A 40853-nucleotide genomic window follows, 5' to 3' on the forward strand; every position below is an offset into this window, starting at 1 on the left:
GGCATTTTTTATGGGCGAGGGTCACTGACGGCGCTCAACCGAGCGCCAACCAGACCCCCACTCCCAGCATCAGGGTACCGGCGATGCGGTTCATCAGGGTGACGTTGCCGCTCTTGGCAAGGAAGTGGCGCAGGGTGCGGCCGCCGCTGGCGTAGAGCAGCAGGCAGGAGAATTCGATGACCAAAATCAGCGCCACCAGCGCGGTGATCTGCGGCACCATCGGTCGGCTGGCCGAGATAAAGGGGGGCAGCAGGGAGATCATGAAGGCCCACCCCTTGGGGTTGGCAATGGCGGTGACAAAGCCCTGCAGCGCCAGCCCCATGGGGCTGCTCTGCTGCCCGGCCGCGAGATCGGCCGGAATAGCCATCTTCCCCTTGGCCTGCCACATCTGGATGCCGAGCCAGATGAGATAGGCACCGCCCACATATTTGAAGGCGGCGAAGATAGCCGGATAGTTGAGCATGATGGCCGCCACCCCGATCACCGAGAGCACCGATACCAGCCCGACGCCAATCAGCTCCCCCCACATCATGTGCAGGGTGCGGCGCACGCCAAGGCTCATCCCCAGCGTCATCGCCAGAGTCATGCACATGCCCGGGGTGACGGAGACAAAGAAGAAGGTGGGGATAAAGAGCGCCAGAATGGCCGGATCAATCCAGCTGGACACGACAAACCTCCATGGCAAAACAGGGTAGCAAACGAGGATCAGGCAGCCGTAAACAGCGCCGGATTGTTATTTGAGCAAGCCTGTCATCTTGCCCATCCCGCGCTTTTCAGACAAGAAAAAACCTTTGCTTTCAGCATATTTCAGCAACAAAAGGCTGTGACACCCCCTGTCGCGGCTGTGTAAGATAGCGCCTCCTTCATTTTCGGGGTTACGTCTCATATGTCATTGAATAATCTATCAATAAGAATTCAGGTACTGATACCGCTGCTGCTGGCCAGTCTGCTGATGATGGTGATGATTGCCATCAGCAAACAGGGTCTGGACGAAGCCATTAGTGACATAGATGAGACGACCCAGAGCGTGGTGCGCAACAAGGACGACATTGCCAAACTGATCCACGCCACCTACCGGCTGCGCACCAGCGCCATCTACGGCCTCTACGACGCGGCCCAGTTTGCCGCCCTGCCCGCCAACCTCAACAGTGCCGAGCAGGAGATCACCACCATCCTCGGCCGTCTGGTGATCCCGGGCGCTGAGCAGGATAACCGTCAGGTGGCGGCTGCCCTGCAGGCCTACCTTGGCCACACCCGCAACAACATGCTGCCGCTGCTGACTCAAAAGCATCAGGGGGGTGGCGATGCCGCGGCGTATGAGGCCGCCCGCCTCCAGTTCCGCGAGCTGGGCGAACAGCTCATCAAAGAGATCGACACCATGTCGGCCCACATCAACCAGCTGACCCAGAGCGAGCTGGCACAGGAGCAGGCCCACTACCATGCCACCCTGCTGCGCACCCTGCTGCTCACGGCCGTCGCCCTGCTGGCGGCACTGCTGTGTGGCTGGTGGCTCTCCGGCCGCATCGTCAGCCCCATCGGCCAGCTGCAGAGCGTGATGCATGCCGTCGCGCAGGGTCGCTTCAACGTCCGCGCCAAGGTCGAGGGTGACAACGAGCTGGCCCAGCTGGCCAAGGATATCAACCTCACTCTGGGGCAGCTTGGCAGCACCATCGAAACCCTGACCGGCATCAGCAACAACGTCGCCTCCGCCGCCACCGAGCTGGCCGCGGTGATGACCCAGGCCGAAGCCAACGCCCAGCAGCAGCGCGGCGAGATTGAGCAGGTTGCCTCGGCGGTGACCGAGCTCTCCAGCACCGCCGACAACGTCAACCACAACGCCGCCGTGGCCGACGAGCTGGCCCGCGATGCCAACAGTCGGGTTGAGCAGGGGCTTGCCCTGTTTGGCGAGAGCATTGCCGCCAACAGCCGGATGGCAGGCAGTCTGGAAGATGCCGCCGCCATCGTCGCTCGCCTCAAGACCCAGTCCGAGCAGATCGGCAAGGTGATTGAAGTGATTCAGGGGATCTCCGAGCAGACCAACCTGCTGGCCCTCAACGCGGCCATCGAGGCGGCCCGTGCCGGCGAAACCGGGCGCGGTTTTGCCGTCGTCGCTGACGAGGTGCGGATGCTGGCGGCCCGAACCCAGGCCTCCACCAAGGAGATCCAGGCCATCATCGAGCAGTTGCAGAGCCAGTCCCAATCCGCCAATCAGGGGGTTCAGGAGACGCTGGAGATCCTCGAAAACAACCAGCGCCTCTCCGCGCAGGTACAGGATCTGCTGAGCGGTATCACGGGGGCGGTGCGCCAGATCAACGATGCCAACGCCCAGGTGGCCACCGCCGCCGAGGAGCAATCCTGCGTTACTGCCGACATCAACCGCAACATCACCAACATCCACGAGATCGTGAGCCAGAGCTCCGCCGGCATCAGCCAGAGCGCCAGCGCCAGCCACGAACTTTCGGAGCTGGCCGAGCAACAGCGCAAGCAGCTCTCTCACTTCCAGCTCTGATACGCTGCCGGGAAAGATAACAAGAGGCCGGCACAGGCCTCTGGATAGCAATAAAGCCCCTTATTTTATAAATAAGGGGCTTTATTTATTCGGCCACATATCTCTTCGCACACTCCCCTTACGCCTCCATACAGTGTCAATCAACACGTTTTTCCCCTCCTCCGGTAACCGTCCGAGCAACGCATTATGACAGGTTTAACCACGATGCGTGGTGCAGGAGGCAGTTGTTTTAAACGCCATTTTTTGGCAGTTGGTGCCATAAGGGGCTGGGCTGTGGGGGCAAATGTGAGTATGGTAGAGGCACGTCACTCCCCCTTACGTGAGACCATCATGAGCCTGAGATTCAAGAAACCCGCTTTTATCGCCCTGGGGCTCATTGCCCTCGTTTCCGCCACCTGGCTCGACTACTACCTGCCGGAGCACACCATCGCCACCATCACCGGGGTCGAGGTGAAACGCACCGACAAGGATGGCCCTATCAGCCAAAAGAACCCGGCTGACGGCCCCACTACCGATGTCTACTACATCTACACCGAGCGCCCCGGCGAGAAGATCCGGGTGTTCCGCAACGAGGATACCGAGTGGGGCTGGCCCTTCTACTTCAAGTTCAACGCCGCCGACGTGCAGGCCAAGGCCAAGTCGATGGAGTTTGAAAAACGGCTCGCCATCATTACCTCCTACGGCTGGCGCATCAACATGTTCTCCATGTTTCCCAACGTCACCAAGATTGAGAGCACCGAGCCTGACGCCTCCACCTGGAGCTTCTTCCGCTGGTTCTGGTTCGGCCTCTGGGCACTGGTGATGGGCAAAGCCGCCATCGCAACCTGGCGCTACTTCGATCGTCTTGAGGACGAGCTATGAGCGAGCCGAGCAAGACCCGCACCAGCTTCTACCGCCGCCTCTACGTGGCCTGGCTGATCAGCCAGGGCACGGATACGGTGCCGGCCATCATGGAGGCGACCGGCATGCCGCGCCGCACCGCGCAAGATACCCTGAGCGCGCTGGCCGAACTCGATATCAGCTGCGCCTTCGAGCAGACCGAGGGGGCTCGCCACCTGCAGGGGCACTACCGCATCAGCGACTGGGGCCCCATCAATCCGGCATGGATCAAGGCCCGGCTGCCTCTTATCAAGGAGACGCTGAGCTACCCCTGATCCGGGCACTGAGCAACAATAAAAAAGAGGGGCCAGCTGGCAAGGCTGGCCCCTCTTTTTTCAGGCCGATGGCGTGACAGGTCGCCCTACTCGGGCATGGCCGAATCCTCAAGCTCCCCGTCAGACTCGCCGCGGGTGCAGTCGATAATGGAGCGCTTGGGGTTGTTGGGATCACGCAAAAGCAGAGGGGCTGAGCCCTCGTTGTGCTTCTGCTCGTCGCTAAACTCGCTGCCGTAGGCGTTGTGGGTCAGCCGGCGGGCATTGGCGATGGGGGTATCGACAAAGAGGGCGTGCACTTCGAAGCTGGAGGCCGGCACGATAAAACCGACCACCGGCAAACCGTGCAGCTCCTCGTGCACCTTGTACCAGGCAAAGCCGTCGCTCACCTTGTAGGGGGTGTAGTTGTTGAGCTGCAGATTGGCCGGCCGCCCGGTCTCACCGTCGATGTAGAGATCGTTAAAATCACAGGTCGCCAACCCCTGCCACATCCGCTCGAATGGCGTCGCACAGCCTGTCAGTTGCAACCCGGCCAGCAGCGCCAACCCTGTCTTCCACATTCCCTGCCCCTTCTTGCAAAAAGTGAATCGGCGCTCAGCCAAAGGCCCGCAGCCGCTCGACCAGCAGATCGATAAAGCCTGCCCGATCCAGCCCCAGCAACACCAGCGCATTGGCTGGTTTGCCGGAGAGACCATAGCGGTCCACCACCGTCATCCCCACGGTATGCTCACCCCGGGTCTCGATATCGACCCGGCACTCCACGCCATGGAACAGGGCGGGATTGAGCAACCAGGCAATGGTACAGGGGTCGTGCAGCGGCGCGCCAGCAAATCCCCACTTGGGATCCCGATGGTAGATCATGAAAAAATCGAGCAGACCGGCCACACACTGGGCCACCGGATTGGTGATGGCACGCACCCGTTCGATATCCTCGTCCATCACCTGCGCCTCGTGGGTCACATCGAGGCCGCACATGGTGATGGGGATGCCCGACTTGAAGACCATATCGGCCGCTTCCGGGTCCACATAAATATTGAATTCCGCCGCTGGTGTCCAGTTGCCGGCCCCTGCGGCGCCCCCCATCAGCACGATGCGGGCGATCTTGCCCTTTAGCTCGGGGTGAGTCGCCAGCAGCAGGGCGATATTGGTGAGCGGGCCAGTCGGCACCAGGGTCACGGGCTCCGCGCTCTCGCGCAGACATTTGGCCATCAGCTCAATCCCCGTCATCCCCTGCGGTGCAAAGGCGGGATCCGGCAGTTTGGGGCCATCGAGACCCGATTCGCCATGGACGTTGTCGGCGATGATAAGCTCGCGGGCCAGCGGTTTCGGCGCCCCGGCCGCCACTGGAATATCGTCCCGTCCCAGCAAGGTGAGGATGCGCAGGGCATTGTTGAGGGTCTTGTCCGGGGTCTGGTTGCCCGCGCTGGTGGTGACCGCCAGCACCTTCAGTTCAGGACTGGCCAACGCCAGAATCAGGGCGATGGCGTCGTCGTGGCCGGGATCACAATCAAGAATAACGGGCAGTGCCATGGAGAGACTCCTTACAACATCAAAGGGAGCCCTACCTTAGCAAGCTCGCAACGGCTGAACTCGGGAGGGGGTCACAAAACGGTTCCTGATTTTTTTCAATCAGTTACCTTCGCGCTGTCACAGCCGGCCAGCGGCAGGCCGCAACGAGGGGATAGTGTGGCGAGCGTATCCGCTACGCCGATTCGCGCCTTACCCGCCACTTGGGTATGATGACCCCCCGTTTTCTGCCCGTGCACCCTATGTCCGTTATCGTCGACACCTTTATCGCCCCGCCCTGCAGTGCCGCCATCGAGATCCTGTTCGAAGATGAACACCTGCTGCTCATCAACAAGCCGAGCGGCCTGCTGAGCCTATCGGGCAAGAATCCGCAGAACCTCGACTCGGTGCATTATCGACTGGTGCAGGATTACCCCGGCTGCACCCTGGTGCACCGCCTCGATTTTGGCACTTCAGGCATCATGGTGGTGGCCAGAAACAGGGCCATCAATGCCCTGCTCTGCCAGCAGTTCAGCCAGCGGACGGTGAGCAAGGCCTATAGCGCCCTGCTGTGCGGTCATCTGGCTAACGACGAAGGGGTTATCGACGCCCCCATCGCCAAGGATCCGGCCATTTTCCCGCTGATGAAGATCTGCGCCACCAGCGGCAAACCCGCCCGCTCCCGCTATCAGGTGCTTGAACGGCTGGAGCAGCAGATGCAGGGACAAACCGTGCCTTTGACCCGGGTACGACTGCTGCCGGAGACCGGCCGCACCCATCAGCTGCGCATCCACAGCCAGCTGCTGGGCCACCCCATTCTCGGCTGCGATCTCTATGGTGGCCTGCTGCCACCCGGCTGCGAACAGGCGCCGCGGCTGATGCTGCATGCCAGCGAGCTGGATTTTGCTCATCCGGTGAGCGGCGAGCCGATGCAGATCCGCTGTGCAGCGCCGTTTTAGAGGCAATGGGGAGAGACAACCAGCGCGAGTGCGACGGGAGCAGTGGAAGGCGTGACGGGAGAGGAAAAGCGGTAAACGGCGGATAAAGATAGGGGCCGCGCTTTCGCAACGGCCCCCACCCCCCACTCTTTGTGGTGCTATCAGATCAGCTTGCGGGCAGCGCCCAGTACGATCTTGATGGCATCAGATTCGGTCTTCGCCATGGTCTCGGCGTTCGGGATCTCTTGCTGGGTACGGTTGACGATAACGCCAGCCACCATACCGGCACGCAGACCCTGGCTGGAGCACATGGTCAGCAGGGTTGCAGACTCCATCTCATAGTTCAGCACGCCCATGGCTTGCCACTCTTTCATGGAACCCTGGAAACGGCTCACTACGCGGCCGGATACGGTGTCGTAACGCTCCTGACCCGGGTAGAAGGTGTCGGAGGAGGCAGTCACACCGATGTGCAGCTTGGAGCCCATCTCTTTGGCGGTGTTGACCAGCGCGGTGGTGCAGTCGAAGTCGGCAACAGCCGGGAACTCCATCGGTGCAAAGTGCAGGCTGGCACCGTCGAGGCGCACGGAGCCGGTGGTCACGATCACGTCACCCACGTTCAGGTGCGGCTGGATGGCGCCGGTGGTGCCGATGCGCAGGAAGGTGCGGATACCCAGCTGGGCCAGCTCTTCTACTGCGATGGAGGTGGACGGGCCACCGATACCGGTAGAGCAGATGATCACGGCCTTGCCGTCCATCTCGCCACGCCAGGTAGTGAATTCACGATGGCTGGCTAGGTGTACCGGGTTATCCAACAGCTCTGCGATACGCTTCACACGCTCGGGGTCACCGGGGACGATCGCCAGGGTGGCGCCTTGCAGATCCGCTTTCTTCAAACCCAAGTGAAATACATCAGACATATTGGACTCCTGGTTGCCCCCTGCCAGCATGGTCAGGACGCAAATTAAGATGATTCTTTATGATACTTTCAAGCCTTTACCCCCCTCTTCGGGGAGGCGCCAACTATGGTCGAAAGCGCTTTCCAATTCCTTGAAGCGCCTCACACTTCCACGCATTGACAACATCGAAGAGCAGGCAAAACGTTTTCTAACCTGATGAATTAATTGAAAAACGTTTTTCAGGAAATCGGGATGTAACAGGGAAAGTCAAGCCCGGTTCAACGCTTAATTAATGTCCCGTGATCGCCCCCGTAAAGTTGCAAAACAGATGCTTTTGTATCCCCCGCAAGATGGTAACGTGGCAGCCAATTACCACTTAATGGCTAACTATAGGGAGTCCATCATGGCTACATTCAAGTTCTATATTCCTGCAATCAACCTGATGGGTGCCGGCTGCCTGCAAGAGGCTGCCGCCGATATCAAGGGTTACGGCTATCGCAAGGCGCTGATCGTCACCGACAAAATTCTCAACCAGATCGGCGTGGTCGCCAAGCTCACCACCCTGCTGGCTGAACATGGCATTGAAAGCGCAGTTTTCGATGAGACCAAACCCAACCCCACCACCAGCAACGTCGAAGCGGGTCTGGCGATGATCAAGACCAACGGCTGCGACTGCGTCATCTCGCTGGGTGGCGGTTCGCCCCACGACTGTGCCAAGGGCATCGCGCTGGTGGCAGCCAACGGTGGCAACATCAAGGATTACGAAGGGGTGGATCGCTCCGCCAAGCCGCAACTGCCGCTTATCGCCATCAACACCACTGCCGGTACCGCCTCCGAGATGACCCGCTTCTGCATCATCACCGACGAAGCGCGCCACGTGAAAATGGCCATCATCGACAAGCACGTTACCCCGCTGATGTCGGTCAACGATCCCGAGCTGATGCTGGCCAAGCCGGCCGGTCTCACCGCCGCCACCGGCATGGATGCCCTGACCCACGCCATCGAAGCCTATGTCTCCACCATCGCCACCCCGGTGACCGATGCCAGCGCCGTGATGGCCATCGAGCTGATCGCCAAGCACCTGCGCACCGCCGTCAACCATGGTGATGATCTGCATGCCCGCGAGCAGATGGCCTATGCCCAGTTCCTGGCCGGCATGGCATTCAACAACGCAAGCCTGGGCTATGTGCACGCCATGGCCCACCAGCTGGGCGGTTTCTATGACCTGCCCCACGGTGTCTGCAACGCCGTGCTGCTGCCCCACGTTCAGGCGTTCAACGCCCAGGTGAGCGCGGCTCGTCTGAAGGATGTGGCCCGCTACATGGGGGTTGACGTGAGCGCCATGAGCGACGAGCAGGGCGCTGCCGCTGCCATTGCCGCCATCAAGCAGCTGGCGCTGGATGTGAAGATCCCGGCCGGTCTGGAGCAGCTCGGCGTCAAGGCTGATGACTTCGATACCCTGGCCAGCAACGCCCTGAAAGATGCCTGCGGCTTCACCAACCCGAAACAGGCGAGCCACGAAGAGATCGTCGCCATCTTCCGCGCCGCCATGTAACGGCCGCCGGATTGCCAAAAAGGGTCGCAGTGCGGCCCTTTTTATTGGCTGATGGATCAATGGCTTTTTACTTCCGTGGAGGGAGTCGGTATGATTTGCCGAGCCAAAAAAGACTGTATGGATGATCTGAACTCGTTATGCGGATGAAACACCTGATTGCCGCGGCCCTGACCGCCCTCACCCTCTCCGGTTGCAGCCTGGTCTATCGTATCGATATTCCCCAAGGCAACTATGTGGAACAAAAACAGGTCGACAAACTGCGCCAGGGGATGACCCGCGAGCAGGTCAGCTATGTACTGGGGACCCCCATGCTGCGTGACGGCTTTGACCCCAACACCTGGTACTACCTCTATGAATTCCAGCCAGGCCACGGTGACAAGGAGCGCAAAGAGCTCACCGTCACCTTCGCCAACGACAGGCTCACCACGGTAACGGGTGACTTCCCGCTGCCAGCGGCATTCCACACCCCGCTCTGATATCTCGCAAAACCGGCCTCGCGCCGGTTTTGTTTTATCCCCCGGCAAACAAGTGCAGATTGCAGAGTGCTGCCGTTTGCCCGATGCTGACACTTCCTACCGGAGCGACACAGGAAGAGAATCATGAGCCGGATCCTGATTGCCGGAGCCAGCGGCCTGATTGGCCGCGAGCTGATCAAACAGTTGCCCGCCGAACACGAGCTGACCCTGCTCTGTCGCAAGCCGGGCAAGGAGGCGCACCACTGGCTGCCGGTCGATTTTGATGATCTGGCCAGCGTCACCCTGCCCCGACCGGTGGATATCGCCTTCTGTGCCCTCGGCACCACCCGCAAGGAGGCGGGCTCTGCCGAGGCGTTTCGCCGGGTCGATCTCGACTATGTGGTCGCCTTTGCCGAACTGGCCCGCCGCCACGGTTGTCAGCGCCTTATCGTGGTCTCGAGCATGGGGGCCAGTGCATCGTCCCCGGCTCTCTATCCGCGAACCAAGGGGGAGATGGAGCAGGCCCTGCTGGCCCAATCCTGGCCACGGCTCGCCATCGTGCGTCCCGCCATGCTGCTCGGGGATCGCCAGCCACCGCGCCTCTCCGAGCAGATTTTTCAGACCATCTACCCGCTGTTTCGGCCACTGCAGGTGAGCAAACTCGCCCGCTGGCGCGCCATCGAGGCTCGTCAGGTGGCCCGCGCCATGATCGCCCTCTCGAAACTGCCCGCCGGGTGTGAGATTGTCGAGAACGAGCAACTGCTGGCCCTCTGAACTAGGCCTTCCCCACTGATTACGCACAGTGCTGCAAAAACAAAAGAGCAAGCCAATTGGCTTGCCCTTTGTTTATCTGTTGGCGAGGTTCCTAACCACCCTGGCCACTATCGGTGGTCAAGAAGAGTGCCCTCAACCGCGAATATGGTCGATAAAGGCGTCGATCTGCTCGCGGGTGCAGGCGGGGTTCATAAAGACAGCCTTCTCTCCGGCGATATAGGAGTACTTGCCGCGAACGTCATAGTCGGAGTGGGCCACCGCCTCCACCCAGTTGGTGTAGAGCCCCACCTTGCCGCGCCCCTTGAACAGGCTGCGGTGATAGTCGGTGTTGCGCTGCAGCCGCGCCTTGTAGGCAGGATCGCTGGAGCGGGCCAGCTCGAAGGCGAACTCGGCCTCCGGATCGCTCACCCACTCGGGGTTGTAGATCTTGAAGCCGACGCTCGGCCCCTGATTCTCCTGCGCCACCAGCTTGACGTTGCCGAGCTGGCTTAACCGGAAGCGGAAGTAGTTGGCATTTTGCAGGCAGTGGGCCAGCACGATGCGATACCCCTCGACCCCCATATAGTTGAGCGCCGCATAGGCACCGAACAGACCACTCGCGCCACGGGAGCACTCGATGGTGGATTGCAGGTGGGTCTGCCCCTGAATGTCCCGTTCGAAGTAGGAGAAGTTCTCCGGGTCATTCTCCATCGCCTTGAGGTCATCCTGCTCCTTGATCATCACCAGACTGGAGGTGTAGGGCACATAGCCCCACTTCTGAAAGTCGACGGTAAAGGAGTCGGCATATTTGAGCTCGGCAAAGCGCGCCACGTTGCGTTCGATCCCGGCCAGGGTCGCGGCATTGATGCCAAGCGGGTTGGCGGCAAAGTCGTAATCGAGGAAGAAGATCATCGACCAGCCGATGGCGGCATCGACGTGGATATGCGGTTTGACTGCCACTTCGAACTGCTCGCAGAGGCGATTGCGCAGCTCGAACACGGGTTTCACCTGATCCACCCCGAAGGTGTCGGTAGTGCCCATGGTGAGCATGATGGCGGGCACCACGTGTTTCAGGGCAAAACAGGCGGTCAGGGTGCGCTCGAGGTGGTCGAGATCGATGTCGTTGTTCTCACCGACCTGAATGCGGATGGTCTTGTTCTCGATGTCGACCCCAAGCAGGGAGAGGTTGGTGATGTTGGAGTAGTGACCGCCCTGGGAGTTGATGATGCGGTAATCCTGATAGTGGCCGAGCCCCTTGTGCTTGGCTTGTGGCAAGCTTTTACGAATGCCGAGCAGGTAGCCGTAGAGGTTACAGAAGGTCCCCCCCTGGGTGAAGATGCCGGTGGCGCGAGCCGGGTCGTAACCCGCCAGCAGCGCAATCTGGCGCACCACCTTCTTCTCCAGCTCCTCGGCCACTCCGGCATATTCGGAGTAAACCAGATTGGGGTTGGCCAGGATACCCATCTGGGCGCCATAGATGGCGGGATCCGCCGACATGGTGATGACGTTCTCGACGCTGGAGGGGTTCTCCCAATCCTTCGACAGCGCGGCGGCAAACAACAGCTCGGCCATCGGCTCGCCCGGAGTGCGCATGGTGGCGGGCACCGGCATGGTCTCGAAGAGATCGGCCAGGCGGGCGCGGCCATCGGGCCAGGCATTGAGCCGCGCATCCGGCGCCAGTCCACGGGCCCGAAACTCGTTGAGGGTGGCAAAGCCGGGCTCGCGGAACACCGGCCAGAGATCGGGATTACGTGAGAAAAAATTGGCTTTAACGCTGGCAAACCGGTTGGCAAACAGGGGGGAGACGGCGTTGACGCTTTGGTCTTGAAGATAAACTAAGTCACTCATTTTTATACCATTAGTACAGCAAATGTGCGGCCCTTATACTCCCGGGCCTGGCGCATCAACAGAGACAATAACTAATGGTCTGCCATACTTTTTGTTATGTTTTAGCCATGGCAAGGGGCAGAAAAAAGGCGCTTTTTATGCGCCTCTTTATATTTCGTGATCCCGATCACTTCAGCAGTTGTGCCTTCAGCGCAGCGCCGCCAGCAGCCAGTCGGCAAACTCGCTCAACGCCTCGCGACTGGCCGGGAACTCCCCCTGCCACCCTTGCAAACAGCTGGCGACCGCATCAGGGCGATAGGGACAACTCACCAGCAGTTGGGCCAGCCGATCGAAGGGTGCCGGATCCAGGGTGTCGCTGAAAATCTGCGCCCGCACTATGCTCCCCTTCTCCACGTCAAAGTGCAGCTCCACCCCGCCCCAGCCAAAGCGCTCTTCCAGCAGATGAGTGAAGGCGGGCGCGTGGCCAAAGTTCCACTCCCAGCTGCGCTGGCGGGCGAAGGTCTCGGCAAAACCGGGCAGATCGGGCATCTGCTCCGGGGAGATGTGCTCGGGCTGCACCCGCTCGCCATAGTGCTCAAAAAAGGCGGCAGCCAGCGCGTCGCTCACCTGATGGTGGTCAATCCCCGGCAGCAGTTCGCACAGATTGGCCACACGACCGCGCACCGAGCTGATCCCCTTGGCTGCCAGCTTCTTGGGGTCGGGGTTGAGGTAGTTGGCGAGCCGACCGAGATCGGCGTCCAGCAACAGGGTGCCGTGGTGAAACCCGCGAGCCAGGGTCTCCCTGTAAGCCGACCCCGATACCTTGCGCTCCCCGTCCGGAGTCGCCACCAGCAAGTCGTTGCGACCGGAGGCAAAGGCCTCAATCCCCAGTCGCTTGAGCCCGTCCAGCACGATGGCGGTGGAGACGCTCTTGTCATACTCCGGCTTGCCCGCCATGAAGGTGAAGCAGCTGTTGCCAAGGTCGTGAAATACGGCGCCACCACCGCTGCTGCGACGAGCCAGCGTCACCCCGTCCTCTTCCATCCGGCGGGTGTTGCACTCCTTCCACGGGTTCTGGGCACGGCCAATCACCACGGTATTGGCGTTGCGCCAAAGGAACAGCACCCGTTGACGGGGATCCATCTGGCGGAAGATGCACTCCTCGACGGCGAGGTTGAAGAGGGGGTCGTGAGAATCGGAGACAAGCAGACGCAAGCGGGACATGAAACAGCCTTATCCGGAACAGGGGGGAACATCATAACACCAGAGCTCGCCAACCGGGCGACGAGGCTGATTTAACCATCAACAAACAACCAGAATACATATTTCCCTCATGTGGAAAACATCGCAGAAGTATCGCGTGATATGACGACACAGGCTGACGCTTTCCCGACAAAAAGCGGCAATTTAAACGAAGATTCGGAGGAAAAAACGGCATGATAATGGCTAAAATGCAGCCATTTTCGCAAGCCATATGACTCCGGGATGGGGCAGGCAAGTTGTGAAAACAGACTTCGCAGGCAATTAGTGTGATGAAAAACACAAAAACAAATTTTTATACCGCTACTGCCCTGCTCCGCTAGCCTTTTTCCCCTATTGCAGGTTACAAAAAATTGTTTGACTCTAGCTCTGATACCGCCTCCCGAGAGACACCCTGTATGACGGAGCTCGAACCCTCCCCACGCTGTACGCTCTGGTTCCTGCCCATGCTGGCCAGCTGGATGTTCTCTGCGCTTGCAAGCGTGCCGCTGAAGGCCGAAGAGCAAGTCACACTCCAGCTCTCCTGGCAGCATCAGTTCCAGTTTGCCGGTTACTACGCCGCCATCGCCAAGGGCTACTACCGGGAAGCCGGGCTCAACGTCTCCCTGCGCGAAGCCACCCCCCGCACCGATGTGGTCAACTCAGTGACCAGTGGCCAGGCGCAGTTTGGCATCAGCGGCAGCGACTTGCTGCTGGCCCGCGCCGCCGGCAAGCCGGTGGTGGTGCTGGCAGCCATGTTGCAGCACTCTCCCTTGCTGCTGCTGACGCTCGATCGACCCGATATCCGCAATGCCGCCGATCTCGCCGGTAAGCGGCTGATGCTGGAACCTGGCTCCGGCGAGCTGCTCACCTATCTCAGCAAACATATTCCCGCCCGAACGTGGCAGATCCACCCCTACGACAACGGCGTCGAAGCGCTGCTCTCAGGCAAGGTGGATGCCATCAGTGCCTACAGCACCACGGAGCCCTTCTACCTGCAGCAAAAGGAGATCCCCTATCGGGTCTTCAGTCCCCGCAGCGCCAGCAACGACTTTTACGCCGACAACCTCTTTACCTCCGAACGGGAGCTGGCGACCCGCCCCGGCCGGGTCTTTGCCTTTCGTCAGGCTAGCCTGCGCGGCTGGCGCTATGCCATGGATAATCCGGAGGAGATGATCGACTGGATCATGGAGCACTACCCTAGCGGGACCGGACGGGAGCAACTCACCTTTGAAGCGCGCGAGACCCGCTCGCTGATGCAGCCCGACTTTGTCGAGCCGGGATACATGCAGCCGGAGCGCTGGCAGCAGATCGCCAATATCTATCGGGAGGCGGGCCTGCTCGCCTCCGACATCAGCCTCGATCGCTTTCTCTACAATCCGGCCACAGAGCGGCTGCGCCAGCAGCGGCAGCTGCTCGACAAGAGCGTGGCCATCGCCATGCTGATCACCTTTACCCTGTTGATCCTGCTCGGCATCTTCCTACACCTTTACCTGCGTCTGCGTCAGGAGTCGCGCGACCGCCAGCGCCTCACCCGCGAGCTGGCCCAGAGCGAGCAGCACTACCGCTTCGTGGCGGAGAACAGCGCCGACGTGATCTGGACCATGGATACTGCCAGCCTGCGCTTTCGCTACATCAGCCCGGCCATTCAGCCGCTGAGCGGTTACAACGCGAGCGAGCTGTTCGCCCTGCCGTTCAAGAAGCTGCTGCCCGATGCCGCACGCATAAAACTCAAGGAGGAGATCACCGCCACCCTCGCAGCCTGGTATCGCGGTGAACATGAGCAGACTCGCAGCGTCATTCGCACCGATCTGCGCCACAAGGATGGCCATCTGGTCGCCACCGAGACCATCACCACCCTGCATGGCAACGAGCAAGGGGAACCAGAGGCCATTCTGGGGGTAACCCGCGACATCACCGAGCGGGCGGCCCGCGAGGAGATGATGCGCCGCCTCGCCTTCTACGATCCCCTGACCGGTCTACCCAACCGCCGCCTGCTGCAGCAACGGCTGAAAGAGGCGCTGGAGCACAACGCCGACCAGCCATTGGCACTGATGTTCATCGATCTCGATCACTTCAAGCCGATCAACGATACCTTCGACCACGAGACCGGCGATGTGCTGCTCAATATGGTGGCCAAGCGGATGCGCTACTGCGTGCGGGAGCATGATCTGGTGGCACGCCTTGGCGGCGACGAATTTGTTATCCTGCTGCCAGACACCAGCGATGAGGCACTGACCATCGCCGACCATCTCCATCACAGCCTGCGCCACCCCTTCAGGATGAGCGACGAGCAGGAGCTGCGCATCTCCAGCAGTATCGGGATTGCTCTCTATCCGGAGCACGGCGAGGATGCCAAAACCCTGATGCACCACGCGGATCAGGCGATGTATCAGGCGAAAAACCGCGGCCGTGGCCGGGTCTGTCTCTATACCGCCGGGCTCGACCCCGCGCAGGGCTCGCTGGTGTGGCAAGGTAGCCACGAGTGCGGCCATCCCCGTATCGATGCCGAACATCGCCAGCTCTTTGTGCTCACCAACCGGCTGCTGGAGCGGATGAAGGATCACGAGGCCCATCCCGCTCTCTATCTGGAGAGTCTGGAGAACCTGTTCGAGATGGCGCACCACCATTTCACCTTCGAGGAGAGCCTGCTGGCCGAGCTCGATTACGCCGAGCTAGAGACCCACCGTCAGGACCATCAGCAACTGCTGCAAAAAGCGGCCCAGCTGATGAACGCCGCCCGCGCAGGCACCCTCGGCAACGACGAGTTGCTCAACTTCATCATTCAGGAGCTGGTTGTCGGCCATATGAGTCAGGCTGACCGGCGCTACTTCCCGCTGCTGAAGGGACGCTGACTCAGCGCCCCGGCCACCTGAACGTGTGAAACGAGAAGGGCCACCGAGGTGGCCCTTCTGTCATTGTGCGCCCGGCTCGTTTGCCGTGATCGCGACCCCACGGCGCGACATCAGGCTGTAGTAGAGCAGCGGGATCACCACCAGAGTGAGCAAAGTAGAGACCAGGATCCCGAAAATCAGGCTGATGGCCAGCCCGTTGAAGATGGGATCATCGAGGATAAACAGGGCTCCAATCATGGCGGCCAGCGCCGTCAGCATGATGGGTTTGGCCCGCACCTGCGCCGCCGCAATCACCGCCTGCTCGAACGCCACGCCACTCGCCCGCTGCTGTTCGATAAAGTCCACCAGCAGGATGCTGTTGCGCACTATGATGCCGGCCAGCGCGATCATCCCGATCATCGAGGTAGCGGTAAACTGGGCCCCCAGCAGGGCGTGGCCCGGCATCACCCCGATGAGGGTGAGCGGAATGGGGGCCATGATGATGAGCGGCACCAGATAGGAGCGAAACTGGGCCACCACCAGCAGGTAGATGAGGATCATCCCCACCCCGTAGGCTAGCCCCATGTCGCGGAAGGTCTCGTAGGTGATCTTCCACTCCCCGTCCCACAACAGCGCCACCTCCCCCAGCTTGTCGGGCTGCTGCACGTAATATTGGGGCAGATCGATATCGGCGCCGGCGCTAAACATGCCGTAGAGCGGACTGTCGGTATGGCCGCCCATGTCGGCCACCACCATCACAATGGGCTGCATGTTCTTGTGCATGATATAGCTCGGCGCCACCTCATCACGGCGACTCACCAGCTCGGAGACCCGCACCAGCTGGCCGCTCTGGCTGCGCACCTTGAGGGCCAGCACGCCCGCCAGATCCCGTTTGTCACCGGAAGCCAGTTCGATGCGGATCGGCAACGGATACTTGGCGCCGTGCCCCTGCAGCCAGCTGGCATCCTGATAACCCACCCCGCCATTGAGGGTGTTCACCAGATCCCCGAGATCGACACCGAGCAGGGCCGCCTTGCTGCGATCCACCACCAGCCGCCACTTGGGCTGCGGGTCGGTCAGATAGATATCCACATCCACCAGATCCGCCGTGGCCACAAAACGGGCCTGTACAGCGCGAGCGGCTGCTTCGCGTGCGGCCTGAGTCGGGCCATAGATCTCGGCAACGATGGGTGACCAGACCGGCGGGCCGGGGGGCACCTCTACCACCTTGAGGTTGCCCCCTGCCGCACTGGCGATAGCCTGCAGCGGCTCCCGAACCGACTGGGCAATCTGGTGACTGCTGTGATCCCGTTCATGCTTGTCCACCAGATTGACCTGAATATCCCCCACGTTGGCGCCGCTGCGGATAAAGTAGTGGCGCACCAGCCCGTTGAAATTGATGGGGGCGGCGGTGCCGGCGTAGATCTGGTAATCCTTCACCTCGGGCACCTTGGCAAGCTCCCGCCCGACCGCCAGCAGGGTGCGCTCGGTCTGCTCCAGAGTCGCCCCCTCCGGCATATCGAGCACCAGCTGAAATTCCGACTTGTTGTCGAAGGGGAGCATCTTGAGCACCACCCACTGCACCATGGGCATGGCGGCGGCTCCCGCCACCAGCAGCAGGATGGCCAGCCAGAGTTTGCGTCTGGATTTCTTGGCACCGTCACCGATCAGGAAAGGGGTCATCAGCCGCTGGAAGAGGCCGGCCCTGGCCTCGCCGTGGGTACCGTGCACCAAATCCTTGAGCAAATGGCTCGCCAGCCAGGGGGAGAAGATAAAGGCCACCAGCAGGGAGATAAGCATCCCCATGCTGGCATTTATGGGGATGGGGCTCATGTAAGGGCCCATCAACCCGCTGACAAAGGCCATCGGCAGCAGGGCTGCGATGACGGTCAGGGTCGCCAGTATAGTCGGCCCGCCCACCTCGTCCACAGCCCCCGGAATAAGATCCTTGAGTGCCCCCTTGCCCAAACCGCGATGGCGGTGGATATTCTCCACCACGACTATGGCGTCATCCACCAAGATGCCGATGGAGAAGATCAGCGCGAACAGCGACACCCGGTTGAGGGTAAAGCCCCAGGCCCAGCTGGCAAACAGGGTCAGTGCCAGGGTGATGACGATGGCAACCCCCACCACCAGCGCCTCGCGCCACCCCATGCTCACCAGTACCAGCAGCACCACCGCCGTGGTGGCAAAAATCAGCTTGCCGATGAGGGTGTTGGATTTGGTCTCGGCAGTAACGCCGTAGTCCCGGGCCACCGTCACCTCGACCCCGGCCGGAATAAGCCGATTCTTGAGACTCTCGACCCGCGCCTCCACCCGCTTGGCCACATCAACCGCGTTCTGGCCCGGCTGCTTGCCGATGGCCAGAGTCACCGCCGGATAACTGCGATCCCCCTGCCCCATCCAGCTGCGTTTGGTCGGGGTCTCCTGACCCAGAGAGACCCTGGCCACATCCCCCAGATAGACCGGCTTGCCGTCGTGCAGCCCCACCACCAGCTCTCTAGCCTCCTGCTCGCTTTGCAGGAACTGCCCCACCTGCACCTTGATCTCACTGTTGTTCTGCTCGATAGCCTGTGTGGTGCCTACCTGATTGGCGGCCGCCAGTCGCTGGCTCAGCTCGCCCCAGCTGATGTCGTAGGCGCTGAGGGCCACCGGATCCGGCATAACCCGCAGCACGGCGCTCTGGCCGCCCAGCGTGTAGATATCGCGGGTACCGGGAATGCGCTTGAGTTCGGTCTCCAGCTCATGGGCGACCCGGGTCAGCTCGGGAGCCCCCAGTTGCTTGCTCCTCTCTTTGCTCCATAAGGTCAAACTGACGATGGGGACATCGTCGATCCCTCTCGGTTTTACCAGTGGCTGACCCACCCCCAGCCCTTGCGGCAGCCAGTCGCGGTTGGAGTCGAGCTGGTTGTTGAGATCGACGATAGCCTGCTCGCGGCTTACCCCCACCTTGAACACCACCACCAGCAGGGCACCATCGGGTTGGGAAAAAGAGTAGAGGGTATCAATGCCCTTTATCTGGGAGACCACCTGCTCGGCAGGGGTAGTGACGAGGGATTCCACCTCTGCCGGGGTGGCTCCCGGGAAGGGGATATAGACATCGGCGAAGGTGACATCGATCTGCGGCTCCTCCTCCTTGGGGGTCACCAGCACCGCAAACAGACCGAGCAGCAGCCCGACCAGCGCCAGCAGCGGGGTGATGGCCGAGCCCTGAAACAGCGCCGCTAGCCGACCGGCAGGTCCCAGCCTCTCCTTGTTGCCATTCAGCTCGCTACTCATGGGCCACCTCCTGCTGCTGCGCCCAGCCATCGGGAGCCAGCTTGTCACCGGCTTGCAGGCCGGCCAGGATCTCGCACTGTCCCTCGACGCAATGGCCGACCCGCACCGGCGTCAGGGCCCAGCCAGCAGGCTGCTGCAGATAGACGCCGTTGAACTCCCCTTGCCGCAGCAGGGCGCGATCCGGCACCTGCAACATCTGACGCTCACCCTGTTTGAGCTGCACCTTGAGCCACATGCCGGGCAACACGCCAGCAGTTTGCGGCGGCAAGTCGAGGCGCAACCTGAAGGCGTGGCTCTGGCTGTCGGCATAGTTGAAGCGGGTCAATTTGACCGGGGTAACGGCCCTGCCATCCGGCAGCAGCACTTGCACATACGCAGGCTCACGAGCCAGCGTCAGGGCGGATTGGGGCAACTCCACCTCCACCCGCAGTGTGTCTAGAGAGAAGCCGGAGAGCAGCGGGGTACCGGGGGCGACAGTCTCCCCCAGCTCTACCAGCCTCTTGGTCACCACTCCGGCGTAGGGAGCCAGAATGCGGGTATAACCGTAGGCCTCGCGGGCCTGAGTGAGGGCCGCATCGGCCGCATTGACCTCGGCGCGGGCGGCGCGATCAGTCGCCTGGGCATTGTCGAGCTGGGCGCGGGTAATCACCCCTTTGGCAATCAGCGCCTGAAAGCGGGCAAGCTGGCGCTCTGCCTCCACCTGCTGGGCCTTGGCTCTGGCAAGCCGCGCCTCAGCACCGGAAACGGCGGCAAACTGCTCCTTGCCGCTGATCTCGAGCAGCGGTTGCCCCGCCTGCACCTGATCGTTCACGTCCACCAGCATGCGGGAGACCCGGCCGCTGGTCTGGGCCGCCACCGTCCCCTGATGGATGGCACTGACAGTGCCATCCAGCGTCAGCCAGTCGGCCACCTGACGGGGAACCAGAGTCAGGGTGGCATCACCATTCGCCTCGGCAGAGCATGTCATCGGAGAGACAAGAGCGGAGGTCACGGCCAGCATGGCGGCCCCCAGCAAGCGGATCTGTTCCATGATATTCCTCCTTCCCCGACACCAGGGGCAATCCATTCAGGCAGAGCGGGGGTGGCAGCGCTTCTCCTGCACCTTCACCAAGACCCGATCAACAAGCAAAATCCCGGCCACCATGGCCGCAATAAACAACAGTATCATGGGCTGGCCGCTGGAAATGAGACTCAAGGCAGGCCCCGGGCAGATACCCACCAATCCCCAGCCGATGCCAAACAGCGCGGCCCCACCGATCAGACGACGATCCAGCTTTGGGGCAGGTACGGCCGCGATGGACTCGCCCAACACACTCTGACGACGAGGTTTCACCAGCAGAAAGTAACCCGGCATAAAGACCAGCAGGGCGCCCCCCATCACGAAGGCGAGGCTGGGATCCCAGGCACCAGCCAGATCGAGAAAACCGGTGACCCGGGCGGGATCCACCATGCCGGAGATGGCCATCCCCAGCCCGAACAGCAGGCCCGCAAACAAACTTGTCAGCAACTTCATGGCAATAAGCCCCTTACAGCAGATGGTGAGTGACAAAGACGGTGATAAAGCCAACCGCCATAAAGGTCAGGGTGGCGACAATGGAGCGCGGGGAGAGCCGCCCCATGCCACAGATGCCGTGGCCACTGGTGCAGCCATTGCCAAGACGGGTACCGATGCCAACCAGCAGACCGGCCAGCAGCACAACGGGCCAGCCGGGCAAGGTGGTGAATGCGGGCATACTGGCCCAACCCAGAGTCAGCGCCAACCAGGCGCCCGCCCCCAGCCCCAGCAGAAACAGCACCCGCCAGGGCGCACGGTGTTGCAGCGCACCGGCCAGAATGCCGCTGATCCCGGCAACTCGGCCGTTGAACAACATCAGGATCAGGGCTGACAGCCCCGCCAGCATGCCGCCGCCCAAAGAGAGTAGCCATTGGCTTTCCATCATCAAGATTCCTTATTTTCTGAGTGACAAAAATGGGTTTGCAGCGCCCCCAGCACATCGGCGGCCGCCTCGCTCACCAGCGAGTAGTAGATCTGCTGGGAGACCTTGCGCGAACGGATCAGGCCGTAGCGCTTCAATACCGAAAGTTGCTGGGAGAAGGCTGACTGCCCGAGTTGGCTATGGGCCAGCAGCTCTCCGACCCCCTTCTCCCCCTCCACCAGCTGGCAGAGCACCATCAGGCGTTCAGGGTGAGCCAACGCCTTGAGCAGGGAGGCGGCGGCTGTCGCGTGTCTGTTCATCTCGTCGAATTGGCTCATAGAAGTAAATTAGCAATTGCTGATATTTGTTCTATTGTATAAAACAACACTAAATTAGCAATATCTAAAATAGATAGGAAGAAAGGCTATGACAGTAGATAACGGAGTCAGAATCGTCGCGGGTTGCATGTTGCTGCTCTCTTTGATCCTTACCACCTGGGTTCATCCGGGTTTTGTCTGGTTGAGCGCCTTTGTCGGGGTCAACCTGATCCAGAGCGCCTTCACCGGTTTCTGCCCGGCAGCGATGATCCTCAAAAGGATGGGATTGAAATAACCGGGTCGGATGACCCTGCTCACATGAGCGTGTAATAAACGCAGGAGGCTGAACATGGCAACGGTAATCGTCATAGGCGCGGGTCTGGGGGGCATGTCCGCCGCCTACGAACTCAAGGCCGAACTGGGCAAGCAGCATGAGGTGATCCTCATCAACGACAAGCCGGACTTTGAATTCACCCCATCCAATCCGTGGATTGCCGTCCAGTGGCGGGAGCGCAAGGAGACCTCGATCCCCATCGAACCCCATGTGAAGAAAAAGGGAATCCACTTTATTCATGCGGCCTTGACAGGATTGCAACCTGGCGAACAGCAGATTGCCCTCTCCGATGGCCAGACCCTGAGTTACGACTTTCTGGTGCTCTGCACCGGCCCGGCGCTCGCCTTTGACGAAGTACCGGGGGCAGGCCCCGAATCGGGCGGCACCGCCAGCGTCTGCACCCTCTCCCACGCCGAAGAGTGCCGTCACAGCGTCAGCTCACTGGTCGATGAGCCCGGCTCGGTGATTGTCGGCGCCATGCCGGGGGCCTCCTGCTTTGGCCCGGCCTACGAGTACGCCTTCATCCTCGATCGCCACCTGCGCGACAAAAAGGTGAGAAAAAATGTGCCCATGACCTTTGTCACCAGCGAGCCCTACATCGGCCATCTGGGTCTGAACGGCGTAGGCGACTCCAAGGGAATGCTGGAGAGCGAATTGCGGATGCGCGATGTGCAGTGGATCTGCAATGCCCGCACCGTGGCAGCAAAGGATGGCAAGATGACGGTGGAGGAGCTGGACGATGAGGGCAACATCAAGCGCACCCACACTCTGCCCTACAAACACGCCATGATGCTGCCCGCCTTTGTCGGCATTGCGCCGCTGCGAGGCATCGAGGGGCTGGTCAATCCCCGCGGTTTTGTCATCGTCGACGAACACCAGCGCAATCCCGCCTTCCCGCAGATTTACGCCGCCGGGGTCTGCATCGCCATCCCGCCCCAGCATAAAACCCCGGTGCCAACCGGCGTACCCAAGACTGGCTACATGATTGAGGCGATGGTTCGCACCCTTAGCCACAACATCAAGGCGGAGCTCAGTGGCCAGCCGCCGGTGACCAAGGCGGTGTGGAATGCCATCTGTCTGGCGGACATGGGGGACACCGGCGCCGCCTTCGTCGCAATGCCGCAGATCCCGCCGCGCAACGTCGCCTGGTTCAAGAAAGGGAAGTGGGTCCATCTGGCCAAGATCGCCTTCGAGAAATACTTCCTGCACAAAATGCAGGTGGGCGATACCGAGCCCATCTATGAAAAACTGATGCTCAAATACCTTGGCATCGACAAGACGGAGTAAGCCGCAAAGGGCGGCCCTGCCAACCTCGCAGGGCCGTCAAGCGGTCGCGGCGAAGTGAGAGCTCAAATTTGTTTCAGGATGTTTCCGCCACTGGCTCGGGGTTTACCCTCTGCGTCAGCTCGGCTATCATTCGAGCCTCTTATCAATAGCGGAGACCATCAGTGGGCAACTCATCAAGTGACAGTTGTAGACCGGCCCTGTCAGCCGGTACCAAGGTCGCGAGCTAGCCGCAGGTCTTTCTCTGCCGCATGCTCGCAGCCCTGCGAGAAGCGGAAATCCACTCCCCTCTTCTCTTTTTACACTTGACGTCTGGCGACCATTGGCCAAAAGCCGTGGCCGTCATGCCTGCATAGTTTCTGCTTCCCACAAGGAGGCTGCTATGCGTTTTGTATCAACCAAGTCCGTTGCCAATCCGATGATGGCAACACAGGCTCATCCCCTGCTGAGCAAGCTGGGCCGTGGCTGGCTGCCACTCTGGCTGCGCGGCAAACAGCGCCAGCACCACTACCGGCTGCAGATCCGTTGCGAGGATCGCGCCGATATGGAGCAGGTGCTGGAGATGGTGAACCACACGCTGCAACCTGCCGGCCTGCAGCCCATGCAGTCGATGCGGCCGGGACGCAGCGGGGGCCGGGAGCTGGTGCTCAATGTGCACTGCACACCGCCCCAGCGCCGCTATCTGGTGCAGTTTGTCCATCAGGTGGGCGTTGCACACCCGGTGCGCTGGGAGTTGCGGCCACGCAGTGATGGCAATCCCCAGCTCAACTGAGCCAACCCGTTAACCTCGGGGCTTGCCAGCCCCGTTCAATCCGAGTGAAAAAGTGCCTGCTTCTCCGTGCAAACGGGAGAGGCAGGCCCATTTGACGTGCGTGCTCATCCCCTTTGTGATGGCTTTCACCACGCGCGTCCACTCATCTGCCCGGGTTATGCCAGCACCATCTGACAGCCCGCTCATCCCGAAGGCCATCGGCAACCAAGAAGGAACAGGCCATGAAAATGTGGCAACAACTTGATCTGATCTCCCTGATCGATACCCTCGCCAGCCTGCTGCTGGCATTCGTACTGGGGGCGCTGGTCGGGCTGGAGCGTCAGTACCGCCAGCGTACCGCCGGCCTGCGTACCAACGTGCTGGTCGCCGTGGGCGCCGCGCTGTTTGTCAATCTGGCCCAGCGTATCTATGACCTCCATGGCGGCAGCTACAGCGTAGTGCACGTGGTGGCCTATATCGTCTCCGGCATCGGCTTTCTCGGCGCCGGTGTCATCATGCGCGAGTCGGGCAATATCCGCGGCATCAACACCGCCGCCACCCTCTGGGGGGTGGCCGCCGTCGGTGCCGCCTGTGGTGCCGGTCTCGCCATAGAAGCGATTCTGGGCGCCCTGTTCGTGCTCGCCGCCAATACCCTGCTGCGGCCGCTGGTCAATCAGATCAACCGGCGTCCGGTAGATAATCTCGACACCGAGGTGACCTACAAGGTGACGGCGCTCACTCCGCGCGAGCACCAGAAAGAGGTGCTGCACTGGCTCGAAGAGATGCTGGAGCAGGCCAACTACCCCCTGAGCGAGCTCGACATCGAGCCCTTTGGCGAACGGGATCTGGAGATCTCGGCGGTGCTGCTCGCCACCTCTATCGATGGCGACGAGCTCGACGCACTGATGGGCAAACTGGGTATTCATCCCCATATCAAGCAGGTGTTCTGGCGCGCCAGCACCACGGATTGACCGCAAAAAACCAAAAAAAGAGCCGGCACAAGGCCGGCTCTTTTTATTCGGGTCGCTGAAATCAGCTGGTCAGATCGTCGAAGAAGCGTTTCACCCCTTCGAAAAAGCCTTCCGATTTCGGCTTGTGGGTTTTGGCAGCGGCACCGCTGAACGACTCATCCAGCTGGCGCAGCAGCTCTTTCTGCTGCTCGGTGAGGTTGACCGGGGTCTCGATCACTACCTTGCACATCAGATCCCCCACCTGACCGGAGCGCACGGACTTCACGCCCTTGCCACGCATGCGGAACATCTTGCCGGTCTGGGTCTCCGGAGTGACCTTGAGCTTGACCCGGCCATCCAGTGTCGGCACTTCGATCTCGCCGCCCAAAGCCGCAGCGGTGAAGCTGATGGGCACTTCGCAGTAGAGGTTGTTGCCGTCACGCACGAAGATCTCGTGCTCTTTGACGTGCACCTGTACGTAAAGATCCCCTGCCGGAGCTCCCGCTTCCCCCGCTTCCCCTTCGCCGGAAAGACGGATGCGATCGCCGGTATCGACACCTGCCGGGATCTTGACCGACAGGGTCTTGGTACGCTGGTAGCGACCTTCACCGTGGCACTTGCGGCACGGATCCTTGATGATCTTGCCGCGACCGTGACAGTGTGGGCACGCCTGCTGCACCGCGAAGAAGCCCTGACGCATCTGTACCTGGCCGGAGCCGTGGCAGGTCGGGCAGGTCTGGGCGCTGCTGCCGGTATGGGCTCCGGAGCCGTTACAGACTTCACAGTGAACCAGAGTTGGCACCTTGATCTCCTTGGAGACCCCGCGTACCGCCTCTTCCAGCGTCAGCTCCATGGTATAGCGCAGGTCGGAACCACGGGCCGGGCCACGACGGCCACCGCCACGGCTGCCACCGAAGATGTCACCGAACACATCGCCAAAGATGTCGCCAAAGTCGGCACCACCGCCGAAACCACCGTGGCCACCGCCACCCTGGCTCGGGTCGACACCAGCATGACCGTACTGGTCATAACGGGCGCGCAGGTTGGCATCGGTCAGGATCTCGTAGGCTTCCTTGACCTCTTTGAACTTCTCTTCGGCACCGGCATCGCCCTGATTGCGGTCAGGGTGATACTTCATGGCCAGACGCTTGTACGCCTTCTTGATCTCGCGCTCGTCGGCATCTTTCGATACCCCCAGCACCTCGTAGAAATCGCGCTTCGACATACTCATCCTGTGGTTACGCAGACGGGCGTTGGTCACCCAACGCCCGTGAATTCATAAACTAAACCGATGGGCGAAGCCTGCTTCGCCCATCTGGGTCGGGCTTACTTCTTGTCGTCTTTCACTTCTTCGAACTCGGCGTCGACTACGTCGTCGTCAGCCTTGGCAGAAGAGGAGGACTGACCGGCGTCAGCACCGGCGGCACCTTGTGCCTGAGCCTGCTGCTGGGCAATCTCCATCAGCTTCTGGGACGCTTCCAGCAGAGCCTGCTGTTTGGCTTCGATGGCAGCCTTGTCGTCACCTTTGATGGCGGTTTCCAGCTCGCTCAGAGCGGCTTCGATCTTGGTCTTGTCGTCGGCAGGCAGGGCTTCACCGGCTTCGGTGATCTGCTTGCGTACAGAGTGGACCAGACCATCAGCCTGGTTGCGGGCATGCACCAGCTCTTCGAACTTCTTGTCCTCGGCCGCGTTGGCTTCGGCTTCGCGTACCATGCGCTCGATCTCGTCATCAGACAGACCAGAGGAGGCCTGGATGGTGATCTTCTGCTCTTTGTTGGTCTCTTTGTCTTTCGCAGAGACGTGCAGGATACCGTTGGCATCGATGTCGAAGGTCACTTCGATCTGCGGCAGACCGCGCGGTGCCGGACGGATGCCTTCCAGGTTGAACTGGCCCAGAGACTTGTTGTCGCTGGCGCGCTTGCGCTCACCCTGCAGCACGTGAATGGTCACGGCAGACTGGTTGTCTTCGGCAGTGGAGAACACCTGGGACTTCTTGGTCGGAATAGTGGTGTTCTTCTCGATCAGCGCAGTCATCACGCTGCCCATGGTTTCGATACCCAGAGAGAGCGGGGTAACGTCCAGCAGCAGAACGTCGGTCTTGTCACCGGACAGTACGGCCCCCTGGATGGCAGCACCCATGGCCACGGCTTCGTCCGGGTTGACGTCTTTACGCGGCTCTTTGCCAAAGAACTCGGCAACGGTCTTCTGAACCAGCGGCATACGGGTCTGACCACCAACCAGGATCACGTCGTCGATCTCGCCAACTGCCAGACCGGAGTCTTTCAGGGCGACACGAACCGGCTCCAGAGAGTCTTTCACCATGTCTTCTACCAGGGATTCCAGCTTGGCGCGGGTCACCTTGATGTTCATGTGCTTCGGACCGGTGGCATCGGCAGTGATGTACGGCAGGTTGACGTCGGTCTGCTGGGCAGAAGAGAGCTCGATCTTGGCTTTCTCGGCGGCATCTTTCAGACGCTGCAGAGCCAGCTGGTCGTTGCGCAGGTCGATGCCCTGCTCACGCTTGAACTCATCTACCAGATAGTTGATGACGCGGTTGTCGAAGTCTTCACCACCCAGGTGGGTGTTACCGTTGGTCGCCAGTACTTCGAAGGTGGTTTCGCCTTCAACTTCGTCGATCTCGATGATGGAGATATCGAAAGTACCGCCACCCAGGTCATATACGGCAACCTTGCGCTCGCCCTTGACCTTGTTCACGCCGTAAGCGAAAGCTGCTGCAGTCGGTTCGTTGATGATGCGCTTAACATCCAGACCGGCGATGCGACCGGCATCCTTGGTAGCCTGACGCTGGGCGTCGTTGAAGTAGGCCGGAACAGTGATAACTGCTTCGGTTACCGGCTCGCCCAGGTAGTCTTCGGCGGTCTTTTTCATCTTTTTCAGCACTTCGGCAGAGATCTGCGGCGGTGCCATTTTCTTGCCCTTCACCTCAACCCAGGCGTCACCGTTGTCGGCCTTGGCGATGGCGTACGGCATGATCTTCAGGTCACGCTGTACTTCGTCATCTTCAAAACGACGGCCGATCAGACGCTTGATGGCGAACAGGGTGTTTTTCGGGTTGGTGATGGCCTGACGCTTGGCCGGCTGACCAACCAGGATCTCGCCATCATCGGCATAGGCAATGATGGACGGAGTAGTACGATCGCCTTCTGCGTTCTCGATCACGCGAGCAGTGTCGCCGTCCAGAATGGCAACGCAGGAGTTGGTAGTACCCAGGTCAATACCGATGATTTTACCCATTTGAGAAATCTCCAAATACTTTGAATAAACTGGCGAGGAACTCGCCTTAATGCGTTAACGGCTAGGTGGGGCCTGCCAATCTGGCTTTCAAGCTCCCGGCATCAAATTTTTTGTGCCGCCGTGGCCTTGCATCCTATATGGGGTCGCAAGCGGCCACTTCAAGCCCTGCCCCGCAAAAACCCCACCTTTTGTCGTGATCAGTCCATGACAGACCAGACAGATAAACAAAAAGCCCGCCAAGCGGCGGGCCTGGGCATCAAGCGCCGACTCAGTCGGCGGCCTTGGATACCATGACCATGGCCGGACGGATCACGCGACCGTTCAGCTCATAGCCTTTCTGCATTACGGCGATCACGGTGTTCGGCGCCACATCGGCACTCGGCACCATGCTCATCGCCTGATGGGCATTCGGATCAAACGGCTGGTTGGTCGGATCCAGCGCAACCAGACCGAACTTGGCCACACCGCTCTGCATGGATTTGAGGGTCAGCTCGACACCTTCCACCATCGGCTTGAGGGCATCGTTCTCCTTGTCGGCGAGCTCGATGGCGCGCTCCAGGTTGTCCAGCACCGGCAGCAGCTCGGCGGCGAACTTCTCCAGGGCGAACTTGTGCGCCTTCTCCACGTCCAGCTCGGTACGACGACGCAGATTCTCCATTTCGGCAGCGGTACGCAGGGCGCGTTCGCGCTCTTCCGCCGCCTTCTGGATGGCGGTCTCCAGCTGCTCTTCCAGTTCGGCGATACGGGCCTGCTCGGCTGTCACTTCACTGTCTACATCGGTCGGCTCGACTGGCTGGGCTTCCACTTGCTCCATCGCTTCAACCTTTTGCTCTTCGTGGTTCATGACATCTCCAGATTCCGGGGTTACTTACGAGGGCCTTGACGTCTGGCTGAGCGACCAGTGACATCAGACCGACTATGTTGGCGCTATTATGGGGATGGATCCCTGTCTTTCAAGGGGAAAAAGGCCAATCCGGGTCACTCAAACAGGACTATTGGCACTTTCCTTGCTGCATCTCTGGCAATCCAGCTCAGCTTTTAATCAGCTGCGTCAAGGAGATAGCCCTCCCCCCTCAGCGAGGGAAGCGCGCGGGAGGACGTCACAAGCGTGACAAACCGCTGTATACTGCCCCCAATACTCACCCAGACCCGACAGACTATGGATTCTCCGTTCAAAACCATCGCCCTGATTGGCAAGCCTCACCACGAGGGAGCCAACCAGACGCTGACCGGCCTGCATCAATACCTGACCTCACGCGGTTTCCGGGTACTGGTGGAGAGCCGGGTTGCCCAGACCCTGAGCATCCTCGATGAAAACGTCATGGATCTGGTTCAGCTCGGCCAGCAGGCCGATCTGGCCATCGTAGTCGGCGGTGACGGCAACATGCTGGGGGCGGCGCGGGTGCTGTCGCGTTTCGATGTGGCGGTGATCGGGGTCAACCGGGGCAACCTTGGCTTTCTGACCGATCTCTCGCCGCAGGATTATCTGCTGCCGCTGGAGCAGGTGCTCTCCGGTCACTACAAGAGCGAACACCGCTTCCTGCTGGAAGCCTCGGTCTATCGCCATGGCGAGCGCAAGTCGAGTAATCTGGCGGTCAATGAGGCGGTACTGCACCCGGGCAAGATCGCCCACATGATCGAGTTCGAGGTCTATATCGATGGCAGCTTTATGTATAGCCAGCGCTCGGACGGCATCATTGTCGCCACTCCGACCGGCTCGACCGCCTACTCCCTGTCGGCAGGTGGCGCCATTCTCACCCCCAAGCTCAACGCCATCACGCTGGTGCCCATGTTCCCGCATACCCTCAGCAGTCGCCCCATCGTGCTCGATGCCGACAGCGAAGTGCGCCTGCTGGTCTCGCCGGACAATCAGGACGATGCCATGCAGGTCAGCTGTGACGGTCAGGTGACGCTGGCGGTCCACCCGGGGGACGAGATCCTCATCAAGAAGAGCCACCACCAGCTTCATCTGGTGCATCCGCTCGACTACAGCTACTTCCACGTGCTGCGCAACAAGCTCGGCTGGGGCAGCAAGCTGTTTTAAGCTGCCGGGTCAGGCGGCGCAGCAGTGCTCTGACTGAGTGCCACCTCGCTGCGCAGCCAGTCGCTGAAGGCGCGAAAACGCGGCCGCTCGCGGTTCTCCCGCGGCGAAATCAACTCGTAGTTGCGCCCGGCAGCCACTGCCGGGCCGCCAACTGCCACCAGCGAGCCCTGTTCCAGCAAGCTGCGAACCAGCACCTCCCGTCCCATCGCGACCCCCATCCCCCCTTGTGCCGCCTGCAGAGCCATCTGATAGTGATTGAAACCATAGTGGCGCTGTTCATGTGGCAGTGTCATGCCTGCGCCATCACACCAGAGCCGCCACTCCGAGAAGAGTTGCTGCACATCGGTCGATTCAGAGGCATGGATAAAACAGGCCTCCGCCAACCGGGCCGGCTCTCTCAGCAACCCCAGCCGCTCGGCATAGGCGGGGGAGCATACAGGAACCAGGCGCTCCTCCATCAACAGCTCACGGTGCAGATCACTGCAGCGGGTGGCTCCGTAGTAGATGGCCAGATCTACCCGCTCCTCGTTGAAATCCACCGCCCCGGCACGAACCCGCATCATCACATTCAATCCGGGCCAGCGCTGCTGGAAGCGCGGTAATCTGGGCATTAGCCAGTTGAGCCCCAGCGTCGGCGCAACCCCCACATGGAGTGTGCCGCGCAAATCCTGAGCACGGATATCTTCAATCTCCTCATTGATCTGGCGCAGGGAGTGGCTCAGGGTCGCCAGCAGTCGTGCCCCCTCTTCCGTCAATGCGAGCTTACGGGTCAGGCGAATAAAGAGGCGAAACCCCAATAACCCCTCCAGATGGCGAATACGGTGACTGATGGCCCCCTGGGTAAGATTCATCTCCTCGGCAGCGCGGGTGAAGCTGAGGTGACGGGCCGTGCTCTCGAAGGTGTGCAGCAGGGCAAGGGTGTTCTGTTGAACCAGCATGGATAACCTCATGATGACGCGCGTTGCGGTGCAGGGCATCAGTATGCCACGGCCTCTCATGCATTAAATTGACTAATTCATACTACCCCTTTTTTCGTTTGTCTGGCCGCCTCGGCCCCCCTTTAATAGGGTCACTCCCTATCCGTGTAAATGAGGTGGACTATGAAAAACGGACTCAAGATTGTGGTCATCGGTGCCGGCTCCAGCTATACGCCAGAGCTGATCGAAGGATTAATCCAGCGCCAGCACGAGCTGCCGCTGCGCGAACTCTGGCTGGTCGATATCGACGATGGCCGCGAAAAGATGGAAATCATCGCTGCCCTCACCCGCCGCATGCTGGCCAAAGCCGGACTGGAGGTTCGGGTTGAAACAAGGCTGGATCGGGAAGAAGCGCTGCGCGGTACCGACTACGTCTGCTCCCAGTTTCGCGCCGGTTGTCTGGAAGCCCGCATCAGCGATGAGCGGATCTCGTTGAAATATGGCCTGATTGGGCAAGAGACCAACGGACTTGGCGGCTTTGCCAACGCGTGCCGGACCATCCCCATCGCCTTGCAGATCGCCGCCGACATGGAGCGCCTCTGCCCCGATGCCTGGTTGCTCAACTTCACCAATCCGTCAGGCATGGTGACCGAAGCCATCTTGCGCCACAGCAAGATCAAGGCCGTGGGCTTGTGCAATGTACCGGTGATTATGCAAAAAGGGGTCGCCACCCTGCTGGAGAGCCACGATGAACAGGAGTTCATCATGCAGGTGGCCGGACTCAACCACTTTATCTTCGTACGCCAGATCCAGCATCAAGGCGAGGATAAACTCGGCGAGGTGATTGCCCGACTCGCGCAAGGAAAGGATCCGCTGGTTCCGCGCAATATTCCCCCCTTTGCCTGGCCCAAGGATCTGCTGACCAATCTGGGCATGATCCCTTGTGCCTATCTGCGTTACTACTACATGAGCGACGATATTCTCAAGCAGGAACTCGGTGAGGCCAGTGGCGAAGGAACTCGGGGCGAAGTGGTCAAGGCCATCGAACAGCAGCTGTTCGATCTCTATCGCAACCCGGATCTCGCCGAGAAACCCAAGGCACTGGAGGGGCGCGGTGGCCAATATTATTCGGAAGCGGCTTGCGAACTGATGAGTGCCATCCACAACGACAAGCGCATCATCATGCACGTCAACACCCGCAACAATGGTGCCATCAACGGCCTGCCGGACGAATGTGCCGTGGAAGTTAGCTCCCTCATCACCAAGTCGGGCCCGCTGCCGCTCAACGTGGCGCCTTTTCCGCAAGATACCCTGCGCCTGCTGCAATTAATGAAGGAGTTCGAACAACTCACCATCGAGGCAGCCATCAACGGCAACCGCCATACAGCCTGGCGCGCGCTGGTGCTAAACCCGCTCATCACCAGCGGCAGCAAGCTGGAACAGGCTCTGGATGAGGTGATTGCGGCCCATCCGGATCTGCTGTCAGCTTTTCACTGACTTGCCCCTCTGCACTCCCGCAGGCCACCAATCTGGTGGCCTGCATTCGTTAAAAATGACGGAGCCCTCTTTACTGTATATAAGACCAGTATATACTGGATGCATACACAGCAATGTTGACCTATACAGGATGAGACCATGCTGACCCAGCTGACCGTCAACAACTTCGCCATCGTCAAGTTTCTCGAACTCGATCTGCAACCGGGGATGACCTGCATCACTGGTGAGACCGGTGCCGGTAAATCCATCGCCATCGACGCCCTAGGTCTCTGCCTCGGAGAGCGGGCCGAAGCCAGCATGGTGCGCCCCGATAGCGACAAAAGCGAGGTCAGCGCCCGCTTCCTGCTCGACAACAACCCGGCCGCCCGCGCCTGGCTCGCCACCAACGAGCTGGAGAACGAGGGGGAGTGCATCGTGCGGCGAGTCATCTCTGCCGAGGGGCGTTCGCGCAGCTATATCAACGGCGTGCCCGTCCCCCTCACCCAGCTCAAGAATCTGGGCCAGCTGCTGGTCAACGTACACGGTCAGCATGCCCACCAGATGCTCCTCAAACCCGACTACCAGCTCGCCCTGCTCGACGGCTACGCCGGCCACCATCTGCTGCTCGACGAGGTACGCCAGCACTATCAGCAGTGGCGCCAGCTGCAAAACGAGCTCAACCGGCTCAAGGCCGAACAGCAGCAGCGGGAAGCCCGTCGCCAGCTTATCGAGTATCAGGTGCAGGAGCTGGACGAATTTGCCCTGCAGCCGGGCGAGTTTGAAGAGATCGAGGAGGAGCACCAGCGGCTGGCCAACGGCACCGAATTGATGCAGGAGTGCGGCGCTTGCCTCGATCTGCTCTACGACAACGAAGAGACCACCATTGCCGGCCTGCTGCAGACCGCCGTCGACCGGACCGAGGGGCTGGTCAGCATGGACAGCCGCCTCACTCCGGTGCTGGAGATGCTGAACGAAGCCCTGATCGGGGTGCAGGAGAGCCACAGCGAACTGCGCAGCTATCTGGATCGGTTGGAGCTGGATCCCGAACGTTTCAACGAGCTGGAAGCCCGCCTCTCCAAGGCAATCAATCTGGCCCGCAAGCACCACGTCAAACCGGCAGATCTAGCCCAGCATCATCAGGAGCTGGCCTCCGATCTCGCCCGCCTCAACTCTGATGAAGAGCGGTTAGAGGGGATGGAAGATGAGCTGGCCGAGGCCCGTCAGGCGTTTGTTCAGGCCGCCGAGGCCCTGAGCCAGAGCCGCCAGCGTTACGCCCAGGAGTTGGGTGCCAAGGTGACCTGCAGCATGCACGAACTGGCGATGCCCGATGGTCGCTTTGCCATCGAGGTGCGCCCCGATGCCCAGAGCAGCCTCTCTCCGCTGGGTATAGATCGGGTCGAATTTATGGTCACCACCAACCCGGGTCAGCCCATCCAACCGCTTGGCAAGGTGGCTTCGGGCGGTGAACTATCGCGTATCAGCCTTGCCATCGTGGTGATCAGCGCTCGCAAGGTCTCCACTCCGACCCTGATTTTCGATGAGGTGGATGTGGGGATCAGCGGCCCGACAGCGGCCGTGGTGGGTCGCCTGCTACGTCAGCTTGGCGAGTCGACTCAGGTGATGGTGGTCACTCACTTGCCGCAGGTGGCGGGCAATGGCCACCAGCATATGGTGGTGAGCAAGCACACCGATGGCAAAACCACAGAAACCCGGATGGATGCGCTCGATCAGAGCGCCCGGCTCAACGAACTGGCCCGCCTGCTGGGGGGCGATCAGATCACCGACATTACCCTGGCCAATGCCCGCGAGCTGCTGCACCATTAATCACCTGGCCAGCCTGATGGCAACATAACCACCGGCTGGCTCTGGCTCTGGCTCTGGCTCTGGCTCTGGCTCTGGCTCTGGCTCTGGCTCTGAAAAAGCATCCTGATTCAGCAGGGCAAATACATCCCGGCCATTTGTCAGAGCGATGAGATCACCGACCCAGATCAATAAAATGGTGGATTTGGCCAAGCAGGCAGCAACATCTGCCGGGATCGGGTTGCCTTGACGAGGGGGATTTCGCATAGTGTTGCCCCCTTTATGGGTATCCAATTGTGAGGCTTTGTCTATGATCCACGTTTTTGGCCACAAGAATCCCGACAGTGACAGTATCTGCAGCGCTCTGGTGATCGCTGACTGGCTCAATGCACAAGGCCGTCAGGCCACCCCATGGCGCCTCGGCGATCTGCGTACCGAAACCCGCTTCATTCTGGAGCAGGCTGGTGTCGCCGAGCCCGAGCTGCTGACTCAGGATCTGACCGATAAAAATGTCTGGCTGGTCGACTTCAGTGATCTGGAGCAGGGCCCAGCCACCCTCTCCCAGGCCAATGTACTGGGACTGGTGGATCACCACCGCCTCGGCTCCCTGATCACCCAGTCTCCGCTGGATGCCTGGATCCGTGCCGTTGGCTGCACCTGCACCATCGCTTTTGATCTGCTGAGCCAACAAGGTACCGTGACCCGTAGCCAGGCTCGTCTGATGCTGGGTGCCATTATGAGCGACACCCTCTGTCTCACCTCGCCGACCACCACCGAGCAGGACAAGATCGCCTGCGAGCGTCTTGCGCCGCTGGCCGAGGTGTCGCTGGCCGAGTTTGGTCAACAGCTGCTGATGGCAAAAACCGATCTGAGCGGTCTCACTCCTGCGCAGTTGCTGCAGCAGGATGAGAAAGCATTCCAGGCCGAAGGTCTGAACTTCATCATGAGCCAGATTGAAGTGGGCAGCGAACAACAGCTTGCCGACCAGATCGACACTCTGCAGCAAGAGATGGCACACCGTGTTGAAGCCGAAGGGCTCGACTTCTTCGTCCTGATGGTGACCGACCTGACCGCCGCCGCCAGCCGCATCTACTTTACCCGCCACGCTAAAGTACCGGCAGAGTCCAGCTACCACCCGGGCTTTGTCAGCCGCAAGAAGCAGGGTCTGCCCTGGGTGATGGAGTTGCTGGCCAAGGCTTAAGCACGCCTATCACCAAGCCTCAGCAAAAGCCCCGCCTCTGTGCGGGGCTTTTTTATTTCACCACCGCTCGAGTCGCAACTTGTCCCCCAATTGACAGGTAACACCATAACTTTGCTTACATATTTTCGGCTGTTATTTGCCATGGCTTTGCTGCACGATTGTCGCCCTATAACCCTTTCGTGTTCTGATTTCATTCAGGTGTTCAATGAAAATAAGCTCCAAGCTGAGAACCCGGGCGATCTTCACTCTGCTCGGGCTGGCACTGATCGGCTGGCTGGTATGGCCAAGCGATCCTCCCAAAGCGATCCTCAAAGCGCCGGTTACCCGGGAAGATATTGCCCAGACCGTGCTGGCCAGCGGCGTACTGCAAGCCGTTGAACAGGTTGATGTCGGCGCTCAGGTTTCCGGCCAGGTCACCAAGCTGGCGGTCGAGGCAGGCGATCGGGTCAAGAAGGGGGATTTGCTGGCGGAGATTGATCCGCTCATCGCCCAGAACAACCTGAAAACCGCCGAGGCCGAGCTGGCAAGCAACCGCGCCCAGCTCAAGATCAAGCAGGCTCAGCTCAAGCAGTATCAGCTGGCATGGCAGCGCCAGTCACAGATGTTCAGGCAGGAGGCGAGTTCGCGCGCCGATCTGGAGAGCGCCGAAGCGCAGCTGGCCGTCACCCGGGCTGATCTGCAAAGCAGCCAGGCCAACATCGACAACGCCATCATCAAGGTGGAGCGGGCCAAAACCGAGCTCGGCTACACCAAGATCCTGGCGCCGATGGATGGCACCGTGATTACCATTGTCACCCGCCAAGGCCAGACACTGGCAGCTAGCCAGACGGTACCAACAGTGCTCAAGCTGGCCGACCTCGATACCATGACGGTCAAGGCACAGATCTCCGAAGCGGATGTCACCAAGGTGAAGGCGGGCATGCCGGTATATTTCACCCTGATTGGCGATCCGGACACCCGCTATCAGGGGAAATTGCGCGCCGTGGAGTTAGCGCCCACCAACATTAACGATCAGGCTGCAACCGGTACCACCACCAGCAATGCGGCCGTCTACTACTACGCCCTGTTCGATGTGCCAAATCCAGACCATACCCTGCGGGTGGCAATGACCACCCAGGTGACCATAGTGCTCGGCGAGCGCAAGCAGGTGCTCACTGTGCCGCAAACTGCCCTCGGCAAGTCGCTGGGAGACAACGAGTATGAAGTCACCGTGATCAAGGACGATGAGACGACCGAAACCCGCCATATCAAGACCGGCATGAAAGATGAAATCCGGATCGAAGTCGTGAGCGGTCTGGACGAAAAAGAGCAGGTGCAGCTCAATCACGGCGCACCTGCCGCTCAGGATGATGTGGCGGTCATGCTATGAGTGAGCCCCTGATCCAGCTAAAAGGGATCGAGCGGCGCTACCAGAGCGGCGAGCAGGAGGTGACCGTCCTCCATCCCCTTGATCTGGTTATCGAAGCCGGAGAGATGATCGCCATCGTTGGCGCCTCCGGCTCCGGCAAATCGACCCTGATGAACCTGCTGGGCTGCCTCGATCGTCCGAGTGGTGGCCAGTATCTGTTCCGGGGAGAGGATACTGCGACGCTCGATGCGCTGGCGCTCGCCCGCCTGCGCTGCCACCACTTCGGCTTTATCTTCCAGCGCTATCACCTGCTGCCCCATCTCGATGCGGCCGCCAACGTCGAGATCCCGGCCATCTATGCCGGTACCGGTCGCCATGACCGACAAGCACGGGCCCGTCAGCTGCTCGGTCGCCTCGGGCTCGCCGAGCGCAGTCACCATACGCCGGGACAACTCTCCGGCGGCCAGCAGCAACGGGTCAGTATTGCCCGGGCGCTGGCCAATGGTGGCGAGGTGATCCTGGCGGACGAACCAACCGGCGCGCTGGACAGCCAGAGCGGCAAGGAGGTGATGGCGATCCTCAAAGAGCTCCATCAGCAGGGGCACACCATCATTCTGGTGACCCATGACATGGAGGTGGCCAGCCACGCCGACCGGATTATTACCCTCAAGGATGGTCGGGTGCAGGAAGATAGCGGACGCAAAGTCGCCGCCAACCAACCTGTCCTCAACGTGCAACCAGCCGCTGGCGAAGGGGCCAGTTATGACTGGGATCGCTATCGGGAAGCGGGGCGTATGGCGGTTCACGCCATGCTGGCCCACCGGATGCGCACCTTCCTCACCATGCTGGGGATCATCATCGGTATCGCCGCCGTGGTGAGCGTGGTCGCATTGGGGCAAGGGGCGAGAACCAAGGTGATCGACCAGATCAATGCGATGGGCACCAACACTATCGAGATATTCCCGGGCAAGGGGTGGGGTGATGAGAAGATGGCGAGCATCCAGACCCTCAACAAGGGGGATCTCGATGCCCTGCTCGGGCAGCCCTATCTGGCCGGCGCCAGTCCCGAGATTGCCAGCCCGGGCCAGCTGCGTTACCGCAACAAGACCAGCAGTGGCAGCGTGACCGGAGTAAGCAACGACTACTTCAAGGTGAAAGGGATGACGCTGGTGAGTGGACGCCTGCTCGAGTGGCAAGACATCCAGCAACGTGCCGCCGTCGCCGTGGTGGACAAGAAAAGTATTGGCAGCCTGCTTGGCAAGGATGATCCCGTTGGCAAGGTGGTGATGGTCGGCACGCTGCCGGTGCGCATCATCGGGGTTGTCTCGCAGGAGACAGGTTTTGGCCCCTCCAGCCAGTCGGTCAATGTCTGGCTCCCCTACAGTGCGGTGATGAGCCGCCTGATTTCGCAGCATCACTTCAGCCAGCTCACCATCCGGGTCAAGGATGGCATACAGCCGGCATTGGCGGAGCAGGCGGTAATCGAGCTGTTGACCAAACGCCACGGCGTGAAGGACTTCTTCACCTTCAGCAGCGACAGCATCATCAAGTCAGTGGAGAAAACGACCGCAACCATGACCCTGATGGTCTCGGCCATCGCGCTGATCTCGCTGATCGTCGGCGGCGTCGGGGTAATGAACATCATGCTGGTGTCAGTGGTGGAGCGAACCCGCGAGATCGGCATCCGCATGGCGGTCGGAGCCCGTCAGTCCGACATATTGCAGCAATTCCTGATTGAAGCGGTGATGGTGAGCCTGCTCGGCGGGATCTGCGGGGTTGGCCTCTCCCTCGGGATCGGCATGCTCTTCTCCCTGCTGGTCGACAGCATCAAGATGCAGTTCTCACTCTTCTCTATCCTGATGGCCTTTGGCTGCTCGTCACTCATCGGGATCCTGTTTGGTTATCTGCCAGCGCGCAACGCGGCAAGGCTCGACCCCGTGGTCGCACTGGCGAGGGAATAACATGTATAAATTATCCTGCCTGGCTCTCTGTATCGCCCTTGGTGGCTGCAGCCAGCAGAGCACCTATCACCGGCAAGATCTCGCCATCGCTCCCGTCTGGCAGCAGGCGAACAGCGAACAGCTTGCCACCCAGGCTGGCCCCTGGTGGCAAGCCTTTCACGACCCGCAGCTCAACCAGCTGGTTGAGGCTGTGCTGGCCGCCAACCCGGACATGCGCATTGCCGCCCTCAAGCTCAAGAGCGCCCGGCTGGGTGCTGATCAGGCCGATACCAATCTCACCCCCTCGGTCAATGGCAACCTGGGCGCGAGTAGCAACAAGGATCTGAAGAGCGGTAAATCAACCAGCAGTATGGGGCCATCACTTGGCCTGAGCTATGAAGTGGACCTGTGGGGCAAGCTGGCATCGGCGAGAGATCAGGCGAGCTGGGAAGCTGCTGCCAGCGAGCAGGATCTGGCCAGCACCCGTCTGCTGCTTATCGGCAATAGCCTCGAACAGTATTGGCAGCTTGGCTATCTCGCCTCGGCCATTACCTTGAGCGAGCAACAGCTGGCCAACCTGGCTCGCACTGAGCAGCTGACACAGGCCAAATACAAGGCCGGAGCCATCACTCGACTCGATCTGGCACAGGCCCGCCAGCAGCAAGCGGGCAAACAGGCTGAGCTCGCCTCCCTCAAGGCGCAGCAGGAGCAGGCCCGTAATGCCTTGCGCCTGCTGCTTGGCCGCAGCCACGGACAGCTGGAGTATGCACCGACTTCGCTGACAACCAGGCCCATTCCTGAACTTGCAGTCGGCATTCCAGCCGATCTGCTGGCCCGTCGCCCCGATGTGAAAGCGGCGGAGCTGCGGCTGCGCAAAACCCTGGCCAGAGGGGATGAGATCCGCACCGGTTTTTATCCGGGCCTCACCCTGACCGGCAGTGCCAGCACGGCATCGGATAAATTGGCACAGGTGCTGCAAAATCCGGTCGGCTCTCTGGGGGCAACCCTTGCCCTCCCCTTCCTTGAGTACAACCACACCCGTCTTGCTATTGCGAGTTCACAAGTGGATTACCAGATTGCCGAAACCGAGTTTCGCAAGCAGCTCTATACCGCGCTGGTCGAGGTGGAAGACAATCTGGCAGCACGAAGCTACGGCCAACAGCGGCTCAGCTACCTGCAGGAACAACTTGGGTATGCCAAAGAGTCGGAGCGATTGGCCAAGGCGCGCTTTGAAGCTGGGGCTACCGGCGTTCAGGCGTGGCTCGACGAGCAGAACCGCCTGTGGGATGCCGAGCAGAGCCTGCTGGCTCAGCAGAAGGAACAGCTCAACACTACAGCGAAAATCTATCGTGCCATCGGCGGCAGCGATAACCTGACCCAATAATCAGCATGCCCCACCTCGTGCAAGCGGGTGGGGCCTTGTAGATTACTCCCATTTTCTTCTCTCTTTTTACTTCCCCACTCCAAGGCTCTCCCTTGTCTAGAAATATGCAGGATGAGAGATAACGCTTGATGCACTTGTGTTTCTGTTGTCATATCCCCCTTCCCATCATTTTGAAGAAAAGACATACAAGGCAAGCAACCCTTGTCGGGATCGAGCCGCGCACTACCTGCATTTATCGCAGCTCATAAAATGCTAGAGATAAGGTTTACGGAGAACCAGTTTACAAAGAGGGACGAAAAATAGTGGTGAGCGGATTGAATAATCCAGTGAAAATATGCAGCAGACAAAAATAATGCCGCACAGAGGCGGCATTATCGGATATCCAAACTGACAAAATCAGATCAGGAAATCGTTCAGGTCTTTGCCCTGCGCTACTTGAGCAGCAATCGCTTTCGGCATACGGCCTTGACCAGTCCAGGTTTTTTCCTGACCATCTTCTTCGTACTTGTATTTAGCCGGACGCGGAGCACGCTTGCTCTTGGCAGCACCAGTCGCAGCAGCCGGAGCAGCGGCAGTCGCCAGCAGCTCGCGAGGATCAATACCAGCCTGCTGCAGCATTTCGGTGAATTCGCTCAGCTTGCGCTGACGCTCTTCCTGCTCGGCACGCTCCTGCTCAACAGAATCAGCGCGCTCTTGATAAACCAGATCAAACTTCTCTTTAGCTTCCAGCAATTGCTCAAACGGCAGCTCGCGAATAGCCGCACGCAGACTACGAATGTTCAGCAGAACCTTCAGAAACTCGTTCATTATTTCCTCACAAAAATCGGTCACAGAGATAACGGTTTTAGAATAGCATGGACAATTCACGACAACATACAGTTTTTATTTACTTCAAGCTTTTTATTCGCAGTTAAGTCAGTGGTGGTTGTCTGTGTTCGCAAAAGAGAACACAGATAATAGATGAAACATGCTTATGCTAAATAACTGATCCCAA

The 40853-nt window shown here is 60.2% G+C and carries 35 protein-coding genes; 19 read left to right on the top strand and 16 right to left on the bottom strand.

Annotation, left to right across the window (positions count from 1 at the left end; translation table 11 throughout):
• Positions 1-34: 34 nt before the first annotated feature.
• Positions 35-667 (bottom strand): LysE family translocator, encoded by a 633-nt coding sequence (locus AACR93_RS19860; protein ID WP_043851753.1) that lies wholly within the window; start codon positions 665-667, stop codon positions 35-37.
• Between the two features lie 219 nt (positions 668-886).
• Here AACR93_RS19860 and AACR93_RS19865 point away from each other — a divergent pair, with 219 nt between their 5' ends.
• The 3 genes from AACR93_RS19865 (at position 887) to AACR93_RS19875 (ending at position 3663) form a co-directional block, all read left to right on the top strand.
• Positions 887-2509 (top strand): methyl-accepting chemotaxis protein, encoded by a 1623-nt coding sequence (locus AACR93_RS19865; RefSeq protein WP_043851754.1) that lies wholly within the window; start codon positions 887-889, stop codon positions 2507-2509.
• Positions 2510-2839: 330 nt separating this feature from the next.
• Complete coding sequence (locus AACR93_RS19870; protein ID WP_041208367.1) at positions 2840-3370, top strand: DUF1523 family protein; 531 nt, start codon at positions 2840-2842, stop codon at positions 3368-3370.
• Complete coding sequence (locus tag AACR93_RS19875) at positions 3367-3663, top strand: winged helix-turn-helix domain-containing protein (protein WP_043851755.1); 297 nt, start codon at positions 3367-3369, stop codon at positions 3661-3663. Before AACR93_RS19870 ends, AACR93_RS19875 begins: the two co-directional genes overlap by 4 nt.
• A gap of 86 nt (positions 3664-3749) precedes the next feature.
• Here the strand turns inward: AACR93_RS19875 and AACR93_RS19880 are convergent, their stop codons facing one another.
• Together AACR93_RS19880 and rihA are read right to left on the bottom strand one after the other, a co-directional pair.
• On the bottom strand, positions 3750-4220 hold the full coding sequence (locus AACR93_RS19880; protein WP_033113507.1) for a hypothetical protein: 471 nt from the start codon (positions 4218-4220) through the stop codon (positions 3750-3752).
• 34 nt (positions 4221-4254) lie between these two features.
• Positions 4255-5190: a pyrimidine-specific ribonucleoside hydrolase RihA gene (gene rihA, locus AACR93_RS19885; RefSeq protein WP_043851756.1), complete on the bottom strand. Its 936-nt coding sequence runs from the start codon at positions 5188-5190 to the stop codon at positions 4255-4257.
• A gap of 239 nt (positions 5191-5429) precedes the next feature.
• Here rihA and AACR93_RS19890 point away from each other — a divergent pair, with 239 nt between their 5' ends.
• Positions 5430-6125, top strand: a complete 696-nt coding sequence (locus AACR93_RS19890) for an RluA family pseudouridine synthase (RefSeq protein WP_156153026.1) — start codon at positions 5430-5432, stop codon at positions 6123-6125.
• A 140-nt stretch (positions 6126-6265) separates the two neighbouring features.
• On the opposite strand, the gene udp is transcribed toward AACR93_RS19890, so the two are convergent.
• Positions 6266-7021 carry a uridine phosphorylase gene (gene udp / locus AACR93_RS19895; RefSeq protein ID WP_005337975.1) on the bottom strand — a complete coding sequence of 252 codons (756 nt, stop codon included), beginning with the start codon at positions 7019-7021 and terminating at the stop codon, positions 6266-6268.
• A gap of 382 nt (positions 7022-7403) precedes the next feature.
• Between udp and yiaY the strand changes: the two genes are divergently transcribed.
• From yiaY to AACR93_RS19910, 3 genes are all read left to right on the top strand, one after another.
• On the top strand, positions 7404-8555 hold the full coding sequence (yiaY, locus tag AACR93_RS19900) for an L-threonine dehydrogenase (RefSeq protein ID WP_043851758.1): 1152 nt from the start codon (positions 7404-7406) through the stop codon (positions 8553-8555).
• Between the two features lie 137 nt (positions 8556-8692).
• Positions 8693-9031: an outer membrane protein assembly factor BamE gene (gene bamE / locus AACR93_RS19905; protein ID WP_033113504.1), complete on the top strand. Its 339-nt coding sequence runs from the start codon at positions 8693-8695 to the stop codon at positions 9029-9031.
• Positions 9032-9154: 123 nt separating this feature from the next.
• Complete coding sequence (locus AACR93_RS19910; RefSeq protein ID WP_043851759.1) at positions 9155-9784, top strand: NAD(P)H-binding protein; 630 nt, start codon at positions 9155-9157, stop codon at positions 9782-9784.
• A 132-nt stretch (positions 9785-9916) separates the two neighbouring features.
• On the opposite strand, the gene AACR93_RS19915 is transcribed toward AACR93_RS19910, so the two are convergent.
• Positions 9917-11611 (bottom strand): pyridoxal phosphate-dependent decarboxylase family protein, encoded by a 1695-nt coding sequence (locus AACR93_RS19915; protein ID WP_043851760.1) that lies wholly within the window; start codon positions 11609-11611, stop codon positions 9917-9919.
• A 186-nt stretch (positions 11612-11797) separates the two neighbouring features.
• Positions 11798-12814, bottom strand: coding sequence for a lipoate--protein ligase A (locus AACR93_RS19920; RefSeq protein WP_043851761.1), 1017 nt, complete (start codon positions 12812-12814; stop codon positions 11798-11800).
• 434 nt (positions 12815-13248) lie between these two features.
• On the opposite strand from AACR93_RS19920, the gene AACR93_RS19925 reads away from it, so the two are divergent.
• A complete protein-coding gene (locus tag AACR93_RS19925; protein WP_043851762.1) occupies positions 13249-15684 on the top strand; it encodes a diguanylate cyclase domain-containing protein in 2436 nt (811 codons plus the stop codon).
• Between the two features lie 60 nt (positions 15685-15744).
• Here the strand turns inward: AACR93_RS19925 and AACR93_RS19930 are convergent, their stop codons facing one another.
• Genes AACR93_RS19930 through AACR93_RS19950 form a run of 5 tightly spaced genes read right to left on the bottom strand, consistent with a single transcriptional unit; the run spans position 15745 to position 21196 of the window.
• Positions 15745-18942 (bottom strand): efflux RND transporter permease subunit, encoded by a 3198-nt coding sequence (locus AACR93_RS19930; RefSeq protein ID WP_043851763.1) that lies wholly within the window; start codon positions 18940-18942, stop codon positions 15745-15747.
• Positions 18935-19972, bottom strand: a complete 1038-nt coding sequence (locus AACR93_RS19935) for an efflux RND transporter periplasmic adaptor subunit (protein ID WP_043851764.1) — start codon at positions 19970-19972, stop codon at positions 18935-18937. The genes AACR93_RS19930 and AACR93_RS19935 overlap by 8 nt, the downstream gene beginning before the upstream one ends.
• A gap of 36 nt (positions 19973-20008) precedes the next feature.
• Positions 20009-20455: a YeeE/YedE family protein gene (locus AACR93_RS19940; protein ID WP_043851765.1), complete on the bottom strand. Its 447-nt coding sequence runs from the start codon at positions 20453-20455 to the stop codon at positions 20009-20011.
• A gap of 13 nt (positions 20456-20468) precedes the next feature.
• Positions 20469-20882: a YeeE/YedE family protein gene (locus tag AACR93_RS19945; protein WP_043851766.1), complete on the bottom strand. Its 414-nt coding sequence runs from the start codon at positions 20880-20882 to the stop codon at positions 20469-20471.
• The gene (locus AACR93_RS19950) at positions 20882-21196 is read right to left on the bottom strand and encodes an ArsR/SmtB family transcription factor (protein ID WP_005338008.1); all 315 of its coding nucleotides are present in this window, start codon (positions 21194-21196) and stop codon (positions 20882-20884) included. Before AACR93_RS19950 ends, AACR93_RS19945 begins: the two co-directional genes overlap by 1 nt.
• An 88-nt stretch (positions 21197-21284) precedes the next feature.
• Here AACR93_RS19950 and AACR93_RS19955 point away from each other — a divergent pair, with 88 nt between their 5' ends.
• The 4 genes from AACR93_RS19955 to AACR93_RS19970 all read left to right on the top strand — a co-directional run bounded on the left by AACR93_RS19955 (position 21285) and on the right by AACR93_RS19970 (position 24515).
• The gene (locus AACR93_RS19955) at positions 21285-21470 is read left to right on the top strand and encodes a YgaP family membrane protein (RefSeq protein ID WP_033136592.1); all 186 of its coding nucleotides are present in this window, start codon (positions 21285-21287) and stop codon (positions 21468-21470) included.
• A gap of 54 nt (positions 21471-21524) precedes the next feature.
• Positions 21525-22796: an NAD(P)/FAD-dependent oxidoreductase gene (locus AACR93_RS19960; RefSeq protein ID WP_043851767.1), complete on the top strand. Its 1272-nt coding sequence runs from the start codon at positions 21525-21527 to the stop codon at positions 22794-22796.
• Positions 22797-23175: 379 nt separating this feature from the next.
• On the top strand, positions 23176-23565 hold the full coding sequence (locus AACR93_RS19965) for a hypothetical protein (protein WP_042032493.1): 390 nt from the start codon (positions 23176-23178) through the stop codon (positions 23563-23565).
• Positions 23566-23786: 221 nt separating this feature from the next.
• Positions 23787-24515, top strand: a complete 729-nt coding sequence (locus tag AACR93_RS19970; RefSeq protein ID WP_033113492.1) for an MgtC/SapB family protein — start codon at positions 23787-23789, stop codon at positions 24513-24515.
• A gap of 61 nt (positions 24516-24576) precedes the next feature.
• On the opposite strand, the gene dnaJ is transcribed toward AACR93_RS19970, so the two are convergent.
• The 3 genes from dnaJ to grpE all read right to left on the bottom strand — a co-directional run bounded on the left by dnaJ (position 24577) and on the right by grpE (position 28593).
• Complete coding sequence (dnaJ, locus tag AACR93_RS19975; protein WP_033113491.1) at positions 24577-25719, bottom strand: molecular chaperone DnaJ; 1143 nt, start codon at positions 25717-25719, stop codon at positions 24577-24579.
• Positions 25720-25820: 101 nt separating this feature from the next.
• Positions 25821-27749 carry a molecular chaperone DnaK gene (gene dnaK, locus AACR93_RS19980; RefSeq protein WP_041208341.1) on the bottom strand — a complete coding sequence of 643 codons (1929 nt, stop codon included), beginning with the start codon at positions 27747-27749 and terminating at the stop codon, positions 25821-25823.
• A gap of 268 nt (positions 27750-28017) precedes the next feature.
• A complete protein-coding gene (grpE, locus tag AACR93_RS19985; protein ID WP_033113489.1) occupies positions 28018-28593 on the bottom strand; it encodes a nucleotide exchange factor GrpE in 576 nt (191 codons plus the stop codon).
• A gap of 315 nt (positions 28594-28908) precedes the next feature.
• On the opposite strand from grpE, the gene nadK reads away from it, so the two are divergent.
• A complete protein-coding gene (gene nadK / locus AACR93_RS19990) occupies positions 28909-29793 on the top strand; it encodes an NAD(+) kinase (protein WP_041208339.1) in 885 nt (294 codons plus the stop codon).
• On the opposite strand, the gene AACR93_RS19995 is transcribed toward nadK, so the two are convergent.
• Positions 29790-30731, bottom strand: a complete 942-nt coding sequence (locus AACR93_RS19995; protein WP_043851768.1) for a LysR substrate-binding domain-containing protein — start codon at positions 30729-30731, stop codon at positions 29790-29792. The genes nadK and AACR93_RS19995 overlap by 4 nt on opposite strands.
• A gap of 162 nt (positions 30732-30893) precedes the next feature.
• Between AACR93_RS19995 and AACR93_RS20000 the strand changes: the two genes are divergently transcribed.
• The 6 genes from AACR93_RS20000 to AACR93_RS20025 all read left to right on the top strand — a co-directional run bounded on the left by AACR93_RS20000 (position 30894) and on the right by AACR93_RS20025 (position 39859).
• Positions 30894-32207 carry a 6-phospho-beta-glucosidase gene (locus AACR93_RS20000; protein ID WP_043851769.1) on the top strand — a complete coding sequence of 438 codons (1314 nt, stop codon included), beginning with the start codon at positions 30894-30896 and terminating at the stop codon, positions 32205-32207.
• A 138-nt stretch (positions 32208-32345) separates the two neighbouring features.
• Entirely contained in the window at positions 32346-34010 is a 1665-nt protein-coding gene (gene recN, locus AACR93_RS20005) for a DNA repair protein RecN (RefSeq protein WP_043851770.1), read from the top strand.
• A 286-nt stretch (positions 34011-34296) separates the two neighbouring features.
• The gene (locus AACR93_RS20010) at positions 34297-35187 is read left to right on the top strand and encodes a manganese-dependent inorganic pyrophosphatase (RefSeq protein ID WP_043851772.1); all 891 of its coding nucleotides are present in this window, start codon (positions 34297-34299) and stop codon (positions 35185-35187) included.
• A 205-nt stretch (positions 35188-35392) separates the two neighbouring features.
• Positions 35393-36556 (top strand): efflux RND transporter periplasmic adaptor subunit, encoded by a 1164-nt coding sequence (locus tag AACR93_RS20015; RefSeq protein ID WP_043851773.1) that lies wholly within the window; start codon positions 35393-35395, stop codon positions 36554-36556.
• Complete coding sequence (locus AACR93_RS20020; RefSeq protein ID WP_043851774.1) at positions 36553-38496, top strand: MacB family efflux pump subunit; 1944 nt, start codon at positions 36553-36555, stop codon at positions 38494-38496. The genes AACR93_RS20015 and AACR93_RS20020 overlap by 4 nt, the downstream gene beginning before the upstream one ends.
• Before the next feature lies 1 nt (position 38497).
• Positions 38498-39859, top strand: a complete 1362-nt coding sequence (locus AACR93_RS20025) for an efflux transporter outer membrane subunit (RefSeq protein WP_043851775.1) — start codon at positions 38498-38500, stop codon at positions 39857-39859.
• Positions 39860-40255: 396 nt separating this feature from the next.
• On the opposite strand, the gene AACR93_RS20030 is transcribed toward AACR93_RS20025, so the two are convergent.
• Positions 40256-40666: an H-NS family histone-like protein gene (locus tag AACR93_RS20030; protein WP_043851776.1), complete on the bottom strand. Its 411-nt coding sequence runs from the start codon at positions 40664-40666 to the stop codon at positions 40256-40258.
• Positions 40667-40853 lie beyond the last annotated feature (187 nt).

The organism is Aeromonas sp. L_1B5_3, from assembly GCF_963866575.1.
Classification (GTDB): domain Bacteria; phylum Pseudomonadota; class Gammaproteobacteria; order Enterobacterales; family Aeromonadaceae; genus Aeromonas; species Aeromonas jandaei.

What these genes read in the sequence shown, in the direction of transcription:
- AACR93_RS19865 (WP_043851754.1), top strand. Translation starts at nt 887, where the DNA reads ATGTCATTGAATAATCTATCAATAAGAATTCAGGTACTGATACCGCTG.
- AACR93_RS19870 (WP_041208367.1), top strand. Translation starts at nt 2,840, where the DNA reads ATGAGCCTGAGATTCAAGAAACCCGCTTTTATCGCCCTGGGGCTCATT.
- AACR93_RS19875 (WP_043851755.1), top strand. Translation starts at nt 3,367, where the DNA reads ATGAGCGAGCCGAGCAAGACCCGCACCAGCTTCTACCGCCGCCTCTAC.
- AACR93_RS19880 (WP_033113507.1), bottom strand. Translation starts at nt 4,220, where the DNA reads ATGTGGAAGACAGGGTTGGCGCTGCTGGCCGGGTTGCAACTGACAGGC.
- rihA (WP_043851756.1), bottom strand. Translation starts at nt 5,190, where the DNA reads ATGGCACTGCCCGTTATTCTTGATTGTGATCCCGGCCACGACGACGCC.
- AACR93_RS19890 (WP_156153026.1), top strand. Translation starts at nt 5,430, where the DNA reads ATGTCCGTTATCGTCGACACCTTTATCGCCCCGCCCTGCAGTGCCGCC.
- udp (WP_005337975.1), bottom strand. Translation starts at nt 7,021, where the DNA reads ATGTCTGATGTATTTCACTTGGGTTTGAAGAAAGCGGATCTGCAAGGC.
- yiaY (WP_043851758.1), top strand. Translation starts at nt 7,404, where the DNA reads ATGGCTACATTCAAGTTCTATATTCCTGCAATCAACCTGATGGGTGCC.
- bamE (WP_033113504.1), top strand. Translation starts at nt 8,693, where the DNA reads ATGCGGATGAAACACCTGATTGCCGCGGCCCTGACCGCCCTCACCCTC.
- AACR93_RS19910 (WP_043851759.1), top strand. Translation starts at nt 9,155, where the DNA reads ATGAGCCGGATCCTGATTGCCGGAGCCAGCGGCCTGATTGGCCGCGAG.
- AACR93_RS19915 (WP_043851760.1), bottom strand. Translation starts at nt 11,611, where the DNA reads ATGAGTGACTTAGTTTATCTTCAAGACCAAAGCGTCAACGCCGTCTCC.
- AACR93_RS19920 (WP_043851761.1), bottom strand. Translation starts at nt 12,814, where the DNA reads ATGTCCCGCTTGCGTCTGCTTGTCTCCGATTCTCACGACCCCCTCTTC.
- AACR93_RS19925 (WP_043851762.1), top strand. Translation starts at nt 13,249, where the DNA reads ATGACGGAGCTCGAACCCTCCCCACGCTGTACGCTCTGGTTCCTGCCC.
- AACR93_RS19930 (WP_043851763.1), bottom strand. Translation starts at nt 18,942, where the DNA reads ATGAGTAGCGAGCTGAATGGCAACAAGGAGAGGCTGGGACCTGCCGGT.
- AACR93_RS19935 (WP_043851764.1), bottom strand. Translation starts at nt 19,972, where the DNA reads ATGGAACAGATCCGCTTGCTGGGGGCCGCCATGCTGGCCGTGACCTCC.
- AACR93_RS19940 (WP_043851765.1), bottom strand. Translation starts at nt 20,455, where the DNA reads ATGAAGTTGCTGACAAGTTTGTTTGCGGGCCTGCTGTTCGGGCTGGGG.
- AACR93_RS19945 (WP_043851766.1), bottom strand. Translation starts at nt 20,882, where the DNA reads ATGATGGAAAGCCAATGGCTACTCTCTTTGGGCGGCGGCATGCTGGCG.
- AACR93_RS19950 (WP_005338008.1), bottom strand. Translation starts at nt 21,196, where the DNA reads ATGAGCCAATTCGACGAGATGAACAGACACGCGACAGCCGCCGCCTCC.
- AACR93_RS19955 (WP_033136592.1), top strand. Translation starts at nt 21,285, where the DNA reads ATGACAGTAGATAACGGAGTCAGAATCGTCGCGGGTTGCATGTTGCTG.
- AACR93_RS19960 (WP_043851767.1), top strand. Translation starts at nt 21,525, where the DNA reads ATGGCAACGGTAATCGTCATAGGCGCGGGTCTGGGGGGCATGTCCGCC.
- AACR93_RS19965 (WP_042032493.1), top strand. Translation starts at nt 23,176, where the DNA reads ATGCGTTTTGTATCAACCAAGTCCGTTGCCAATCCGATGATGGCAACA.
- AACR93_RS19970 (WP_033113492.1), top strand. Translation starts at nt 23,787, where the DNA reads ATGAAAATGTGGCAACAACTTGATCTGATCTCCCTGATCGATACCCTC.
- dnaJ (WP_033113491.1), bottom strand. Translation starts at nt 25,719, where the DNA reads ATGTCGAAGCGCGATTTCTACGAGGTGCTGGGGGTATCGAAAGATGCC.
- dnaK (WP_041208341.1), bottom strand. Translation starts at nt 27,749, where the DNA reads ATGGGTAAAATCATCGGTATTGACCTGGGTACTACCAACTCCTGCGTT.
- grpE (WP_033113489.1), bottom strand. Translation starts at nt 28,593, where the DNA reads ATGAACCACGAAGAGCAAAAGGTTGAAGCGATGGAGCAAGTGGAAGCC.
- nadK (WP_041208339.1), top strand. Translation starts at nt 28,909, where the DNA reads ATGGATTCTCCGTTCAAAACCATCGCCCTGATTGGCAAGCCTCACCAC.
- AACR93_RS19995 (WP_043851768.1), bottom strand. Translation starts at nt 30,731, where the DNA reads ATGCTGGTTCAACAGAACACCCTTGCCCTGCTGCACACCTTCGAGAGC.
- AACR93_RS20000 (WP_043851769.1), top strand. Translation starts at nt 30,894, where the DNA reads ATGAAAAACGGACTCAAGATTGTGGTCATCGGTGCCGGCTCCAGCTAT.
- recN (WP_043851770.1), top strand. Translation starts at nt 32,346, where the DNA reads ATGCTGACCCAGCTGACCGTCAACAACTTCGCCATCGTCAAGTTTCTC.
- AACR93_RS20010 (WP_043851772.1), top strand. Translation starts at nt 34,297, where the DNA reads ATGATCCACGTTTTTGGCCACAAGAATCCCGACAGTGACAGTATCTGC.
- AACR93_RS20015 (WP_043851773.1), top strand. Translation starts at nt 35,393, where the DNA reads ATGAAAATAAGCTCCAAGCTGAGAACCCGGGCGATCTTCACTCTGCTC.
- AACR93_RS20020 (WP_043851774.1), top strand. Translation starts at nt 36,553, where the DNA reads ATGAGTGAGCCCCTGATCCAGCTAAAAGGGATCGAGCGGCGCTACCAG.
- AACR93_RS20025 (WP_043851775.1), top strand. Translation starts at nt 38,498, where the DNA reads ATGTATAAATTATCCTGCCTGGCTCTCTGTATCGCCCTTGGTGGCTGC.
- AACR93_RS20030 (WP_043851776.1), bottom strand. Translation starts at nt 40,666, where the DNA reads ATGAACGAGTTTCTGAAGGTTCTGCTGAACATTCGTAGTCTGCGTGCG.